This window comes from Pseudomonas sp. LBUM1672, from assembly GCF_059695655.1.
The window spans coordinates 1-57671 of record NZ_CP166781.1; the positions used below are offsets into that span (position 1 = coordinate 1).

The 57671-nt window shown below is 59.5% G+C and carries 53 protein-coding genes (1 of these 53 running past the window's edge); 25 read left to right on the forward strand and 28 right to left on the reverse strand.

What is annotated here, in order from left to right; genetic code table 11:
* The 4 genes from dnaA to gyrB are packed head-to-tail and all read left to right on the forward strand — an operon-like array spanning position 1 to position 6217.
* A complete protein-coding gene (dnaA, locus tag ACA053_RS00005) occupies positions 1-1521 on the forward strand; it encodes a chromosomal replication initiator protein DnaA (protein WP_109626987.1) in 1521 nt (506 codons plus the stop codon).
* Positions 1522-1560: 39 nt separating this feature from the next.
* On the forward strand, positions 1561-2664 hold the full coding sequence (gene dnaN / locus ACA053_RS00010; RefSeq protein WP_008155702.1) for a DNA polymerase III subunit beta: 1104 nt from the start codon (positions 1561-1563) through the stop codon (positions 2662-2664).
* A 20-nt stretch (positions 2665-2684) separates the two neighbouring features.
* Positions 2685-3788: a DNA replication/repair protein RecF gene (gene recF / locus ACA053_RS00015; protein WP_008007898.1), complete on the forward strand. Its 1104-nt coding sequence runs from the start codon at positions 2685-2687 to the stop codon at positions 3786-3788.
* 5 nt (positions 3789-3793) lie between these two features.
* Complete coding sequence (gyrB, locus tag ACA053_RS00020; RefSeq protein ID WP_131059042.1) at positions 3794-6217, forward strand: DNA topoisomerase (ATP-hydrolyzing) subunit B; 2424 nt, start codon at positions 3794-3796, stop codon at positions 6215-6217.
* 266 nt (positions 6218-6483) lie between these two features.
* On the opposite strand, the gene ACA053_RS00025 is transcribed toward gyrB, so the two are convergent.
* The 4 genes from ACA053_RS00025 to glyQ form a co-directional block, all read right to left on the reverse strand.
* On the reverse strand, positions 6484-7263 hold the full coding sequence (locus ACA053_RS00025; protein ID WP_497394293.1) for a lysophospholipid acyltransferase family protein: 780 nt from the start codon (positions 7261-7263) through the stop codon (positions 6484-6486).
* A gap of 81 nt (positions 7264-7344) precedes the next feature.
* A complete protein-coding gene (gmhB, locus tag ACA053_RS00030; protein ID WP_178082334.1) occupies positions 7345-7884 on the reverse strand; it encodes a D-glycero-beta-D-manno-heptose 1,7-bisphosphate 7-phosphatase in 540 nt (179 codons plus the stop codon).
* Between the two features lie 4 nt (positions 7885-7888).
* Complete coding sequence (gene glyS / locus ACA053_RS00035; protein ID WP_497394294.1) at positions 7889-9943, reverse strand: glycine--tRNA ligase subunit beta; 2055 nt, start codon at positions 9941-9943, stop codon at positions 7889-7891.
* Entirely contained in the window at positions 9940-10893 is a 954-nt protein-coding gene (glyQ, locus tag ACA053_RS00040; protein WP_003213601.1) for a glycine--tRNA ligase subunit alpha, read from the reverse strand. The genes glyS and glyQ overlap by 4 nt, the downstream gene beginning before the upstream one ends.
* 81 nt (positions 10894-10974) lie before the next feature.
* On the opposite strand from glyQ, the gene tag reads away from it, so the two are divergent.
* From tag to ACA053_RS00055, 3 genes are all read left to right on the forward strand, one after another.
* Positions 10975-11532, forward strand: a complete 558-nt coding sequence (gene tag, locus ACA053_RS00045; RefSeq protein WP_109626998.1) for a DNA-3-methyladenine glycosylase I — start codon at positions 10975-10977, stop codon at positions 11530-11532.
* A 40-nt stretch (positions 11533-11572) separates the two neighbouring features.
* On the forward strand, positions 11573-12460 hold the full coding sequence (locus ACA053_RS00050) for a lysophospholipid acyltransferase (protein WP_010465508.1): 888 nt from the start codon (positions 11573-11575) through the stop codon (positions 12458-12460).
* Between the two features lie 72 nt (positions 12461-12532).
* On the forward strand, positions 12533-12772 hold the full coding sequence (locus ACA053_RS00055) for a PilZ domain-containing protein (RefSeq protein ID WP_109627000.1): 240 nt from the start codon (positions 12533-12535) through the stop codon (positions 12770-12772).
* Here ACA053_RS00055 and ACA053_RS00060 read toward each other — a convergent pair whose 3' ends face one another.
* The 5 genes from ACA053_RS00060 to def form a co-directional block, all read right to left on the reverse strand.
* Positions 12773-13087 (reverse strand): tetratricopeptide repeat protein, encoded by a 315-nt coding sequence (locus tag ACA053_RS00060; protein ID WP_109627002.1) that lies wholly within the window; start codon positions 13085-13087, stop codon positions 12773-12775.
* Between the two features lie 174 nt (positions 13088-13261).
* Complete coding sequence (trkA, locus tag ACA053_RS00065; protein ID WP_109627004.1) at positions 13262-14635, reverse strand: Trk system potassium transporter TrkA; 1374 nt, start codon at positions 14633-14635, stop codon at positions 13262-13264.
* A gap of 22 nt (positions 14636-14657) precedes the next feature.
* Positions 14658-15968, reverse strand: coding sequence for a 16S rRNA (cytosine(967)-C(5))-methyltransferase RsmB (gene rsmB / locus ACA053_RS00070; protein WP_497394295.1), 1311 nt, complete (start codon positions 15966-15968; stop codon positions 14658-14660).
* A complete protein-coding gene (gene fmt / locus ACA053_RS00075; RefSeq protein ID WP_497314717.1) occupies positions 15965-16924 on the reverse strand; it encodes a methionyl-tRNA formyltransferase in 960 nt (319 codons plus the stop codon). Before fmt ends, rsmB begins: the two co-directional genes overlap by 4 nt.
* Before the next feature lie 57 nt (positions 16925-16981).
* A complete protein-coding gene (gene def, locus ACA053_RS00080) occupies positions 16982-17488 on the reverse strand; it encodes a peptide deformylase (RefSeq protein WP_109627010.1) in 507 nt (168 codons plus the stop codon).
* 170 nt (positions 17489-17658) lie between these two features.
* Here def and ACA053_RS00085 point away from each other — a divergent pair, with 170 nt between their 5' ends.
* The 3 genes from ACA053_RS00085 (at position 17659) to tsaC (ending at position 20480) form a co-directional block, all read left to right on the forward strand.
* Positions 17659-18684: a LysM peptidoglycan-binding domain-containing protein gene (locus tag ACA053_RS00085; protein WP_109627012.1), complete on the forward strand. Its 1026-nt coding sequence runs from the start codon at positions 17659-17661 to the stop codon at positions 18682-18684.
* A gap of 80 nt (positions 18685-18764) precedes the next feature.
* Positions 18765-19868, forward strand: coding sequence for a DNA-processing protein DprA (dprA, locus tag ACA053_RS00090; protein ID WP_497394296.1), 1104 nt, complete (start codon positions 18765-18767; stop codon positions 19866-19868).
* A gap of 54 nt (positions 19869-19922) precedes the next feature.
* Positions 19923-20480: an L-threonylcarbamoyladenylate synthase type 1 TsaC gene (gene tsaC, locus ACA053_RS00095; RefSeq protein WP_109627016.1), complete on the forward strand. Its 558-nt coding sequence runs from the start codon at positions 19923-19925 to the stop codon at positions 20478-20480.
* Positions 20481-20605: 125 nt separating this feature from the next.
* Here the strand turns inward: tsaC and ACA053_RS00100 are convergent, their stop codons facing one another.
* On the reverse strand, positions 20606-21583 hold the full coding sequence (locus ACA053_RS00100) for an NADPH:quinone reductase (protein WP_497394297.1): 978 nt from the start codon (positions 21581-21583) through the stop codon (positions 20606-20608).
* A gap of 164 nt (positions 21584-21747) precedes the next feature.
* Between ACA053_RS00100 and hemF the strand changes: the two genes are divergently transcribed.
* Both hemF and aroE read left to right on the forward strand, forming a co-directional pair.
* Positions 21748-22662, forward strand: coding sequence for an oxygen-dependent coproporphyrinogen oxidase (hemF, locus tag ACA053_RS00105; RefSeq protein ID WP_497394299.1), 915 nt, complete (start codon positions 21748-21750; stop codon positions 22660-22662).
* A gap of 13 nt (positions 22663-22675) precedes the next feature.
* Positions 22676-23497, forward strand: a complete 822-nt coding sequence (aroE, locus tag ACA053_RS00110; protein WP_497394300.1) for a shikimate dehydrogenase — start codon at positions 22676-22678, stop codon at positions 23495-23497.
* A gap of 128 nt (positions 23498-23625) precedes the next feature.
* On the opposite strand, the gene ACA053_RS00115 is transcribed toward aroE, so the two are convergent.
* The 3 genes from ACA053_RS00115 to betC form a co-directional block, all read right to left on the reverse strand.
* On the reverse strand, positions 23626-25194 hold the full coding sequence (locus ACA053_RS00115) for a SulP family inorganic anion transporter (RefSeq protein WP_497314726.1): 1569 nt from the start codon (positions 25192-25194) through the stop codon (positions 23626-23628).
* Between the two features lie 262 nt (positions 25195-25456).
* Positions 25457-26377, reverse strand: coding sequence for a choline ABC transporter substrate-binding protein (choX, locus tag ACA053_RS00120; RefSeq protein ID WP_497394301.1), 921 nt, complete (start codon positions 26375-26377; stop codon positions 25457-25459).
* A gap of 16 nt (positions 26378-26393) precedes the next feature.
* Positions 26394-27908, reverse strand: coding sequence for a choline-sulfatase (gene betC / locus ACA053_RS00125; RefSeq protein WP_497394302.1), 1515 nt, complete (start codon positions 27906-27908; stop codon positions 26394-26396).
* Between the two features lie 114 nt (positions 27909-28022).
* On the opposite strand from betC, the gene ACA053_RS00130 reads away from it, so the two are divergent.
* Entirely contained in the window at positions 28023-28973 is a 951-nt protein-coding gene (locus ACA053_RS00130) for a choline sulfate utilization transcriptional regulator (RefSeq protein ID WP_109627028.1), read from the forward strand.
* Here ACA053_RS00130 and ACA053_RS00135 read toward each other — a convergent pair.
* The gene (locus ACA053_RS00135; RefSeq protein ID WP_109627030.1) at positions 28960-29637 is read right to left on the reverse strand and encodes an NAD(P)-dependent oxidoreductase; all 678 of its coding nucleotides are present in this window, start codon (positions 29635-29637) and stop codon (positions 28960-28962) included. The two genes, ACA053_RS00130 and ACA053_RS00135, sit on opposite strands and share 14 nt — an antisense overlap.
* A 78-nt stretch (positions 29638-29715) precedes the next feature.
* On the opposite strand from ACA053_RS00135, the gene ACA053_RS00140 reads away from it, so the two are divergent.
* On the forward strand, positions 29716-30042 hold the full coding sequence (locus ACA053_RS00140) for a DOPA 4,5-dioxygenase family protein (protein WP_497394303.1): 327 nt from the start codon (positions 29716-29718) through the stop codon (positions 30040-30042).
* On the opposite strand, the gene ACA053_RS00145 is transcribed toward ACA053_RS00140, so the two are convergent.
* Positions 30043-30444: a GFA family protein gene (locus ACA053_RS00145; RefSeq protein ID WP_497394304.1), complete on the reverse strand. Its 402-nt coding sequence runs from the start codon at positions 30442-30444 to the stop codon at positions 30043-30045.
* A gap of 433 nt (positions 30445-30877) precedes the next feature.
* On the opposite strand from ACA053_RS00145, the gene ACA053_RS00150 reads away from it, so the two are divergent.
* The gene (locus tag ACA053_RS00150; RefSeq protein WP_109627037.1) at positions 30878-32185 is read left to right on the forward strand and encodes a CitMHS family transporter; all 1308 of its coding nucleotides are present in this window, start codon (positions 30878-30880) and stop codon (positions 32183-32185) included.
* 85 nt (positions 32186-32270) lie between these two features.
* Positions 32271-33038 carry a TerC family protein gene (locus tag ACA053_RS00155; RefSeq protein ID WP_109627038.1) on the forward strand — a complete coding sequence of 256 codons (768 nt, stop codon included), beginning with the start codon at positions 32271-32273 and terminating at the stop codon, positions 33036-33038.
* A gap of 125 nt (positions 33039-33163) precedes the next feature.
* On the opposite strand, the gene ACA053_RS00160 is transcribed toward ACA053_RS00155, so the two are convergent.
* Positions 33164-33445 (reverse strand): DUF6124 family protein, encoded by a 282-nt coding sequence (locus ACA053_RS00160; protein ID WP_403105202.1) that lies wholly within the window; start codon positions 33443-33445, stop codon positions 33164-33166.
* An 852-nt stretch (positions 33446-34297) separates the two neighbouring features.
* Between ACA053_RS00160 and ACA053_RS00165 the strand changes: the two genes are divergently transcribed.
* The 7 genes from ACA053_RS00165 to ACA053_RS00195 all read left to right on the forward strand — a co-directional run bounded on the left by ACA053_RS00165 (position 34298) and on the right by ACA053_RS00195 (position 42379).
* Positions 34298-35956 (forward strand): Na/Pi cotransporter family protein, encoded by a 1659-nt coding sequence (locus tag ACA053_RS00165; RefSeq protein WP_109627042.1) that lies wholly within the window; start codon positions 34298-34300, stop codon positions 35954-35956.
* 177 nt (positions 35957-36133) lie between these two features.
* Positions 36134-37510 carry a M16 family metallopeptidase gene (locus ACA053_RS00170; RefSeq protein WP_497314731.1) on the forward strand — a complete coding sequence of 459 codons (1377 nt, stop codon included), beginning with the start codon at positions 36134-36136 and terminating at the stop codon, positions 37508-37510.
* 273 nt (positions 37511-37783) lie between these two features.
* Complete coding sequence (locus tag ACA053_RS00175) at positions 37784-38812, forward strand: DUF5924 family protein (protein ID WP_109627045.1); 1029 nt, start codon at positions 37784-37786, stop codon at positions 38810-38812.
* Between the two features lie 55 nt (positions 38813-38867).
* On the forward strand, positions 38868-40016 hold the full coding sequence (locus ACA053_RS00180) for an ABC transporter permease (RefSeq protein ID WP_497394305.1): 1149 nt from the start codon (positions 38868-38870) through the stop codon (positions 40014-40016).
* Positions 40013-40816, forward strand: coding sequence for an ABC transporter ATP-binding protein (locus tag ACA053_RS00185; RefSeq protein ID WP_109627049.1), 804 nt, complete (start codon positions 40013-40015; stop codon positions 40814-40816). The genes ACA053_RS00180 and ACA053_RS00185 overlap by 4 nt, the downstream gene beginning before the upstream one ends.
* A gap of 1 nt (position 40817) precedes the next feature.
* Positions 40818-41756, forward strand: coding sequence for an MlaD family protein (locus tag ACA053_RS00190; protein WP_497394306.1), 939 nt, complete (start codon positions 40818-40820; stop codon positions 41754-41756).
* On the forward strand, positions 41753-42379 hold the full coding sequence (locus ACA053_RS00195) for an ABC-type transport auxiliary lipoprotein family protein (protein ID WP_497394307.1): 627 nt from the start codon (positions 41753-41755) through the stop codon (positions 42377-42379). The genes ACA053_RS00190 and ACA053_RS00195 overlap by 4 nt, the downstream gene beginning before the upstream one ends.
* 160 nt (positions 42380-42539) lie before the next feature.
* Here the strand turns inward: ACA053_RS00195 and ACA053_RS00200 are convergent, their stop codons facing one another.
* From ACA053_RS00200 to ACA053_RS00220, 5 genes are all read right to left on the reverse strand, one after another.
* Positions 42540-43769, reverse strand: coding sequence for a nucleoside recognition domain-containing protein (locus ACA053_RS00200; RefSeq protein ID WP_497314739.1), 1230 nt, complete (start codon positions 43767-43769; stop codon positions 42540-42542).
* Between the two features lie 221 nt (positions 43770-43990).
* On the reverse strand, positions 43991-45322 hold the full coding sequence (gene gltP, locus ACA053_RS00205; protein WP_109627055.1) for a glutamate/aspartate:proton symporter GltP: 1332 nt from the start codon (positions 45320-45322) through the stop codon (positions 43991-43993).
* 700 nt (positions 45323-46022) lie between these two features.
* On the reverse strand, positions 46023-46487 hold the full coding sequence (locus ACA053_RS00210) for an inhibitor of vertebrate lysozyme family protein (RefSeq protein WP_497394308.1): 465 nt from the start codon (positions 46485-46487) through the stop codon (positions 46023-46025).
* Between the two features lie 2 nt (positions 46488-46489).
* Positions 46490-46654: a DUF1328 domain-containing protein gene (locus ACA053_RS00215; protein WP_003177151.1), complete on the reverse strand. Its 165-nt coding sequence runs from the start codon at positions 46652-46654 to the stop codon at positions 46490-46492.
* Positions 46655-46736: 82 nt separating this feature from the next.
* A complete protein-coding gene (locus ACA053_RS00220) occupies positions 46737-47024 on the reverse strand; it encodes a hypothetical protein (RefSeq protein WP_109627059.1) in 288 nt (95 codons plus the stop codon).
* Positions 47025-47466: 442 nt separating this feature from the next.
* Here ACA053_RS00220 and algB point away from each other — a divergent pair, with 442 nt between their 5' ends.
* The gene (gene algB / locus ACA053_RS00225; protein WP_109627060.1) at positions 47467-48813 is read left to right on the forward strand and encodes a sigma-54-dependent response regulator transcription factor AlgB; all 1347 of its coding nucleotides are present in this window, start codon (positions 47467-47469) and stop codon (positions 48811-48813) included.
* Between the two features lie 7 nt (positions 48814-48820).
* Positions 48821-50608, forward strand: coding sequence for an ATP-binding protein (locus ACA053_RS00230; RefSeq protein WP_497314743.1), 1788 nt, complete (start codon positions 48821-48823; stop codon positions 50606-50608).
* A 15-nt stretch (positions 50609-50623) separates the two neighbouring features.
* On the opposite strand, the gene ACA053_RS00235 is transcribed toward ACA053_RS00230, so the two are convergent.
* From ACA053_RS00235 to ACA053_RS00265, 7 genes are all read right to left on the reverse strand, one after another.
* On the reverse strand, positions 50624-52237 hold the full coding sequence (locus ACA053_RS00235; RefSeq protein WP_109627064.1) for an EAL domain-containing protein: 1614 nt from the start codon (positions 52235-52237) through the stop codon (positions 50624-50626).
* Between the two features lie 75 nt (positions 52238-52312).
* Positions 52313-53092 (reverse strand): N-acetylmuramoyl-L-alanine amidase, encoded by a 780-nt coding sequence (locus tag ACA053_RS00240; RefSeq protein WP_497394309.1) that lies wholly within the window; start codon positions 53090-53092, stop codon positions 52313-52315.
* 103 nt (positions 53093-53195) lie between these two features.
* Positions 53196-55214 (reverse strand): GGDEF domain-containing protein, encoded by a 2019-nt coding sequence (locus tag ACA053_RS00245; RefSeq protein WP_497394310.1) that lies wholly within the window; start codon positions 55212-55214, stop codon positions 53196-53198.
* Entirely contained in the window at positions 55215-56090 is an 876-nt protein-coding gene (locus tag ACA053_RS00250) for an endonuclease/exonuclease/phosphatase family protein (RefSeq protein WP_109627069.1), read from the reverse strand. It abuts the gene before it with no gap.
* Positions 56091-56104: 14 nt separating this feature from the next.
* The gene (gene dsbA / locus ACA053_RS00255) at positions 56105-56746 is read right to left on the reverse strand and encodes a thiol:disulfide interchange protein DsbA (protein WP_497314749.1); all 642 of its coding nucleotides are present in this window, start codon (positions 56744-56746) and stop codon (positions 56105-56107) included.
* Positions 56747-56946: 200 nt separating this feature from the next.
* A complete protein-coding gene (locus ACA053_RS00260) occupies positions 56947-57558 on the reverse strand; it encodes a c-type cytochrome (RefSeq protein ID WP_497314751.1) in 612 nt (203 codons plus the stop codon).
* Between the two features lie 46 nt (positions 57559-57604).
* Positions 57605-57671 carry the final stretch of a c-type cytochrome gene (locus ACA053_RS00265; RefSeq protein WP_017341757.1) on the reverse strand. It continues 224 nt past the right edge of the window, so only the last 67 of its 291 coding nucleotides appear in the window; its start codon lies beyond the right edge, outside the window; the stop codon is at positions 57605-57607.

Genomic DNA, 57671 nt, shown 5'->3' on the forward strand with positions numbered 1-57671 from the left:
GTGTCAGTGGAACTTTGGCAGCAGTGCGTGGAGCTTTTGCGCGATGAGCTGCCTGCCCAACAATTCAACACTTGGATCCGTCCACTACAGGTCGAAGCCGAAGGCGACGAGTTGCGTGTCTACGCACCGAATCGTTTTGTTCTCGACTGGGTCAACGAAAAGTACCTGGGCCGCGTCCTTGAACTGCTGGATGAGCATGGCAATGGCATGGCGCCTGCGCTCTCCTTATTAATAGGCAGCAAACGCAGTTCGGCACCGCGTGCGGCACCGAATGCACCGTTGGCCGCCGCTGCTTCCCAGGCTCAATCCGCTCAAGCACCTGTCAGCGCTCCGGCACCAGTACCGACGAGCGCACCGACCAAACGTGCGACGCAAAAAATGGCCGAGGTCAATGAAGAGCCGTCTCGCGACAGCTTCGACCCCATGGCCGGCGCCAGTTCGCAACAGGCACCGGTTCGCGCCGAGCAGCGCACGGTGCAGGTTGAAGGTGCGCTCAAGCACACCAGTTACCTGAACCGGACCTTCACCTTCGAAAACTTCGTTGAGGGTAAATCCAACCAACTGGCCCGAGCTGCTGCCTGGCAGGTTGCGGATAACCCGAAGCACGGTTACAACCCGCTCTTCCTTTATGGCGGCGTCGGCCTGGGTAAGACCCACTTGATGCACGCTGTGGGTAACCACCTATTAAAGAAGAACCCGAATGCCAAGGTCGTTTACTTGCATTCGGAGCGGTTCGTGGCCGACATGGTCAAGGCGCTGCAACTGAATGCGATCAACGAGTTCAAGCGCTTCTACCGTTCGGTGGATGCGTTGTTGATCGATGACATTCAGTTCTTCGCTCGCAAAGAGCGATCCCAGGAAGAATTTTTCCATACCTTCAACGCCCTGCTTGAAGGTGGCCAGCAGGTCATTCTTACCAGTGACCGCTACCCGAAAGAAATCGAAGGCCTTGAAGAACGCCTGAAATCCCGCTTTGGCTGGGGCCTGACGGTTGCCGTCGAGCCGCCGGAGCTGGAAACCCGCGTAGCGATCCTGATGAAAAAGGCCGATCAGGCCAAAGTCGATCTGCCACACGATGCGGCGTTCTTCATTGCCCAGCGTATTCGCTCCAACGTCCGTGAGCTGGAAGGCGCGCTCAAACGCGTGATCGCCCACTCGCACTTCATGGGCCGCGACATCACCATCGAGTTGATTCGCGAATCCCTGAAAGACCTGTTGGCGCTGCAAGACAAACTGGTCTCTGTGGATAACATTCAGCGCACGGTCGCCGAGTACTACAAGATCAAGATCTCCGATCTGCTGTCCAAGCGGCGTTCACGCTCGGTCGCACGTCCGCGTCAGGTTGCAATGGCGTTGTCCAAAGAGTTGACTAACCACAGCCTGCCGGAAATCGGCGATGTGTTTGGTGGCCGTGACCACACCACCGTTTTGCACGCCTGCCGCAAGATCAACGAACTTAAGGAATCCGACGCGGACATCCGCGAGGACTACAAGAACCTGCTGCGTACACTGACCACTTGATGAACACCAGCGCAGCTTATTAAGGCAAGGGACTAGACCATGCATTTCACCATTCAACGCGAAGCCCTGTTGAAACCCCTGCAACTGGTCGCAGGCGTCGTCGAGCGCCGACAGACCTTGCCGGTGCTCTCCAACGTGCTGCTGGTTGTCGAAGGCCAGCAATTGTCGCTGACCGGTACCGACCTGGAAGTCGAGCTGGTCGGTCGTGTGCAACTCGAAGAGCCCGCGGACCCGGGTTCCATCACTGTGCCTGCGCGCAAGCTGATGGACATCTGCAAGAGCTTGCCGAACGACGCGCTGATCGACATAAAGGTCGATGAGCAGAAGCTTGTGGTGAAGGCCGGCCGTAGCCGCTTCACCCTGTCGACCCTGCCAGCCAACGATTTCCCGACTGTTGAAGAAGGCCCTGGCTCGCTGACGTGCAGCCTGGAGCAGAGCAAACTGCGCCGTCTGATCGAACGCACCAGCTTCGCCATGGCCCAACAGGACGTGCGTTATTACCTGAACGGTATGCTGCTGGAGGTTTCTGAAGGCATCATCCGCGCCGTGGCCACTGATGGTCACCGTCTGGCGATGTGCTCGATGAAGGCCGATATAGGCCAGCCGGATCGCCATCAGGTGATCGTGCCGCGCAAGGGGATTCTTGAGCTAGCGCGCCTGCTGACCGAGCCGGACGGCATCGTCAGCATCGTGCTGGGCCAACACCATATCCGCGCGACTACCGGCGAATTCACCTTCACCTCGAAACTGGTCGACGGCAAATTCCCGGACTACGAGCGTGTCCTGCCAAAAGGTGGTGACAAGCTGGTACTCGGCGACCGCCAGGCCCTGCGTGAGGCGTTCAGCCGTACCGCGATTCTGTCCAACGAGAAGTACCGCGGCATCCGTCTGCAATTGGCCAACGGTCAGCTGAAGATCCAGGCAAACAACCCGGAGCAGGAAGAAGCTGAAGAAGAAGTGGGCGTTGAGTACAACGGCGGCAATCTGGAAATCGGCTTCAACGTGAGCTATCTGCTCGACGTGCTGGGCGTGATGACCACCGAGCAGGTTCGCCTGATCCTGTCCGACTCCAACAGCAGTGCGCTGGTGCAAGAGTCCGACAACGACGACTCGGCCTACGTCGTTATGCCGATGCGTCTGTAATCATGCCCAGCAGAAGCTAGATGTCCTTAAGTCGCGTCTCGGTCACCGCGGTGCGCAATCTGCACCCGGTGACCTTCTCCCCCTCCCCCCGAATCAATATTCTTTACGGCGCCAACGGCAGCGGCAAAACCAGTGTTCTGGAAGCCATTCACCTGCTGGGGCTTGCCCGTTCGTTTCGTAGCAGCCGGTTGTTGCCCGTCATTCAGTACGAGCAATTGGCGTGCACGGTGTTTGGGCAAGTTGAATTGGCCGAGGGTGGCCACAGCGCTTTGGGGATATCTCGCGACCGCCAGGGTGAATTCCAGATTCGCATCGACGGCCAGAATGCCCGCAGTGCGGCACAGCTGGCAGAGATCCTGCCACTCCAGTTGATTAACCCGGACAGCTTCCGGCTTTTGGAGGGGGCGCCGAAGATTCGGAGACAGTTTCTCGACTGGGGCGTGTTCCACGTGGAACCGCGATTCATGTCCACTTGGCAGCGCTTGCAGAAGGCCCTGCGCCAGAGAAACTCTTGGCTGCGGCATGGTACACTTGACGCCGTTTCGCAAGCGGTTTGGGACAGGGAACTGTGCCAGGCCAGCGCTGAAATAGATGAATACCGCCGCGCTTACATCAAAGCCTTGAAACCAGTCTTTGAACAGACCCTGAGCGAACTGGTTGAGCTTGAGGGTTTGACGCTCAGCTATTACCGCGGTTGGGACAAGGACCGGGAGTTGAGTGCAGTGCTCGCCGGGTCCCTTCAGCGGGATCAGCAAATGGGTCATACCCAGGCCGGACCACAACGTGCTGATTTGCGTCTTAGATTGGGCGCACATAACGCCGCGGACATCTTGTCCCGTGGTCAGCAGAAGTTGGTGGTCTGTGCATTGCGGATTGCCCAGGGGCACCTGGTGAGCCAGGCCCGACGCGGCCAGTGTATTTATCTGGTGGATGACCTGCCGTCTGAACTGGACGAGCACCACCGTCGCGCGCTTTGCCGCTTGCTGGAAGACTTACGCTGCCAGGTGTTTATCACCTGTGTAGATCACGAATTATTGAGGGAAGGCTGGCAGACGGAAACGCCAGTCGCTCTGTTCCACGTGGAACAGGGCCGTATCACCCAGACCCACGACCATCGGGAGTGAAGGCATTGAGCGAAGAAAATACGAATACCTACGACTCAACGAGCATTAAGGTGCTGAAAGGCCTGGATGCCGTCCGTAAACGTCCCGGTATGTACATTGGTGACACCGACGATGGTAGCGGTCTGCACCACATGGTCTTCGAGGTAGTCGACAACTCCATCGATGAAGCGCTCGCCGGCCATTGCGACGACATTAGCATCATCATCCACCCGGATGAGTCCATCACCGTTCGCGACAACGGCCGTGGCATCCCGGTAGACGTGCACAAAGAAGAAGGCGTTTCGGCAGCCGAGGTCATCATGACCGTGCTGCACGCCGGCGGTAAGTTCGACGACAACTCCTACAAAGTATCCGGCGGTTTGCACGGTGTAGGTGTCTCGGTGGTCAACGCCCTGTCTGAAGAGCTTGTTCTCACGGTGCGCCGCAGTGGCAAGATCTGGGAACAGACTTACATTCACGGTGTTCCTAAAGAACCGATGAAAATTGTCGGTGAAAGCGAAACCACCGGTACCCAGATTCACTTCAAACCGTCCGACCTCACCTTCAAGAACATCCACTTCAGCTGGGACATCCTGGCCAAGCGGATTCGTGAACTGTCCTTCCTCAACTCCGGTGTCGGTATCGTCCTCAAGGATGAACGCAGCGGCAAGGAAGAGCTGTTCAAGTACGAAGGCGGCCTGCGTGCATTCGTTGAATACCTGAACACCAACAAGACTCCGGTCAACCAGGTGTTCCACTTCAACATCCAGCGTGAAGACGGCATCGGCGTGGAAATCGCCCTGCAGTGGAACGACAGCTTCAACGAGAACCTGTTGTGCTTCACCAACAACATTCCACAGCGCGACGGCGGTACTCACCTGGTGGGTTTCCGTTCCGCACTGACGCGTAACCTGAACACCTACATCGAAGCAGAAGGTCTGGCGAAGAAGCATAAAGTCGCCACGACCGGTGACGATGCCCGTGAAGGCCTGACCGCGATCATTTCGGTGAAAGTGCCGGATCCGAAGTTCAGCTCCCAGACCAAAGACAAGCTGGTGTCTTCCGAAGTGAAGACCGCGGTCGAACAGGAAATGGGCAAGTACTTCTCCGACTTCCTGCTGGAAAACCCGAACGAAGCCAAACTGGTCGTCGGCAAGATGATCGACGCGGCGCGTGCTCGTGAAGCGGCGCGTAAAGCCCGTGAGATGACCCGACGCAAAGGCGCACTGGATATTGCCGGCCTGCCGGGCAAACTGGCTGACTGCCAGGAAAAAGACCCTGCCCTCTCCGAACTGTACCTCGTGGAAGGTGACTCTGCTGGCGGCTCCGCCAAGCAGGGACGTAACCGCCGGACCCAGGCCATCCTGCCTCTTAAGGGCAAGATCCTGAACGTCGAGAAGGCGCGCTTCGACAAGATGATCTCTTCCCAGGAAGTGGGCACCTTGATCACCGCGCTGGGCTGCGGCATCGGCCGCGACGAATACAACATCGACAAGCTGCGCTATCACAACATCATCATCATGACCGATGCTGACGTCGACGGTTCGCACATTCGTACTCTGCTGCTGACCTTCTTCTTCCGTCAGTTGCCGGAGCTGATCGAGCGCGGCTACATCTACATCGCGCAACCGCCGCTGTACAAGGTCAAGAAAGGCAAGCAAGAGCAATACATCAAAGACGACGACGCCATGGAAGAGTACATGACGCAGTCGGCCCTGGAAGATGCGAGCCTGCACCTGAACGAAGAAGCCCCGGGTATCTCCGGTGAAGCGCTTGAGCGTCTGGTGAATGACTTCCGTCTGGTGATGAAGACCCTCAAGCGTCTGTCGCGCCTGTACCCGCAGGAACTGACCGAGCACTTCATCTACCTGCCGGCTGTCAGCCTGGAGCAATTGTCCGATCACGCAGCGATGCAGGCTTGGATGGCCCAGTACGAAGTCCGCCTGCGCACTGTAGAGAAGTCGGGCCTGGTCTACAAAGCCAGCCTGCGTGAAGACCGTGAACGTAACGTCTGGCTGCCAGAGGTCGAACTGATCTCCCACGGTCTGTCGAACTACGTCACCTTCAACCGCGATTTCTTCGGCAGCAACGATTACAAAACCGTTGTATCCCTGGGCGCTCAACTGAGCACCTTGCTGGACGACGGTGCGTACATCCAGCGTGGCGAGCGCAAGAAGCCAGTCACCGAGTTCAAGGAAGCCCTTGAATGGCTGATGGCTGAAAGCACCAAGCGTCACACCATCCAGCGATACAAAGGTCTGGGCGAAATGAACCCGGATCAGCTGTGGGAAACCACCATGGACCCAAGCCAGCGCCGGATGCTCAAAGTGACCATCGAAGACGCGATTGGCGCAGACCAGATCTTCAACACCCTGATGGGTGATGCGGTCGAACCTCGTCGTGACTTCATCGAAAGCAACGCCCTGGCGGTTTCCAACCTGGACTTCTGATCCAGCAGCGGACCTGCCAAACGAAAAAGGCCAACGCTCAGCGTTGGCCTTTTGTCATCTTTAAAAAATAATCGCAGAAACAAAAAACAGCGCAAATCGCTGGCATAAAAAAACCGGCTATATCAGCCGGTTTTTTTGCGCCCAAAAAAAACTTATGCACCATTTCCCAAATTTTATGAGTTTAAGAAATATGCATATAAATCATAAAGATACGATCATAAAACGTTAGTTTTCGATAAAACGGTACACAGGTTATCCACAGAATCTCAGACAGTCACTTGATCGTTGGCAGAGGGGGCTGCCGGAGCTGCTGGCAGCGAACCCATTTCCCGTTGCATCTGCTCGTTCCAGCTCTGTACCCGGTCATTCAGATCGGCAATGGCGCGTGGCCCAGTGCCCACGGCGTACATTGGCTCGCCGATGATGACGGTGATGACGCCTTGCTTCTTTAGCCAACCGGTTTTCGGCCAGAACTTGCCAGCATTGTGCGCAATCGGCAGCACTGGAAGCGCGGCGTTGACCGCCAACGCGGTGCCACCGCGTGAGAACTTGCCGATGGTGCCATAAGGAACGCGAGTCCCTTCGGGGAAGATCAGCACCCAGACGCCATCCTTCAGCAGCTCATCGCCTTTCTTCGCCACATGCTTGAGTGCGGCTTTAGGATTGTCGCGGTCGATGGCGATCGGTCGCAGCATGGCCATGGCCCAGCCGAAGAACGGCACATACAGCAAAGAGCGCTTGAGCACCTGGCTCAACGGCTCGAAGTAGGCGGAAAGGAAGAATGTTTCCCAAGTGCTCTGGTGGTTCGACTGAATCACGCAAGGCTGGTCAGGCACGTTCTCGGCGCCCTTCACTTCGTAGCTGATGCCCAGGAACACTTTGCTCAGCCACAAGGCGCAACGGCACCAGTACACGTTGATGAAGCGATAGCGTGCCTTGAAGGGCAGGAACGGCGCGATAAAAAAGCTCAGGCTGCACCAAAGCAAAGAGCTGGTGCCCAGCAACAGATAAAAGAGGAACGTTCTGATGGCCTGCAGTATCGACATGGTGACGTTTACCGTGCGGGCTCTGCCCGTCTATATAAAGCGCACTTCCGATCAATCCATAACCGGAACAATCGAAGCACTCTAATTGTGGATAAGTTCTGCGGCAATCGCCGCCAGATCGTCAAATATCAAGGTGCCTACCGGTAGAGTCTTGCCCAAAGTCTTTTCGCCTTTCCCGGTCTTAACTAAAACTGGCTGAGAATCGACGGCTTTTGCGGCTTCCAGGTCACCAAGACTGTCGCCGACGAACCATAAATCAGTCAGCGATACGTTGTAATGAGCGGCGATGGTTTTCAACATCCCGGGTTTTGGCTTGCGGCAATCGCAGCCGTCGTCTGGCCCGTGCGGGCAATAAACGATCAGCCCGACTTCACCGCCCTGCTCCGCCACCCGCTCGCGCAAGCGCTCGTGCATGGCGTCCAGGGTGGCGATGTCGTAATAGCCGCGAGCGATGCCCGACTGGTTGGTGGCCACCGCCACCGTCCAGCCGGCCTTGCTCAACTGCGCGATGGCTTCGATCGAACCGGGGAGCGGAATCCACTCCTCCACCGACTTGATGTAAGCGTCGGAGTCGTAGTTGATCACCCCGTCCCGATCGAGAATCAGCAGTTTCAACAGCAGCCCCTCAGCCCAGCATCGAAATGTCGGCGACGCCGAGGAACAGCCCACGCAGGCGCGCCAGTAATGCATAACGGTTGGCGCGGACCTTGGCGTCTTCAGCGTTGACCATTACTGCTTCGAAGAACGCATCCACCGGCTCGCGCAAGGCAGCCAGGCGTGCCAGCGATTCGCTGTACTGACGCGCAGCGGCCATTGGCTGCACAGCCTGGTCAGCCTGCTGGATCGCCGAGTACAGGGAGAACTCGTTGGCGTTGTCGAAGTACTTGGCTTCCACAACCGAAGGAACAGAGCCTTCGACCTTGCTCAGCAAGTTCGAAACGCGCTTGTTCACCGCGGCCAGGGCAGCGGCTTCCGGCAACTTGCGGAACGCTTCTACCGCTTGAACACGCTGATCGAAGTCCAGCGCCGAACCCGGCTTCAGGGCACGAACCGACAGGTAAGTCCCGACATCCACGCCTTCGTCTTCGTAACGGGCACGCAGACGGTCGAAGATGAACTCCAGCACCGAATCGTTCAGGCCGGCAGCCTTCACTTTGGCACCGAACGCATTCACGGCGAATGCCACGGCGTCGTTCAGGTCGAGGTCGAGCTTCTTGTCGATCAGGATACGCAATACGCCGAGTGCCGCACGGCGCAGGGCATACGGGTCTTTGCTACCGGTTGGCAGCATGCCGATACCGAAAATACCGACCAGGGTGTCGAGCTTGTCGGCGATGGCCACGGCCGCACCGGTCAGGGTGGTCGGCAGTTCAGCACCGGCACCACGCGGCATGTACTGCTCGTTCAGTGCCAGTGCGACTTCTTCCGGCTCGCCGTCGTTGAGGGCGTAGTAATAACCGGCGACGCCTTGCATCTCCGGGAACTCACCGACCATTTCGGTCGACAAGTCGCACTTGGACAGCAGGCCGGCACGGGAAGCCCAGGCTGCGTTGCCGCCAATGCGTTGCGCGATGAACGCGGCGAGTTTGGAAACGCGCTCGGCCTTGTCGTAGACGCTGCCGAGTTTTTCCTGGAACACCACGTTCTGCAGGCGCAGGTTGAAGTCTTCGAGTTTCTGCTTCTTGTCTTGCTTGAAGAAGAACTCGGCGTCGGTCAGGCGTGGGCGAACCACTTTCTCGTTACCGGCGATGATCTGCTGCGGGTCTTTGCTTTCGATGTTGGCCACGGTAATGAAACGTGGCAGCAACTTGCCGTCGGCATCCAGCAGGCAGAAGTACTTCTGGTTGTCCTGCATGGTGGTGATCAGCGCTTCTTGCGGCACATCGAGGAAGCGTTCCTCGAACGAGCACACCAGCGGCACCGGCCATTCAACCAGCGCGGTCACTTCGTCGAGCAAGGCTGGAGGAACGATGGCAGTACCTTCCTGCATCGTCGCCAGTTCTTCGGTGCGCTTGCTGATCAGCTCGCGACGCTCGTTGGCATCGGCCAGTACATAGGCGGCACGCAGGTCGCTCAGGTAATTGGCCGGCGAAGTGATACGCACGCTTTCCGGGTGGTGGAAGCGGTGACCACGGGAATCACGACCGGACTTCTGGGCGAGGATCGTGCAATCGATGACTTGGTCACCGAGCAGCATTACCAGCCATTGGGTCGGACGAACGAATTCTTCCTTGCGAGCACCCCAGCGCATGCGCTTGGGGATCGGCAGGTCGTTCAGCGAGTCTTCAACGATGGTCGGCAGCAGGCTCGCGGTCGGCTTGCCGGCGATGCTTTGGCTGTAACGCAGTTTCGGACCGCTTTGATCGATTTCGCTCAGGTCGACGCCGCACTTCTTGGCGAAACCCAGTGCTGCTTGAGTCGGGTTGCCTTCGGCATCGAACGCGGCCTGACGTGGCGGGCCGTCGAGGTTGATGCTGCGATCAGGTTGCTGAGTAGCCAGCGAAGTGATCAGCACCGCCAGGCGACGTGGCGCGGCGTAGACGGTTTTGGTCTCGTAGTTCAGGCCAGCGGCTTGCAGGCCCTTGTCGATACCAGCCAGAAATGCGTCGGCCAAAGTGTTCAGGGCTTTGGGTGGCAGTTCTTCGGTGCCCAGTTCAACCAGAAAATCTTGAGCACTCATTGTGCAGCCTCCAGCTTGGCCAGTACTTCGTCACGCAGGTCCGGGGTCGCCATCGGGAAGCCCAGCTTGGCGCGGGCCAGCAGGTAGGCTTGCGCAACGGAACGCGCCAGGGTGCGCACACGCAGGATGTATTGCTGACGCGCAGTCACCGAAATCGCCCGGCGCGCATCCAGCAGGTTGAACGTATGGGAGGCCTTCAACACCATTTCGTAGCTTGGCAACGGCAGTGGCTGGTCGAGCTCGATCAGGCGCTTGGCTTCGCTTTCGTAGAAATCGAACAGCTCGAACAGCTTCTCGACGTTGGCGTGTTCGAAGTTGTAGGTCGACTGCTCCACTTCGTTCTGGTGGAACACGTCGCCGTAGGTCACCTTGCCGAACGGACCGTCAGCCCAGACCAGGTCGTAGACCGAGTCCACGCCTTGCAGGTACATGGCCAGACGCTCGAGACCGTAAGTGATCTCGCCGGTCACCGGGTAGCACTCGATGCCGCCCGCTTGCTGGAAGTAAGTGAACTGCGTCACTTCCATGCCGTTGAGCCAGACTTCCCAGCCCAGACCCCAGGCGCCCAGTGTCGGCGATTCCCAGTTGTCTTCGACGAAGCGAATGTCGTGGACCAGCGGGTCCAGGCCGACATGCTTGAGGGAGCCCAGGTACAGTTCCTGGAAATTGTCCGGGTTCGGCTTCAGGACTACCTGGAACTGGTAGTAGTGCTGCAGACGGTTCGGGTTTTCGCCGTAGCGGCCGTCAGTCGGGCGACGACTGGGCTGCACATAAGCGGCGTTCCAGGTTTCCGGGCCAATGGCGCGCAGGAATGTAGCGGTGTGGAAAGTGCCGGCGCCTACTTCCATATCGTAGGGCTGAAGTACCACACAACCTTGCTCGGCCCAGTATTGCTGGAGGGCGAGGATCAAGTCTTGGAAGGTACGCACGGCTGGCGTAGGCTGGCTCACGAAATTCACCTGTTTCTTGGGCTGCGATTTAAAGAGCGGGAGTATACCCGATTCGGTCCTGCGCACGCCCCCTGGAGCCTTATGCCACGCTGCTTTTGGTGTTCCGAAGATCCGCTGTACATGGCTTATCACGATCAGGAGTGGGGCACGCCGCTACGCGATGCGCAGGGATTGTTCGAGTTGCTTTTGCTCGAAGGGTTCCAGGCCGGCCTTTCCTGGATCACCGTGCTGCGTAAACGAGAGCGATATCGCGAGGTGTTGTTCGGCTTCGACGTACAGCGGGTGGCGCAGATGAGCGACGCGGAAATCGATGAATTGATGCTCGATCCGGGCATTATTCGCAATCGCCTCAAACTCAATGCGGCCCGTCGCAACGCCCAGGCCTGGCTGGCGCTGGAGGATCCGGTGGAATTCCTCTGGTCCTTCGTCGGCGGCAAGCCTGTCATCAATCATTTCAAGGATCGCACCGAGGTGCCGGCGGTTACGCCGGTCGCGGTGGAGATGAGCAAAGGCCTGAAAAAGGCCGGCTTCACGTTCGTCGGTCCGACCATTTGCTACGCACTGATGCAGGCCTCGGGCATGGTCATGGACCACACACAAGACTGCGACCGCTACGCTCAGCTCGCCAACGGCGGTTAGAATGGCCGCCTCGCGCACAGTACAAGATCAGGAGTGACCTGTGGATAAGTTTAAAGGCGCCTTGCTGGTAGGCGCTCTGCGGCTGTTTGCCCTGCTCCCGTGGCGGGCAGTGCAAGCCGTGGGTTCGGCCATTGGCTGGGTCATGTGGAAAACACCCAACCGTTCCCGCGATGTGGTTCGGATCAACCTCGCCAAGTGCTTCCCCGAAATGGACCCGGCTGAACGCGAGCGTCTGGTCGGCCAGAGCCTGAAAGACATCGGCAAGTCCCTGACCGAAAGCGCTTGCGCCTGGATCTGGCCGGCTCAGCGTTCGATCGATCTGGTGCGTGAAGTCGAAGGTCTCGACGTATTGAAAGACGCCCTAGCCTCCGGCAAAGGTGTCGTCGGCATCACCAGTCACTTGGGCAATTGGGAAGTGTTGAACCACTTCTATTGCAATCAGTGCAAACCGATTATTTTCTACCGACCGCCAAAACTGAAGGCTGTGGATGATTTGTTGCGCAAGCAGCGCGTGCAATTAGGCAACCGCGTAGCCGCTTCCACCAAGGAAGGCATCCTCAGCGTTATCAAGGAAGTGCGCAAAGGTGGTGCAGTGGGCATTCCCGCTGACCCGGAACCGGCCGAATCCGCCGGGATCTTCGTGCCGTTCTTCGCCACCCAGGCGCTGACCAGCAAATTCGTACCGAACATGCTCGCCGGCGGCAAAGCGGTCGGCGTGTTCCTGCATGCGCTGCGGCTGCCGGACGGTTCCGGTTACAAAGTGATCCTCGAAGCCGCGCCAGAGGCCATGTACAGCACCGATACAGAAACGTCCTGCGCGGCCATGAGCCAAGTGGTCGAGCGTTATGTGCGGGCGTATCCGAGCCAATACATGTGGAGCATGAAGCGCTTCAAGAAGCGTCCACCGGGCGAAGAGCGTTGGTATTGAGTTGATTGGCATGATCTGTGGATAACCTTGAACCCAGGGTTATCCACAACGGTTCATACAAGGGCGCAAAAGATGTCCGAACACCGCAAATCTTTTCGCATCAAGATCACTCACGATAGCTTCGGCGAATGCCTTGGCCAGACGCGTAACCTGTCGGCCACGGGCGTCTACGTCAAGCATCCGGGTTTGTCGTCGCTGCGTGAAGGCGCGGTGGTTTACGGACAGGTGCAGGACTTACCCACAGGTGCGCCACGGGTGCGCATGGAAGTGGTGCTGGTGGATGCCGATGGCATTGGCCTGCGCTATCTCTGATCAGTGCGCCTGCCGCTCAAGCTTCTTCAGAAACACCGTCATTTCCTTCTCTGCCTGCTTGTCGCCATGGGCGCGGGCGGCTTCCAGGCCCTGCTCCCACGCCTGACGCGCAGCCGCGAAATCTGCCAGCGCCAGATGGGCCTTGCCTAACAGCTTCCAGGCTGCCGAATACTTTGGATCGAACTCGACGCAGCGCTGGAAATGCTCGGCGGCCTTGGCGTTTTCCCCAAGATCGAGATAACCCTTGCCCAGGCCGAATCGCAGCAATGAGTTATCCACACCCTTGGCGAGCATTTTTTCCAGGGATTCGAGCATGGTGGATTCCTTGTTTAGATTATTCAGTGATGCCTATGTGGTCATGAGATCGCTTTCGCGGGCAAGCCCGCTCCCACAGCGATCTTCAGTGAACACAGAATTTTTGCACGACCGAGAACCTGTGGGAGCGGGCTTGCCCGCGAAGAGGCCAGTCCAGGCGCCCACAATCATGGATCAGAAGAAGCTGAGCCCCACATGGAACAGCTTTTCCACATCCCGAATATGCTTTTTATCCACAAGGAACAGAATCACATGGTCGCCCGCCGCGATCACCGTTTTGTCATGGGCAATGATCACTTCTTCATCACGAATGATTGCGCCAATCGTCGTGCCCGGCGGCAAACCGATGTTCTCGATGGCCTTGCCAATCACCTTGCTCGACTTCTCATCACCATGGGCAATTGCCTCGATGGCTTCCGCCGCGCCGCGGCGCAATGAGTGCACGCTGACGATATCGCCACGTCGCACGTGGGCCAGCAGTGTGCCGATGGTCGCCAGTTGCGGGCTGATGGCAATGTCGATATCGCCGCCCTGGATCAAATCCACGTAAGCCGGGTTGTTGATGATCGTCATCACCTTCTTCGCGCCCAGGCGCTTGGCCAGCAGCGAAGACATGATGTTGGCTTCGTCATCGTTGGTCAGGGCGAGGAAGATATCCGCGTCGGCGATGTTCTCTTCCATCAGTAAGTCGCGATCAGAAGCACTGCCCTGCAACACCACGGTGCTGTCGAGGGTGTCTGAGAGATGGCGGCAGCGGGCCGGGTTCATCTCGATGATCTTCACCTGATAACGGCTTTCAATCGCTTCGGCCAGGCGCTCACCGATCTGCCCGCCACCGGCGATGACGATGCGTTTGTAGGTTTCATCCAGGCGGCGCATTTCGCTCATCACCGCACGAATATTCGCCTTGGCGGCGATGAAAAATACTTCGTCGTCAGCCTCGATCACCGTATCGCCCTGGGGCAAGATCGGCCGATCACGGCGGAAAATCGCGGCAACGCGGGTTTCAACGTTGGGCATGTGTTCACGCAACTGGCGCAATTGCTGACCCACCAACGGTCCGCCGTAGTACGCCTTCACCGCCACCAGTTGCGCTTTGCCTTCGGCGAAGTCGATCACCTGCAACGCACCCGGATGCTGAATCAGGCGCTTGATGTAATTGGTCACAACCTGTTCCGGGCTGATCAGCACGTCCACCGGAATCGCTTCGTTATCGAACAACTCGGAGCGCGTCAGGTACGCGGCTTCGCGGACCCGGGCGATCTTGGTCGGGGTGTGGAACAGGGTGTGGGCGACCTGACAGGCGACCATGTTGGTTTCGTCGCTGTTGGTCACTGCCACCAGCATGTCGGCGTCGTCCGCGCCGGCCTGACGCAGCACGGTCGGCAACGAGCCGCGGCCCTGCACGGTTCGGATGTCCAGGCGATCGCCGAGATCGCGCAGACGCTCGCCGTCGGTGTCGACCACAGTGATGTCGTTGGCCTCGCTGGCCAGATGTTCTGCCAGCGAACCGCCGACCTGCCCTGCGCCGAGGATGATGATTTTCATCCAGTCACTCCCTTAAATCCGGTTAACCGCGCGCGGCGGCGATCTTGATCAGTTTGGCGTAGTAGAACCCGTCGTGGCCGCCTTCCTGTGCCAGTAACTGGCGACCGTGAGGTTGTTTGAGACCGGCCGCCGTGGCGATGTCCAGCTCACGGGCGCCCGGTGTGCGAGCGAGGAAGGCTTCGATGACCTCGGTGTTCTCGGTCGGCAGCGTGGAGCAGGTGGCGTAGAGCAGAATCCCGCCGACTTCCAGCGTTATCCACATGGCATCGAGCAATTCGCCTTGCAGCACCGCGAGCGCGGCGATGTCGTCGGGTTGGCGAGTCAGCTTGATGTCCGGGTGACGACGGATCACGCCAGTGGCCGAACATGGCGCATCCAGCAGGATGCGCTGGAACGGTTTGCCGTCCCACCAGGTCGTGGTGTCGCGGCCGTCGGCGGCAATCAGTTCGGCGCTCAGGCCCAGGCGTGCGAGGTTCTCACGCACGCGGACCAGGCGCTTGGCTTCCAGATCAACCGCCACGACGCCCGCCAGTTTTGGCTCGGCTTCGAGGATGTGGCAGGTCTTGCCGCCTGGTGCGCAGCAGGCGTCCAGCACCCGTTGGCCCGGCGCCAGGTCGAGCAGGTCGGCGGCCAGTTGCGCCGCCTCGTCTTGCACGCTGATCCAGCCTTCGGCGAAGCCCGGCAGGCTGCGCACGTCAGCGGCGGCTTCGAGGATGATGCCGTCCTGACTGTAAACACACGGCGTGGCGGCGATGCCGGCCTCCGTCAGCAACCCAAGGTAAGCGTCGCGAGTGTGATGGCGGCGGTTGACCCGCAGTATCATCGGCGGGTGCGCGTTGTTCGCTGTGCAGATGGCTTCCCACTGCTCAGGCCAGAACGCCTTGAGGGATTTTTGCAGCCAGCGCGGATGCGCGGTGCGCACCACCGGATCGTGTTCCAGCTCGGCCAGCAGTGCTTCGCTTTCCCGTTGGGCGCGGCGCAACACGGCGTTGAGCAAGGCCTTGGCCCAGGGCTTTTTCAGCTTGTCGGCGCAACCAACGGTTTCGCCAATGGCGGCGTGGGCCGGGACGCGGGTGTAGAGCAGTTGATAAAGACCGACCAGCAACAGCGCCTCGACATCCGCGTCCGCAGCCTTGAAAGGCTTTTGCAGCAACTTGGCCGCCAGCGCCGACAAACGTGGCTGCCAGCGCGCGGTGCCAAACGCCAGATCCTGAGTGAAGCCGCGATCGCGGTCTTCAACCTTGTCCATTTGTGTCGGCAGAGAACTGTTGAGCGAGGCTTTTCCGTTAAGAACAGCGGCGAGTGCCTTGGCGGCGGCCAGACGTGGATTCATTGAGCGTCCGCCGCTTGACCGAGGATGGTGCCGACAGCGAATTTTTCACGACGGCTGTTGAACAAGTCGCTGAAGTTCAGCGCCTTGCCGCCGGGCAATTGCAGACGGGTCAGGCACAGGGCTTGCTCACCGCAAGCGACGATCAAACCGTCCTTGCTGGCGCTGAGGATTTGCCCAGGTGCGCCCTGCCCTTCGGCGAGGCTCGCGGCCAGCACTTTCAGCGCTTCGCCGTTCAGCGTGCTGTGGGTGATCGGCCACGGGTTGAAGGCGCGGACCAGGCGTTCCAGCTCAATCGCCGGACGGCTCCAGTCGATGCGTGCTTCGTCCTTGTTCAATTTGTGAGCATACGTGGCGAGGCTGTCGTCCTGAACTTCGCCTTCCAATGTGCCGGCGGCGAGGCCGGCAATTGCCTGAATGACAGCCGGTGGACCCATTTCGGCGAGGCGGTCGTGGAGGCTGCCGCCGGTGTCTTCGGCGGTGATTGGCGTGGTGACTTTCAGCAGCATCGGCCCGGTATCCAGGCCCAGTTCCATGCGCATCACCGTCACGCCGCTTTCGCTGTCGCCTGCTTCGACGGCACGCTGGATCGGCGCCGCACCGCGCCAGCGTGGCAGCAACGAGGCGTGGCTGTTGATGCAGCCCAGGCGTGGAATATCCAGCACCGCTTGCGGCAGGATCAGGCCGTAGGCGACCACCACCAGCAAATCCGGCTTGAGTGCGGCCATTTCAGCCTGAGCGTCTTCGTTGCGCAGGGTCGGCGGCTGCAACACCGGGATGTTGTTTTCCAGCGCGAGTTGCTTGACCGGGCTCGGCATCAGCTTTTGCCCACGGCCCGCCGGACGGTCCGGCTGGGTGTAGACCGCGACGATCTCGTAAGGGCTGGCGAGCAGGGCCTTGAGGTGTTCGGCGGCGAATTCCGGGGTGCCAGCAAAGACGATGCGCAGTGGCTCAGTCATGGGAGCAATCTCTGAAAAGAAAAAGGCTTGCCGCAGCAAGCCTTTGAAAGAAGGGCATCAAGCGTTCTGGCGATGGAGCTTTTCCAGTTTCTTCTTGATTCGGTCGCGTTTGAGGTTCGACAGGTAGTCGACGAACAATTTGCCATTGAGGTGGTCGCATTCGTGCTGGATGCACACGGCGAGCAGGCCTTCGGCGATCAGTTCGTAAGGCTTGCCATCGCGGTCCAGGGCCTTGACCTTGACCTTCTGCGGGCGATCGACGTTTTCGTAGAAGCCCGGCACCGAGAGGCAGCCTTCCTGGTATTGCTCCATCTCGTCGGTCAGCGATTCGAACTCGGGGTTGATGAACACCCGCGGTTCGCTGCGGTCTTCGGAGAGGTCCATCACGACGATACGTTTGTGCACGTTGACCTGGGTCGCGGCGAGGCCGATGCCTGGCGCTTCATACATTGTTTCAAACATGTCATCGACCAACTGACGCACTTCGTCGTCCACTACGGCCACAGGTTTGGCGATAGTGCGCAGGCGCGAGTCGGGAAATTCGAGGATGTCTAAAATGGCCATAAGCTTAATTGCTGCACGTGTGAGGTAAAGTCGGGTCGATGGCCTGGCAGGTCCGAAGATGCAGGCTACCGTTGTGAAGCGTAGCTCCTTTTCTTTTATCAAAGAGTCAGGAGCGAGCCACGAGGGCTCTGGCGTTTCACGCGAACGCACATAATAAAGGGATTCACCGCATGAGGAAATCACTACTCGCCTTGCTCCTTCTGGCCTCGGCCGGTTTGGCGCACGGGCAAGTGCAACTCAAGGAAGGTTTTCCACAGCAATACACAGTGGTGGCGGGTGACACACTCTGGGACATTTCGGGAAAATTCCTCCGGGAGCCGTGGAAGTGGCCGGAGTTGTGGCAAGCCAATCCACAGATTGAAAACCCCAATCTCATCTACCCTGGCGACTCGCTGTCGCTGGTCTATGTCAACGGCCAACCGCGTCTGACCCTCAATCGCGGGGCTTCGCGCGGCACCATCAAGCTCTCGCCACGGGTGCGCAGTTCGCCGGTGGCTGATGCGATCCCGAGCATTCCGCTGCAATCGATCAACAGCTTTCTGCTTAGCAACCGCATCGTCGACAAGGTCGAGGACTTCGACAAGGCGCCTTACATCGTCGCCGGCGATGCCGAACGCGTGCTCAGCGGCACCGGGGACCGCATCTTCGCCCGTGGCCATTTCGACCCGAACCAGCCGGTGTACGGCATCTTCCGCCAGGGCAAGGTCTACACCGATCCCGAGAGCAAGGAGTTTCTGGGGATCAACGCCGATGACATCGGCGGAGGCGAGATCGTGGCCACCGAAGGCGACGTCGCTACCTTGGCACTGCAACGCACCACTCAGGAAGTGCGTCTCGGCGACCGTTTGTTCAGCGGTGAAGAGCGCTCCATCAACTCGACCTTCATGCCCAGTGCGCCAAAAACCCAGATCAATGGCTTGATCATCGATGTGCCGCGTGGGGTTACCCAGATTGGCGCGCTGGATGTGGTCACGCTGAACAAGGGGCAACGCGATGGCCTGGCCGAAGGCAACGTGTTGGTGGTGATGAAAACCGGTGAAACAGTGCGCGACCGGATTACCGGTCAGCCGCTGAAAATCCCCGATGAACGTGCCGGTCTGCTGATGGTTTTCCGCACCTACGACAAGCTCAGTTACGGGCTGGTCCTGAACGCATCGCGCTCGCTGGCGGTAATGGACAAGGTGCAAAATCCGTAGGCCTGCTCCACAAGTTACCAACAGAGTTATCCACAGCTTATTCCCGTTTGAACGGGGCTCATAACGATCAAGGATGATCCATGTCGCTGTCTGCCGTCACACCGGTTTCCCCTGCGGAACTGGAAGCTCGTTTACGTCTGCATCGCTTGCCGGAACTCGGCCCGGCGCGTTTCAAGAAATTGCTCGAAGCCTTCGGCTCGGCGTCCAAAGCCATCAGCGCGCCCGCCAGCGCCTGGCGTTCGCTGGGCCTGCCGCTGGGGTGCGCCGAAGCCCGGCGCGCCAATGAAGTGCGCGATGGCGCGGCCCACGCATTGGCCTGGCTAGAGCGTCCGGGCCAGCATTTACTGATGTGGGACCAGCCTGATTACCCGGCGCTGTTGGCGGAAATCAGCGATGCGCCGCCGTTGTTATTCGTGGCAGGCGATCCGGGTATCCTGGAAAAACCGCAATTGGCGATGGTCGGCAGTCGTCGCGCTTCGCGACCGGGCATGGACACCGCAGCGGCGTTTTCGCGCAGCCTGGCCAGCGCCGGTTTCGTCATCACCAGCGGTCTGGCGTTGGGCATCGATGCGGCCGCGCATCAAGCCGCCCTGGACGTGGGCGGGCGAACGGTCGGGGTACTTGGCACGGGACTTGAAAAGTTTTATCCACAGCGAAATCGGCGGCTGGCCGACGCCATGATCGCGTCGGGCAGCGCGGTGCTTTCCGAGTTCCCGCTGGACGCCGGCCCCAGCGCTGGCAACTTCCCTCGGCGCAACCGGATTATCAGCGGTTTATCCCTCGGCGTGCTGGTGGTCGAAGCGAGCGTCGCCAGCGGCTCATTGATCACGGCGAGGCTGGCGGCGGAGCAAGGACGAGAGGTGTACGCGATTCCAGGGTCGATCCATCACCCGGGCGCCAAGGGTTGTCACCAGTTGATCCGCGACGGCGCGATGCTGGTGGAAACCATTGAGCATATCCTCGAAGTGTTGCGCGGCTGGCAACGGCTGCCGTTATCCACAGAGACTCTGCAAACGCCCACGCATCCGCTGCTCCTGTTGCTTCACGCCGCGCCCCACACCAGCGAAGCGTTGTCGGTCAGCAGTGGCTGGGCCTTGTCCAAAGTGCTGGCAGCGCTGACCGAACTGGAAATGGATGGCCAGGCCGTGTGCGAAAGCGGGCGCTGGTTTGCGCGGGTGAGCTAGGTTTTATAGGGAAGATCGGTAAACTGCGCAGAGCCTTATTCCGGAGAGTTTTTCATGGTCAACAGTTGGCGTGTGCAACAAGCCGCACAAGCCGTTCGCGCAGGGGCAGTGATTGCCTACCCAACCGAAGCGGTCTGGGGGCTGGGTTGCGATCCGTGGGACGAAGAGGCGGTGTATCGTCTGTTGGCGATCAAGGGCCGGTCTGCGGAAAAGGGCCTGATTCTGGTCGCAGACAACATTCGTCAGTTCGACTTCCTGTTCGAAGACTTCCCGGAACTGTGGATGGATCGCATGGCCAGCACCTGGCCGGGGCCGAACACCTGGCTGGTGCCGCATCAGAATTTGTTGCCACAGTGGATTACCGGCGTGCATGAAACCGTGGCGCTGCGGGTCAGCGATCATCCGTTGGTGCGGGATTTGTGCGCGGTGGTCGGGCCGTTGGTTTCAACGTCGGCCAACCCGCAGGGCCGGCCGGCGGCGCGCACGCGGATTCGCGTCGAGCAGTATTTCCGTGGGCAGGTGGATTACGTGTTGGGCGGGAACCTGGGTGGGCGCAAGAATCCGAGCGTGATTCGCGATGTGGCGACCGGGAACGTCATTCGCCCGGATTAATCCCGCAGTAACCTGTGGCGAGGGAGCTTGCTCCCGCTGGACTGCGCAGCAGTCCCGTTCTTTTAAGGATATGGGGGGCCGCTTCGCGGCCCAGCGGGAGCAAGCTCCCTCGCCACAGTTCGTTGTTACGGCAACAAAACAGTCGAGCCAGTGGTCCGCCGCGCCGACAACTCGGTCTGCGCCTTCGCCGCTTCAGCCAGCGGGTATTTCTGGCTGATGTCCACCGTCAGCTTGCCGCTGATGATCATCTCGAACAGCTCATCCGCCATGCGCTGCAGGTTTTGCGCGTTATTGGCGTAAGTCGCGAGTGTCGGCCGGGTCACGTACAACGAACCCTTCGCTGCCAAAATCCCCAGGTTCACCCCATCCACCGCTCCGGAAGCGTTGCCAAAGCTCACCACCAGGCCCCTTGGTGCCACGCTGTCGAGCGACGTCAGCCAGGTGTCCTTGCCGACGCCGTCGTACACCACCGGGACTTTCTTGCCGTCAGTCAATTCCAGCACCCGTTGTGCGACGTTTTCGTGGCTGTAGTCGATGGTCGCCCACGCGCCGTTGGCCTTGGCTAGCGCGGCTTTCTCCGGTGAGCTGACTGTGCCAATCAACTTCACGCCCAAGGCCCTGGCCCATTGGCAGGCCAGGGAGCCGACACCGCCTGCAGCGGCATGGAACAGGATGGTTTCGCCACCCTTGAGTTCATACGTCTGACGCAGCAGGTATTGCACGGTGAGGCCCTTGAGCATCACCCCGGCGGCCTGCTCGAAACTGATCGCGTCCGGCAAGTGCACCAGATTGGCCTCCGGCAAAACATGAACGTCGCTGTAGGCGCCCAACGGGCCGCTGCCGTAAGCCACGCGGTCGCCAACCTTGAACCGGGTCACTTCGCTGCCGACTGCCTCGACAACGCCCGCACCTTCCGACCCCAGGCCCGATGGCAGGGCGGGTAGCGGATAGAGGCCACTGCGGTAATAGGTGTCGATGAAGTTCAGGCCGATGGCCTTGTTGGTCACGCGAACCTGCTGCGGCCCGGGCTCGGCGGGTTGGTAATCGACATACTCGAGCACTTCGGGGCCGCCATGGGCGCGGAGCTGGATACGCTTTGCCATCAGAACTCTCCTTAGGTCATTTGCGAAGCTCCCTATCGGACTCCTAAGCTTGATCCTCGTCAACTGCGGCAGGCCCATCTGCGATGTTATGCTACGCGCCCATTTGCGCCGGCCCCCTGCTCCAATGGAGCGCCGCGTAGCTTTGCCCGATTCAAGGTGATGACATGACGACCCGCACCGAGGCCGTAAAAGCCTACCTGCTCGACCTGCAAGATCGCATTTGCGCTGCCCTGGAAGCTGAAGACGGTGGCACGCAATTCGTCGAAGACGCCTGGACCCGGCCCGCCGGCGGTGGCGGTCGCACGCGAGTGATCGAAAACGGCTCCGTGATCGAAAAGGGTGGCGTCAACTTTTCCCACGTCTTCGGCAGCGGTCTCCCACCGTCCGCCAGCGCCCATCGACCTGAATTGGCCGGTCGTGGCTTCGAAGCCCTGGGCGTGTCACTGGTGATTCACCCGCACAACCCGCATGTACCGACTTCCCACGCCAACGTGCGCTTTTTCATCGCTGAAAAAGAAGGCGAAGAACCGGTCTGGTGGTTTGGCGGCGGTTTCGACCTGACCCCTTATTACGGCAATGAAGAAGACTGCGTGCACTGGCACCGCGTCGCCGAACAGGCCTGTGCGCCGTTCGGTCCGGACGTCTATCCGCGTTACAAGGCCTGGTGCGACAGCTACTTCCACATCAAGCATCGTCACGAGCCGCGGGGCATCGGCGGCCTGTTCTTCGATGACTTGAACGAGTGGGACTTCGACACCAGCTTCGCCTTCATGCGCGCCATCGGTGATGCCTACATCGACGCCTACCTGCCGATCGTGCAGCGCCGCAAGCATGATGTGTTCACCGCCAAACAGCGTGAGTTCCAGGAATTCCGCCGTGGCCGTTACGTCGAGTTCAACCTGGTATACGACCGCGGCACGCTGTTCGGCCTGCAATCGGGCGGGCGTACCGAGTCGATCCTCATGTCCCTGCCCCCGCAAGTACGCTGGAGCTATGACTGGAAAGCCGAGCCGGGCAGCGAAGAAGCCCGCCTGACCGAATATTTCCTGCAAGACCGAGATTGGTTGGCCGAGGCCTGAACGAGGAGTTCTGATGGACCGTTACGTCGTATTCGGTAACCCGATTGGCCACAGCAAGTCGCCGCTGATCCACCGTTTGTTTGCCGAGCAGACTGCTCAGCAACTGGACTACAGCACCTCGCTGGCGCCGCTCGATGACTTTTCCGACTTCGCCAAGACGTTTTTCCTCGAAGGTCGCGGGGCGAATGTGACGGTGCCGTTCAAGGAAGAGGCCTATCGCCTGGCCGACAGTTTGACGGAACGCGCGCAGCGGGCCGGCGCGGTGAACACCCTGAGCAAACTCGCTGACGGCAGTCTGCTCGGTGACAACACCGACGGCGCCGGGCTGGTGCGGGACCTGACGGTCAATGCCGGTTTCAACCTCAAGGGCAAACGCATCCTGCTGCTCGGTGCTGGCGGCGCGGTGCGTGGTGCGCTGGAGCCGTTGCTGGCTGAGCAGCCGGCGTCGGTGATCATCGCCAACCGCACGGTGGAGAAAGCCGAGTTGCTGGCGGAATTGTTCTCGGACCTGGGGCCGGTGTCGGCCAGTGGTTTTGACTGGCTGCAGGAATCGGTGGACCTGATCATCAACGCCACATCGGCGAGCTTGTCCGGTGATGTGCCGCCAATTGCCAGCAGCCTGATCGAACCGGGCAAAACGGTGTGCTACGACATGATGTACGGCAAGGAGCCGACCTCGTTCTGCCGCTGGGCCAGTGAACACGGTGCGGCGGTGTCGATGGACGGCCTGGGGATGCTCGCTGAACAAGCGGCGGAAGCGTTCTTCCTGTGGCGCGGTGTGCGGCCGGACACGGCGCCTGTGCTGGCCGAACTCCGCCGCCAGCTGGCGCTGTAGTTCTTTGTGGCGAGGGAGCTTGCTCCCGCTCGGGTGCGAAGCGCCCGCAGATTTTCAGGGCTGCTTCGCAACCCAGCGGGAGCAAGCTCCCTCGCCACAGGTTATGCGTTCGTCATCAGTGTAGTGTTTCAGTCCTCGAAGCGGATCGGGCATTTCTCCGCGCCTTCCAGCTTCCTCAACTCCTCCACCACCTGCGGCCGTGCGCGGCGCAAGGTCAGGCTGCGATCCTGCTTGAGCAACCGCCGCGCTTCCTGATGCAGCATTTCCACCCCTGAATAGTCGATAAAGTTGATCTGCTGCGCCTCGATTACCACCCGCGCGCCATGCATCCGTTGCAGGCGCACTTGCAGGTAATGGCTGGCGCCGAAAAAGATCGAACCGCCGACTCGCAGAATGTCTTCATCGCCTTCGCGCCAATGCTGCACGCGGGGTTGCGAGGTGCGCTTGAGGTAGAAGAACAGCGACGCCAGGACCCCGGCATAGATCGCGGTCTGCAACTCCAGCAATAGCGTGGCGACACAGGTCAGCGCCATGACCAGGAATTCGGCGCGGCTGACTCGCAACAATGCGCGAATACCCCGATGGTCCACCAATCCCCAGGCGATCAACAGAATGCTGCCGGCCATGGCCGGAATCGGAATGTGCGCGATCAACGCCGCACCGAAGATGGCGAACAACGCCACCCACAGCGCTGAAAATACCCCGGCCAATGGTGAACAGGCGCCCGCTTCGTAGCTCAGGCCCGAACGGGTAAAGGAACCGGCTGACAGCGAACCGGAAAAAAACGCCCCGACCATGTTCGAAAAACCCTGGGCGCGGACTTCCTGGTTGGCGTCGAGCAATTGCTGGGAGCGCGCCGACAAGGAACGGGCAATCGACAGGCTCGTCACCAGCCCGAGCATGCCCACCGCCACGGCGCTGGGCAGCAGGCGCAGGATCAGATCCAGGTCCAGCGGCAGCGGACTGAAGGGCGGCAAGCGCCCGACAAAGGCGCTGACCAACTTCACATGGCCGAACATCGATGGCCACAACCACACTAGCAGTCCAGCCAGCGCCAAAGTGATCAATAACGTCGGCCAGCGTGGCAGCAGTGATTTCAGGATCACGCCTACTCCAACGGTGGCCAGCCCTAGTATCAGCGAAGGTTTATCCACAAAACCAAGGTGTTTGAACACCATCAAAAAGCTGTCCAGTGCGGTGGACTGATTGGGTAAATCCAGCCCCAGCAGGTTTGGCAGTTGGCCGATGGCAATCACCACCGCCGCGCCGAGGGTGAAGCCCAGCACCACCGAATGAGAAACGAAGTTCACCAGGGCGCCAAAGCGCAGTAAACCGAGCAGCCACTGGAAAATCCCGGCGAGCAGCGTCAGCAGCAGGATCAGGGTGACGTAGTCTTCTGACGCAGGAACGGCCAGAGGACTGACACTCGCGTACAGGACGATGGATATCGCCGCTGTAGGACCACAGATCAAATGCCACGACGAACCCCAGAGGCAAGCGATCAGCACCGGGATGATCGCGGCGTACAGGCCGTATTCCGGAGGAAGACCGGCGATCAGGGCGTAGGCAATGGATTGTGGCAACGCAAGAATGGCGCCGCTGAGACCAACGATCAGGTCACGCCCGACGCTGGCGCGGGTTTGCCGGGGCAACCAGGAAAGGAAGGGAAAGAGTGAATGGCGGCTGGGGAAGGCCATGGGTCCTCTCGGGTTGGGTTTTGCGCAAGGGTATCAGGGTGTGAGGAGTGTCAGATGAATCCACCCCTCACCCTAACCCTCTCCCCAGAGGGTAGAGGGGACTGATCGAGTTGTTTTCTCAAGCTACATCGACCTGAAATGTCGAGGTGAACGCAGAATTTGAAAAGCGTGGAGATCGGCCCCCTTTCCCCTCTCCCCCGTGGGGAGAGGGCTGGGGTGAGGGGTCGATCCTAAGCCAGACACAGAATCCAGCACTACTCGATCAAAGCTTCGCTTTCACTGCCCCCAACGCATCCTTCCCGTCCACGGTCTTCACCCCATCCAGCCATTTATCCAGCACCGCAGGATTGGCCTTGATCCACGCCTTGGCCGCATCGGCATTGCTGACTTTCTTGTTCACCACCTCGGCCATGATGCTGTTCTCCATCTCCTGGGTGAAACTCAGGTTGGTGAGCAGCTTGCCGACGTTCGGGCAGGCCTGTGCATAACCTTTGCGGGTCAGTGTATAAACGCTGCCGGTGTCGCTGAAGTACTTCTCGCCGCCCTTGAGGTAATGCATTTTCAACTGCACGTTCATCGGGTGTGGCGTCCAGCCGAGGAAGGTCACGAACTTCTGTTTCTTCACCGCGCGGGACACTTCCGCCAGCATCGCCTGCTCGCTCGACTCGACCAGTTTCCACTGGCCCATATCGAAGTCGTTCTTCTTGATGATCTCTTGCAGCGAGATATTCGCCGGGGCGCCCGAGCCGATGCCGTAGATCTTCTTGTCGAACTTGTCGGCGAATTTGTTCAGGTCAGCAAAGTTATGCACACCCGCGTCCCACACATAATCTGGAACTGCCAGGGTAAATTCGGTGCCGTCGAGGTTCTTCGCCAGTTGAGTAACGTCACCCGTGGCGACGAACTTGTCATAGAAGCCCTGCTGCGCCGGCATCCAGTTACCCAGGAACACGTCGACCTGGCCATCCTTCAACCCGCCAAAAGTGATCGGCACCGCGAGGGTGTCGACCTTGGCCTTGTAGCCCATGCCGTCCAGCAGAAACCCGGTAATGGCGTTGGTTGCAGCGATGTCGCTCCAGCCCGGATCGGCCATTTTTACCGTATCGCAGCTCTGATCGGCAAACGCCGATGCACTGCCCAGGGCCAGTAACCCGACCGTCAGTACTGTGGATAACTTTTGCATGGACTTCCCCTTAACATTATTGGTTTTGGCAGGGTTGTGGATAACGTGCTTTACGTTCCAGATCGTCGAGGTCGATGTGGTTGCGCATGTACTGCTGACTGGCGTCCACCAGCGGCTGGTGATCCCAGCTCTTCAGCTTGCCGATGGTCAGCGCCTCGGCGACAAAACGCCGACGACGCTGGCTCGCGAGCACCTGTTGGTGTATCGCCGATATGTCCCATTTGGCCCGGGCTTCGGTCAGAAATTCCTCGAACAGCGGCCGATGTTGCGGCGATTGGCTGAGTTCTTCCTGTTCACGCGGGTCGTTATGTACGTCGAAGAGTAGGCACGGGTCGTCTTCGCTGTAGATAAATTTGTAGGCGCCGCGGCGGATCATCATTAAGGGACTGATGGTGCCTTCAGCCATGTATTCGCCGAAGACTTCGTCGTGACCGCCCTGCCCTTGCAGGTGCGAGACCAGCGAACGACCGTCCAGCGGCAGACCTGGCTCCAGTGAGCCGCCGGCCAACTCGACAAACGTCGGCAACAGGTCGGCGGTGGAAACCGCCGCGCTGACCCGTCCGGCGCCGAACTGGCCCGGAGCACTTATCAACAGGGGGACTCGTGCAGCCATTTCGAACCAGTGCATTTTGTACCAGAGGCCGCGCTCGCCAAGCATGTCGCCGTGGTCGCCGGAGAAGACGATGATGGTGTCGTCGATCAGCCCGGTATCTTCGAGTGTTTGCAGGAGTTTGCCGACGTTGCTATCGATGTAGCTGCAAGCTCCAAAATACGCGCGGCGTGCATCGCGGATCTTATCCACAGGCAGCGGCTTGTCCCACAGGTCATACACCTTGAGCAAACGCTGGGAGTGCGGATCGAGTTCGGTTTGCGCCGGGGTTTCCGGCAGCGGGATGTCGGCATCGTCGTACATATCCCAGAACGCCTTGGGAATGGTGTACGGGTCGTGTGGGTGCGTCATCGACACGGTCAGGCAGAACGGCTGGTCGCCGTCCTCGCGGATGTGATCGAACAGGTATTGCTGGGCTTTGAACACCACCTCTTCGTCGAAATCCAGCTGATTGGTGCGCACGCACGGTCCGGCTTGCAGCACCGAAGACATGTTGTGGAACCAGGTCGGACGTACGTCCGGCTCATCCCAGTTCACCGACCAGCCGTAATCGGCCGGGTAGATGTCGCTGGTCAGGCGTTCTTCATAGCCGTGTAGCTGATCCGGACCACAGAAATGCATCTTGCCCGATAGCGCGGTGCGGTAGCCGAGTCGACGCAGGTAGTGGGCATAGGTCGGTACATCGGCAGGGAAATCGGCCGCGTTGTCGTAGGCGCCGATCTTGCTCGGCAACTGACCGCTGACCAGGGTGAAACGCGACGGCGCGCACAGTGGGCTGTTGCAATAAGCGGCGTCGAACACCACGCCTTCGGCGGCGAGGCGGCTCAGATTAGGCAGTTTGATGGGCGAAGGACCGTAGAACGGCAACATTGGCGCGGCCATCTGATCGGCCATGATGAAAAGAATATTCTTGCGCTTCATGTGATCGCGGCATTCCATAGTGAATATTTATGCGAGAGTGCTGCGATCGAGCATGGAGTCCATGCACTTTGTGGTAAAGCCCATGCACGGCAATAACTAGGATAAGCACCGCTTATGTATGACGCACTTGGAAGCTTGTCGCTGGATCTACTGCGAGCGTTTGAAGCCGCGGCGCGTCATCGCAGCTTTACCGCGGCGGCGGTAGAACTCGGCACCACGCAGCCCGCCGTCAGCCAGCAGATCAAACGACTGGAAGAACAACTGGCGGCGCGGCTGTTTGATCGCATTTATCGTGGCATTGAACTGACTGAGGCCGGAGTCATACTTTTTGAGCAGGTTCAGCTCGGTTTGCAGAATATCGATGCAGGATTGAGCGCGATCAGCGCACAACACCAACATGAAGTCTTGCAGGTAGCCACGGATTTCGCCTTCGCCGCGTATTGGCTGATGCCGCGGTTGCACCGGTTTCATAAAGCCAATCCGCAAGTCGACGTCAGCCTGGTCACCAGCGAGCGCAATCACAACATGCTGCGCACCGATATCGATGTGGCGGTGTTGTTTGGGGATGGCCGCTTTAAACAGGGCGAAAGCCATTGGCTGTTCAGCGAAGAAGTGTTTCCGGTGTGCAGCCCGCTGTTGTTGAAGGATCGTCCCCTGCCCTTGCCGGCCCAGTCATTGCTGGAGTTTCCACTGCTGCACCTGCGCGGTGAAAACAGCAGCAACTGGTTCGACTGGAGCGGCGTGTTTCGCGAGTTGGGAATCACGTCGGCACCGGCCCCCGGGCAATTGCGCTTCGACAATTACACGTTGCTGATTCAAGCGGCGATTGGCGGCCAGGGCGTGGCCATTGGCTGGCGGCACCTTGTGGATAACTTGCTGGCGCAGGGTTTGTTATGCCGACCGATTGCCGACACGGTGATTTCCAGGCTTGGCTATTACGTGGTGCTGCCCCAACGCAAACGGCGAGGGGCATTGATCCAGCAGTTTGTCGATTGGTTGATGGCTGAACAGGCCAGCAGCGCCCAATCCCTGAATGGTTTACCGCTGCCGTCTATCGCGGTGTAGGGTCGGTCGAAACGAAGTTCACGTGCTCACGAACGTGAAGATTCAGCTGCAACTCATCGGCAATCCCCACCGCCACGCGGTTCAACCGTTCAAGCGGTTCCGCCAGGCCCGGCTCAAGGCTGCTGCTGATGTGGCTGAAATGTTCGATCGTCAGTCCCGGCACGCCGCGAGGCGCATTCACCAGGGTCCAGTGCAAGGCACTGCTTTGCAGCGCATCAAGGATTTCCTCGGCGGCATGCCGCTGAAGGTGATCCAGCACTTCAGCTTCGGTTTCGTCGAGCTCGGCAAAATCTCCCACCAGGAACAGTCGGTTAATGCCCGCTGCCTGCATGCCCTCGATCAGCGCATCCACCGCCAGCACTTGTTCCACCGGGCCTGGCACGATGGTTTTTTCCACATGCTCGCTGTTGAATGGCAGTCCCGGCGCATCGAGCAGGCAAATGACCGCCGAACTGCCCGCTACGCTTTGCTTGACGCGTTCAGCCTGGAACAGGTCGCCGGCCTTGGTGCGCAAACCCGGGCGCGGCGGGAGCGCCGTCAGGTCATCCAGAATCGCGATCACTTCATGTTGGCGCCGCAGCATTTCAGCCATCAGCGCACTGCCCAGGCTACTCATGGCACCATAAAGCACCACTTTCACCACCGGGGTTTCGGCATTTTTCATGGCTGGGATTCCTTGTTCTATATGGCGTGTGACCTGTAGGAATCGGTGAGGGTTCGACTGGGTTTTTGAGGGATTCAGATGCAACAGATCAAGGGTTACCACGCTCATGTCTATTTTGACGCCAGCAGCATTGATCAGGCGCGAGCGCTGTGTGAGCAGGTGGCGCAATTGTTTCCGCTGAAAATGGGCCGCGTGCACGAACGCCCGGTGGGTCCGCACCCGGACTGGAGTTGCCAATTGGCGTTCGGGCCGGAGCTGATCGGCGACGTGTTGCCGTGGCTGGCGCTCAACCGCAAGGGTTTGGTGGTGTTTCTGCACCCGGACACCGGCGACGATTTGCTGGACCACACCGAGCACGCGATCTGGATGGGCGCGATCCGGCCGCTGGATTTGTCTATTTTTTGATCAGAGGTTTTCTTCGGCTTCCCCCGGCAAATGCTCATCCAGATGCAGCCAGGGCAATTGGCTGTCCGTCCAGATGTGCCGCTCGGCCGGCGCCTGCTCCGGGTGATCTAGGGTGGCGATGGTCACGTCGATGCTCTCGGGGCTGAGGTGCGTGGTCAGCGCCAGTTGCGCCCCACAGGTCGGGCAGAAATAACGCACACAGGTTGTTGAAGATTCGTACTGCGCTGGTGTTCCTTTCAGCCATTTAAAGGCCGATGCGGGCAGGGTAATCCACGTGGTCACGATTCCGCCGCTGACCCTTCGGCAGATTGAGCAGTGGCAGTGGGCGATGTCGTGTAACGGTCCGCTGAATTGATAGCGCAGGTGCCCGCAGTGGCAGCCGCCGGTGTGAAGTCCGTCCATCACATATCCTCCTGTTGTGTAAGTACCGACGCCATCGCGGGCAAGCCCGCTCCCACAATTTTTTGCGGCGAAGCTGCTATCTGCGGCACACACCCGTCACTGTGGGAGCGGGCTTGCCCGCGATGGCTTTAACTCGGTTTAACTCCCTGCCCCAGTCCGACGACCGGTAGCCCATCCGGTCAATGCTTTCACCAGCGAAAGCTGGCTGAAAGCTTCCCCGATTAGGATCGCCCCCACTGCCGGCAAAAGACCGGTCGGCCAATGCCAGTGTTTTATCGCTCGCACAGCCCATTTAACAACAACAATGGTGATCTGATGTCCTCTGCTACCCGCCGCTTCGCTGCAACTCCGCCCGTACGCCTCGCGCTTCCCGTTCTGCGCTGACCCAACCGGTTCGCCCATTCCCTAGCCGCGCTACGCCTGGAGTATTCCCATGCTGACTTTCCTTGGCTTCGCCATGGTCATCACGTTCATGTTCCTGATCATGACCAAGCGCCTGTCCGCGCTGATCGCCCTGATCATCATTCCGATCGTCTTCGCCCTGTTCGGTGGTTTTGCGCCGAAGATCGGCCCGATGATGCTTGAAGGCATCACCAAGCTGGCGCCGACCGGCGTGATGCTGATGTTCGCCATTCTGTATTTCGCCCTGATGATCGACTCCGGCCTGTTCGACCCGGCCGTGCGCAAGATCCTCAAACTGGTCAAGGGCGACCCGCTGAAAGTTTCGGTCGGCACCGCCGTACTGGCGCTCGTCGTTTCCCTCGATGGTGACGGCGCGACCACTTATATGATCTGCGTGGCCGCCATGCTGCCGCTCTACAGCCGCATAGGCATGAGCCCGCGGATCATGGCCGGCCTGATCATCCTCGCCGGTGGCGTGATGAACATGACCCCGTGGGGCGGCCCGACGGCCCGTGCGGCCAGTGCGCTGCATGTGGATCCGTCCGATATTTTCGTACCGATGATTCCGGCGATGGCGTTCGGCGTGGTGGCCATCCTCTTGATTGCGTACTTCTACGGGAAACGTGAGCGTGCACGTCTGGGTGAATTGCACCTGGTGGGCGATGAAGTCGATCACAGCGAAATCAGCGTTTCGCAGTTCCCGGATGCCCGTCGTCCGAAACTGATCTGGTTCAACGGCGCCCTGACCCTGGGCCTGATGTGTACCCTGATTGCCGGTCTGTTGCCGATGCCGGTGTTGTTCATGGTGGCGTTCAGTATTGCCATGATCGTCAACTATCCTTGCCTGCAACAGCAGAAGGATCGCGTCGCGGCTCACGCCGGTAGCGTGCTGGCGGTGGTCGGTTTGATCTTCGCGGCGGGCATCTTCACCGGTATCCTGTCGGGCACCGGCATGGTCGATGCCATGTCGAAAAGCTTGCTGGCGGTAATCCCTGATTTCCTCGGCCCGTACCTGGCCGTTATCACCGCGCTGGTGAGCATGCCGTTCACGTTCTTCATGTCGAACGACGCATTTTATTACGGCGTGTTACCAGTGCTTGCCGAAGCAGCCAGTCATTACGGTATAACCGCGGTTGAAATGGCACGTGCCTCGATCGTCGGTCAACCCGTCCACTTGTTGAGCCCGCTGGTACCATCGACCTACTTGTTGGTGGCCCTGGCCGGTATTGATTTTGGTGATCACCAGCGCTTTACCCTGAAATGGGCAGTGCTGGTGTGCATGTGCATACTGGTTGCAGCATTGCTGATGGGGATCTTTCCGCTGTTCAGCACTCTATAAGCCCAAGACTCACCACAACGGGTCCAGGCTTCGCTGTTCGAAGCCCGGACCTTTTGTGGTTTAACACTCGCTCAAAGGAATACACATGGAATGGCTGACCAACCCTGAAATCTGGGTTGCCTTCTTTACCCTGACCGCCCTGGAAATCGTCCTGGGTATCGATAACATCATCATGATTTCGATCCTGGTCAGCCGCATGCCCAAGCACATGCAGCAGCGCACCCGGATTTTCGGCCTGGCGCTGGCCATGGTCACGCGGATCCTGTTGCTGCTGTCGATCACTTGGGTCATGCGCCTTACCAACGACTTGTTCGAAGTGTTCGGCCAGGGTATTTCCGGGCGAGACCTGATCCTGTTCTTCGGTGGTCTGTTCCTGCTGTGGAAGAGCTCACAAGAGATGTACCACGCGCTGGAAGGTGAAGATGAGTCCAATGAGGAGCCGGGCGGCAAGGGCGGCAACTTCCTCTACACCATCATCCAGATCGCGATCATCGACATCGTCTTCTCGCTGGACTCGGTGATTACCGCTGTCGGCATGGTCTCTCACGTACCGGTCATGGTCGCGGCGATCATTGTTGCGGTGCTGGTGATGATGCTGGCGTCCGGGACCATCAGCGAGTTCATCGACAAGCACCCGTCGCTGAAAATGCTCGCGCTGTCGTTCCTGTTGATCGTCGGTACGGTGCTGATTGCTGAATCCTTCGACGTTCACGTGCCAAAAGGCTACGTCTACTTCGCCATGGCGTTCTCGCTGGCGGTGGAAGCGATCAACATCAAGATGCGTACCGCGATTGCGAAAAAACGCAAACAGCAAGATCCGGTGAAACTGCGCAAGGATATTCCGGGGCAGTAACCCGAGTCTGCGCATAACACCTGTGGGAGCGGGCTTGCTCGCGAAGACGGAGTGTCAGTCGACATCATGTTGCCTGATACACCGCTTTCGCGAGCAAGCCCGCTCCCACTTTTTTTGCTCTGTGATTAGCCTGGCGGATCGAGGTTATCGAGCACTCGATTCACCGCCAACTCCCCCAACATGATGTTTTGCTGAATCCCCAGCAGGGTGTTGCGGTGTGTACCTTCCATTCGTGCAGCAAAATCACTGGCCATGACGCTGGCCGACGCCAACGACTCACAGGCGTGAGCGAGCAGGGTTTCGTTATCGACCTTGGGGTCTATGAAGAAGATTGTGCTGGGCTTGCGTGGCGGGAAGTCGTGGGGGACCGGATCGGTGTCCGGTGGGTTGGGTGTTGCCTTGAACATAGATAGAACTCCAGTACTGGATATATGGAGCCTTCACTCTCGCTACCAAACGAAGGTGGCGGCCATACACAGGTTGGTAGACCGGAGTACTGGAACCGGCGCCCCCGAAGGGACCCTGCGCATGGCCACCATAAGCTACGACCTGAAAAAGCGTCCGCAAAAAGTGGCTATGCGCCAGACTCCGGGCTACCAAACCCGATCGCTGTTTTTAGCGATGGATAAACGATAGAGAGCAGGGTCTAGGCGCACAAGCCGGCGGATTCTGGCGTAGCCGTAGGCAACGACGCAAGACGTTGTAGCCTCCGAGAAGTAACGCCGGATGTCTTTAAACACGCACTGCAAAAACGCGTGAATCACACCAAAACAACCGACTGCTTTACCGACGGATTTTTTCCAAAGGTTGACGCACAGAGCTCTGGTGGTTAGCGTCCTCGCTCACTTCACCCGACAATGACAAGGAATGCATATGTCTGGAAAACCGGCTGCACGTCTCACGGACCCGACGCCGAAACAGCCAGGTATCTGATCGACATAGGGTTGAGCAGGGATCATTTCAGCGATTGAGTTCTCTCCCCGATTTCAGGACTGCTGCGCAGCCCAGCGGGAGCAAGCTCCCTCCTCGCCACAGGGTTGTGTTCGCGCACCTTTTCAACTGTCCGGCTGAGACCTTCGGGTCCCTTTTTCATTTCTGCATGAGCCTGTTTTCATGACAGTTTTGTTTCAATCACTTCTTTAGCTATGCGATGCTGGCGCCCAGACCGTTAGCCAACTACAGCTTAAGTACAGAACGTAGAAAGTCGCGCGGCACCGTCAATTTGCCCCTCTGGGGCGCTACCACCACAGGGGGCCTGCATGCTCACCCTGCTCAATTTGTTATCGGCCGTGGCCTTGTTGATCTGGGGCACGCACATCGTCCGAACCGGCATCCTGCGGGTCTACGGTTCCAATCTGCGCCATGTGATCGGCCAGAACATGTCCAAACGCTGGTTGGCGTTCATCTCGGGGATCGTCGTCACGGCGATGGTGCAGAGCAGCAACGCCACCGCCATGCTCGTCACTTCTTTCGTCGGTCAGGGCTTGATGGCGTTGACGCCCGCCCTGGCAACCATGCTTGGCGCAGACGTTGGTACCGCGCTGATGGCGCGGGTGCTGACGCTCGATTTGTCCTGGCTGTCGCCGCTGCTGATTTTCCTCGGGGTGATTTTCTTCCTGTCCCGCAAGCAGACCCGGCTGGGCCAGATGGGCCGCGTCAGCATCGGTCTCGGGCTGATCATCCTGGCGCTGCAATTGATCGTCGAATCCGCCGCGCCGATTACCCAGGCGCAGGGTGTGAAGGTGATTTTCGCCTCGTTGACTGGCGACATCCTGCTCGATGCCCTGGTCGGCGCGTTGTTCGCGATGATTTCCTATTCCAGCCTGGCCGCCGTGCTGCTGACCGCGACCCTGGCTGGCGCTGGCGTGATCAGCTTGCCGGTGGCCATCGGCCTGGTGATCGGCGCCAACATCGGCAGCGGCATCCTCGCGTTCCTCAGCACCAGCATGCAAAACGCCGCCGGGCGTCAGGTGGCGCTCGGCAGTCTGTTGTACAAACTGATCGGCCTGCTGCTGATCATTCCGGTGCTGGACCCGTTGGTGCACTGGATCGACAGCCTCGACTTCAGCCCTCAGGAAATGGTCATCGGCTTCCACCTGCTCTACAACACCGCGCGCTGCCTGATCCTGCTGCCCAGTGTCGGCCCGATGGCCAGGCTTTGCGCGTGGCTGTTGCCGGAGCGGCCGGAGCTCAACGGCACGGCGAAACCCCGGCACCTCGACCCGACCGCGCTGGTCACCCCCAGCCTGGCGCTGGCCAACGCCGCGCGCGAAACCCTGCGCATGGGCGATCTGATCGACAACATGCTCGAAGCGATGCTTGACGTGCTGCGTGGGAAACAGTCCGCCATCACCCAGGAAATGCGCAAGCTGACCGATGATGTCGAAGCGCTCTACAGCGCCATCAAGCTTTACCTCGCGCAAATGCCCCGGGAAGACTTGAGCGATCAGGACAGTCGGCGCTGGGCGGAAATCATCGAACTGGCGATCAACCTCAAACTCGCCAGCGACTTGATCGAACGCATGCTGCGCAAGGTGCAGCAGCAGAAAACCTCGCAGCGCCGGTCTTTTTCCGAGGTCGGTTTGGAAGAATTGGCCGGGTTGCACAGCCAGTTGATCTCTAACCTGCGTCTGGGCTTGTCGGTATTCCTCAGTGCCGACAAGGAAAGTGCCCGCCAGTTGCTGCGTGAGAAACGTCGCTTTCGCGCACAGGAACGCCGCCTTGCCCATGCTCACGTCAGCCGGTTGCAACGTAAGATTGTGCAAAGTATCGAGACCAGTTCTCTGCACCTGGAGCTGATCGCCGACATGAAGCGCTTGAATTCGCTGTTCTGCAGCAGCGCTTATGTGGTGCTGGAAACGTCGGATACCGGTGCACTGGCGGTCGACGATATGGCTGACATCACGCATTCGCCTTGAACGTCTGGCGGTGGGGTCAGTCAGTTACATTGGTTCAGCCTCAAGACCGCCTTCGCGAGCAGGCCCGCTCCCACATTGATTTTGTGAGCGCCGCAAATCACCTGTGGGAGCAAGCCTGCTCGCGATAGCGGCCTGAAGGACGACATGGATCTCCGATTGGTTGCCTGGAAGCTTGCTATGCGTTGTCTGCTGTTCGCCTGTCTGTTGCTTGGCTCATTCCCTTCGTTTGCCCTGGATCGCTTCCAGGTCGAGGGCTATACGCTGCCCAACGGCCTGCAATTGCTGCTCAAACCGGGCACCGAGCGCGGGCATGTGGCGATTCGCCTGGTGGTCGGCGTGGGACTGGATGATTTCAGCTGCGCCGAAAAGGAACTGCCGCATCTGCTTGAGCACTTGCTGTTCAGCGGCATCGACGCCACCGGCGAAGGTGGTCTGGAAGAGCGCATGCAGGCCTTGGGCGGTGAGTGGAACGCCTTCACCAGCAACGCTGACACCACGTTCGTCATCGAAGCCCCGGCAAAAAACCAGCGCAAGGTCCTCGACCTGCTGCTGGCGCTGCTGACCCAGACCCGAATCGACGACAACGCCATCAACGCCGCCAAACAAGTGGTCGAGCGCGAAGACGGTGGCCATTACTCGCATTTGCAGCGTTGGCTGGATCGTCAGGACCTGGGCCACACCGCGAGTAATCAGCTGGCGGTGGAACTGGGCCTCAAATGCCCCGAGCGGGCCGAGGTCGATCACCTGACCCGCGAGCAACTGGAGACGGTGCGCAAGGCCTGGTACGCGCCCAACAACATGACGCTGATCGTGGTCGGTGAGCTCGACAAGTTGTTGCCGGCGTATCTGGAGCGCTCGTATGGCGCGCTTGAAGCCGTCGACCCGACCGATCACCTGCCCTTGCCGGAAATCCAGGCCAGTGCTGCTCACGAGCGAACGCTGGGCGACGGCTTTGTCGGCGGTGGTGCCAAGTTGCACTGGCTGGTGCCGGAACCGGTGCTGCAGGATCAGCATGACCAAACCTTCGACCTGCTCAAGGACTATCTGGACTGGGCGCTCTATCGCCAACTGCGCCTGGCCCACGGTTTGTCCTATGGCCCCTCGGCCGAGCGCGAGGTGTTTGGCGGAGTGGGCTTCATGAGCCTGAACGCCGACCTTGATCGCGACGACGTGACGGAGGCCGAACAAGTGTTGGAGGATTTGAAGGCGGGCCTGCTCAAGGACGGTCTCGACGCAGACACCTTCAACCGCCTCAAACAGGCCGCCATCGCCCGCCAGGCCTGGGCCGTGCAAGGCAACAGCGCGCTGGCCGATTACTACTGGAGTGCGCTGGGGGACTACCAGGACGGTCGTTTCGCCAACCCGGCCAAGGAACTGCAAGGCGTGACCCTGGCGGAAGCGAACAAGGCGATGCGCGAGTTGCTCGTGCAGCCGGGGTATCTGCGGATCGAGAAGCCGCTGATGAGTTATGACCAGTTGATGTGGGCGATGGCCGGGGTGTTTGGACTGATTGTCCTCGGGGTATTGGCTTTACGAGTCCATCGCAGAAGGTAACCGCGCGCGGTGGCTGGAGCTTTTGTGGCGAGGGGATTTATCCCCGTTCGGCTGCGCAGCAGTCGCAAAACCAGTCGATGCGGTGTGCCGGAAAAACAGGGTCGCCCATTTTGGGGCCGCTTCGCAGCCCAACGGGGATAAATCCCCTCGCCACAGAAATCCCCTCCACCCCAGAGTTTTGTGTTCAACCAAAGTGACCGGCACCCTCGCCACGCCCCCCGCCCGGGCGGTACTCTGTCGAGGATTTTCCCCACGACTATTGTGAACCGCCGAATGCCTACTCTGACCCTTTACGTCCAGCGCATCCTGGAGCTGATGAAGCGCTATCCAGGGGTCATTGCGCTCGGTGGTTTCATCTCCGGGGTCGGCAGTTTCATCCTGGTGGATCGGCAACAGGGCCTGGCGACCTGGATCACCATCATCATGGTGCTGAGCTGGATCTGGCTGATGCTGGAAAACAGCCTCACCAAGCTGTTCACCAAACTCTTCAAACGCGAAATCCCCCAGCCTTTGCTGCGTTACGCCACGCAGATGATCCACCAGGAAAGCCTGTTTTTCGTCCTGCCGTTCTTTTTCATCACCACGACCTGGAACAGCGGCCAGTTGTTCTTCACCGGGTTGCTGAGCATGGCGGCGCTGATTTCCATCATCGACCCGCTCTACTACAAATGGCTGGCCCCCCGGCGCTGGGCGTTCCTGGCGTTGCACACGCTGACGCTGTTCGCCGCGCTGTTGACCGCCCTGCCCGTCATTTTGCACCTGACCACGTCCCAGAGTTTCAAACTGGCGCTGGGCACCGCTGTGGTGTTGTCGTTCCCGAGCCTGGCGTCGATCTTCCCGATCCGGACCCTGCGCAATGCGCTGGCGATCTTGAGCATCACCGTGGGTATCGGGGGCGTCGGCTGGGTCCTGCGTTCATGGGTTCCGCCGGCGACGCTGTGGATGACCGACGTGGCGATCAGTACGCAAATGCAGGACCGCACGCCGGGCAAGAGTCTTGAAGAAGTCAGCGCCGAGCAGATCCGTGGAGACGGCCTGTACGCCTACACCGCGATCAACGCTCCACGCGGTCTGGACGAACGGATTTATCACGTTTGGACGTTCAACGGCAAAGAGGTCGACCGCATCCCGCTGGACATCCATGGCGGGCGCAAGGAAGGCTATCGCGCCTGGACCCACAAGCAGAACTTCCCCGGCAACCCTGCGGGTAAGTGGCAGGTTCGGGTGCTGACCGAAGACGGGCAACTGATCGGTGTGCTGCGCTTCAAAATCACGGACAGCACACCGATCAAAGAAAAGTAATCCGGTTCGTGCTATTACGTAGCTCTGCGCCAATAGCCGAACAAGCACGGAGCTTATGACCAGCAGCACAACGGCCGGCAATGCCCAGATAGACGCCTCTCACTCCCCGGCACAACTGCGGGTCACGGGTGACTGGACGCTCGCCCATTACGCCGATCTCAAGCACCTGAGCGAAAAGCTCCGCGGCCAATACGACGACAGTACCCACATCGACCTCAATGGCCTCGGCGCGCTGGACACGGCTGGCGCTTCACTGTTGGTCGAATTGCTCGGGTCCGAGCGTTTGGGCCGATCCGCCGAGCATCCTGATTGCACCCTGTCCCCGCCCGACCGCGCCTTGTTGCAGACGGTTTATTGCTCGCTCAGCGACTTCTGCGTGCCGATCAAGGAACCGGAGATCAGCGTCGGCATTCAGCTGCTGACCCGCATCGGTCGCGCCGTCGACGCGGTCTGGCAGGACACCCTGCAACTGCTGGGCTTCGTCGGCCTGATCCTCGAAACCATCGCGCGCGGGCTGTTTCGCCCTAAGCGCTGGCGGATCACGCCTATGGTCGCGCACATCGAACAGACCGGCCTCGACGCCGCGCCCATCGTGGCGTTGCTGACCTTTCTGGTCGGTGCCGTGGTGGCGTTTCTCGGCGCGACGGTGTTGGCGAGTTTTGGCGCGAGTATTTTCACCGTGGACCTGGTGGCGTTCTCCTTCCTGCGCGAATTCGGTGTGTTGCTGACTGCGATCCTGATGGCCGGGCGTACGGCCAGTGCGTTTACCGCGCAGATCGGCTCGATGAAGGCCAACGAAGAAATTGATGCTATCCGCACACTCGGTCTCGATCCGATGGAGCTGCTGGTGGTGCCGCGGGTATTGGCGTTGCTGGTCGCGCTGCCGATGCTGACCTTTCTGGCGATGCTCTCGGGGATTATCGGCGGTGGTGTGGTGTGCGCCGTGTCGCTGGATATTTCGCCGGCGATGTTCCTGTCGTTGCTGCAAACCGATATCGGCGTTCAGCACTTTCTGGTGGGGATCGTCAAAGCGCCGATCTTCGCGTTCCTGATCGCTGCGATCGGTTGCCTTGAAGGCTTCAAGGTCAGTGGCAGCGCTGAATCTGTTGGCGCGCACACCACGTCGAGCGTGGTGCAGTCGATTTTCGTGGTGATCGTGCTCGACGCTGTCGCCGCGCTGTTTTTCATGGAGATGGGCTGGTGAGTCGTCTACCCCGAGCGCCCTCCGAGGCGGTGATCGAAGTCCGTGGGTTGTGCAATCGCTTCGGCAGCCAGAGCGTGCACGAGAACCTCGACCTGGATTTGTACAAAGGTGAAATCCTCGCCGTGGTGGGCGGCTCCGGCAGCGGGAAATCGGTGCTGCTGCGCAGCATCGTCGGCTTGCGCCAGCCCAGCGAAGGGCTGGTGAAGGTCTTCGGCAAGAACCTGCCGACCCTGCCCGAACACGAGCGTTCGATGGTCGAACGGCGCTTTGGCGTGCTGTTCCAGAAAGGCGCGCTGTTCTCTTCGCTGACGGTGACCGAGAACGTCGCCCTGCCCCTGATCGAACACGCCGGCCTGAACCGTGAAGACGCCGAGCACTTGGCGGCGGTGAAACTGGCGCTGGCCGGGCTGCCGCTGTCGGCGGCGGACAAATACCCGGCTTCGCTCTCCGGCGGCATGATCAAGCGTGCGGCACTGGCCCGTGCGTTGGCGCTGGACCCGGACATCCTGTTCCTCGACGAACCCACCGCCGGCCTCGACCCGATTGGCGCCGCTGCCTTCGATCAATTGATCCTGACGCTGCGCGATGCCTTGGGCCTGAGTGTATTTCTGGTGACCCATGACCTCGACACGCTCTACACCATCACCGACCGGGTGGCAGTGCTGGCGCAGAAAAAAGTGCTGGTGGCGGACGCCATCGACAAGGTCTCGGAAACCGACGATGCGTGGATTCACGAATACTTCCATGGCCCTCGCGGCCGCGCGGCGCTGACCGCCGCTCAACAGTTGAATGAGGTCTGACATGGAAACCCGAGCCCATCATGTATTGATCGGCCTGTTCACCGTGATTGTGGTGGCGGGCGCCCTGCTCTTCGGCCTTTGGCTGGCCAAGTCCAGCGTTGACACCGAGTTCAAGGATTACGAAGTCGTCTTCAACGAGGCGGTCAGCGGCTTGTCCAAGGGCAGCGCCGTGCAATACAGCGGGATCAAGGTCGGCGATGTAGTGACCTTGCGCCTGGACCCGAAAGACCCGCGCCGGGTGTTGGCGCGAATTCGCCTGGGTGGCGATACGCCGATCAAAGAAGACACCCGGGCCATATTGGCGCTGACCGGGATTACCGGGACCTCGATCATCCAGCTCAGTGGCGGTACACCGCAGAGCCCGAACCTCAAAGGCAAGGACGGCCATTTGCCGGTGATCATCGCGTCGCCCTCGCCCATTGCCCGTTTGCTCAACGACAGCGGCGACTTGATGGCCGGTGTGAACACGCTGATGCATAACGCCAACCTGATGTTTTCCACCGAGAACGTCGAGCGCATCAGCAAGACGCTGGAAAATCTGGAACAAACCACCGGCACCATCGCCGACCAGCGCGGCGATATTCGTCAGGCGATGCAGCAACTGGCGTCCGTCGGCAAGCAGGCTGGCGCGATGCTGGAGCAGACGTCGGCGTTGATGCGTAACGCCAACGGCCTGCTCAACGATCAGGGCAAGCAGATGTTCGGTAGCGCCGAGCAGGCCATGAAGTCGCTGGAGCAAAGCAGCGCGACCATCAACAAATTGCTCACTACCAACCAGGATTCACTGAACAGCGGCATGCAGGGCCTGAACGGCCTGGCACCGGCGGTACGTGAATTGCGCGACACCCTGACGTCGTTGCGGGCCATTTCCCAGCGCCTGGAAGCCAACCCCAGCGGTTACTTGCTGGGCAATGACAAGAACAAGGAGTTCACGCCATGAAGCTTGCGACCCTCGCCCTCCTCGCCGGCTTCACGTTGGTCAGCGCTTGCTCGATCCTGCCCAAGTCCGAGCCATCCGATGTCTATCGCTTGCCTTCGTCCCAGAGCAGCGCATCGGCAAGTCATGGCACACCGCAACGCTGGTCGCTTCGCCTGACCAAGCCGCAGGCCAGCGAAGCGTTGAACAGCCCGAAAATCGCCGTGATCCCCCAAGGTGATCTGATCAGCAGCTACGCCGCCTCGCGCTGGAGCGATCCGGCGCCGGTGTTGCTGCGCAATCGGCTGCTGGATGGTTTCCAGCGGGACGGCCGAGTGCCGTTGCTGAGCACAGATGACAGCAACTTCCAAGCCGATCTGGAATTGGGCGGGAGTCTGCAGGCGTTCCAGACTGAATACCAAGGCACCGCGGCGAGCGTGGTCGTGCGGCTGGATGCGTTGCTGGTGCGTGGGTATGACCAGCGCATCCTCGCCAGCCGCCGCTTTGAAGTGCGCCAGCCATTGAGCGATGTGAAGGTGCCCGGGGTGGTGGCAGGGTTTGGCCAGGCCAGCGATCAGTTGACGGCGCAGGTGGTGAGTTGGGCGGTTGAGCAAGGCCAGAAAGCCGCCCCGCCTCCTCGCCCTTAAAGCCAACACAAACCCAATGTAGGAGCGAGCCTTTGTGGCGAGGGGACTTGTCCCCGTTGGGTCGCGAAGCGGCCCCGAATTCAGGTCTTGGGACTGCTGCGCAGTCCAACGGGGACAAGTCCCCTCGCCACAAAGGCTCACTCTCACAGGGGATCTTTGGTTAACCGAAGAACCAGTAGCAAACGCCAATCGCGCCGAGAACACCGGCAAATTCCGCCAGCAATGCGCACCCAACCGCATGCCGCGCTCGCTGGATGCCTACTGCACCGAAGTACACCGCCAGCACATAGAACGTCGTTTCCGTACTGCCCTGAATCGTCGCAGCCACCAGCGCCGGGAAACTGTCCACCCCGGAGGTCTTCATGGTTTCGATCAGCATCGCCCGCGCGGCGCTGCCGGAGAACGGCTTGACCATCGCCGTCGGCAGCGCGTCGACGAAGCGCGTGTCCCAACCGGCCCACTCCACCAGATGCCGGATCCCGTCCAGACCAAAATCCAGCGCCCCGGACGCCCGCAGTACGCCGACGGCACACAGCATCGCCACCAGATACGGCAGCAGGTTCTTGGCCACGTCGAAGCCTTCCTTGGCGCCTTCGACGAACGCTTCGTAGACTTTCACTTTGCGTAACGCGCCAATCACCAGAAACAGCATGATCAGCCCGAACAGCGTCAGGTTGCCGAGGATCGATGAAAGCCCGGCCAGAGCGGTCGCCGAGAGCGTCGCCAGCAGCGCCATGAAGCCACCGAGGGCCAGGGCACCGGGAATCAGATACGCGAGCACCACCGGGTCCCACAGACGCAGGCGTTGCATGAACGCCACCGACAGCAGGCCCACCACTGTCGAGCAGCTGGTTGCCAACAGGATCGGCAAGAACACGAGGGTGGGGTCGGGTGCACCTTGCTGAGCGCGATACATGAAGATCGTCACCGGCAGCAGGGTCAGGGATGAGGCGTTGAGCACCAGGAACAGGATCTGCGCGTTGCTGGCGATGGTCTCGCTGGGGTTGAGCTCTTGCAGCGCCTTCATGGCTTTCAGGCCGATTGGCGTGGCGGCGTTGTCCAGGCCCAGGCCGTTGGCGGCGAAGTTCAGCGTGATGAGGCCGATGGCCGGGTGGCCGGGCGGGACTTCCGGCATCAGGCGCAGGAACAAGGGGCCCAGCGCCTTGGCCAGCCAATCGACGATCCCGGCCTTCTCGGCGATTCGCAGAAAGCCCAGCCAGAGCGTCAGGGTGCCGAACAGCAGGACCATGACCTCGACGGACAACTTGGCCATGGCGAAAATGCTTTCCACCATCGCCGCGAAGATCCCGGCGTTACCGCCGATCAGCCATTGCGCCAGTGCCGAAACGGCAGCCACGATGAAAAAGCCGAGCCACAGGCCATTGAGCATCAGTTAAATCCCCCGAAGAATGCCGCGAATGATAGCGGGGTAGCCAGAAACGACAAACCCCGGATTTCTCCGGGGTTTGTTTGTGTGGCTTGCTCGGGTCACTGTGGGAGCCAGCCTGCTGGCGATGAGGCCGGCACATTCAACATCTCTGTTGTTTGATACACCGCTATCGCCAGCAGGCTGGCTCCCACATAAAAGCCAGACTCCACAGGGTTCAGCTATCAGTTGCTGGAAACTTCGCCCGCCGGCAGCTTTTCCTTGCTGCGCCAGTGCGGCAGCGAGTTCCAGTAACGCTGGCCCTTGGCGTCGTCGTACATGCCTTCCCAGCGGGAGATGACCAGTACGGCCAAGGCATTGCCGATCACGTTCAGCGCGGTACGGGCCATGTCCATGATGCGGTCGACACCGGCGATGAACGCCAGGCCTTCCAGCGGAATACCCACGCTACCCAAGGTAGCCAGCAGCACCACGAAGGACACGCCCGGTACGCCGGCGATGCCTTTGGACGTCACCATCAGGGTCAGCACCAGCAGCAATTGCTGGCTGATCGACAGGTCGATGCCGTACAGCTGGGCAATAAAGATCGCCGCGATGCTTTGGTACAGGGTCGAACCGTCGAGGTTGAACGAGTAACCGGTCGGCACCACAAAGCTGCAAATGGCTTTCGGCGCGCCGTAGGCTTCCATCTTCTCGATCACGCGCGGCAGCACGGTTTCGGAGCTGGCGGTGGAGTAAGCCAGTACCAGCTCATCCTTGAAGATGCGCATCAGCTTGATCACCGAGAAGCCGAACATCTTGGCAATCAGGCCGAGGATGACAAAGGCGAAGAAGGCGATGGCGACGTAAACCAGGATCACCAGTTTGGCCAGCGGTATCAGAGAAGCGAAACCGAAGTTGGCCACGGTCACTGCGATCAGAGCGAACACGCCGATCGGGGCATAGTTCATGATCATGTGGGTGACTTTGAACATGCTTTCCGAGACGCCCTGGAACATCTTCACCAGCGGCTCGCGCAGGTCCGATTGCAGGCTCGACAGACCGAGACCGAACAGCACGGAGAAGAAGATGATCGGCAGCATTTCGCCGCGGGCCATGGCCGCGAAGATGTTCGACGGGATCAGGTTGAGGATGGTTTCGATGAACGCGTGTTCATGCTGAACCTCGGCCGCCGTCGCCTGGTACTTGGAAATATCCACGGTACCCAGGGTGCTCATGTCGATGCCGGTGCCCGGATGGAACACGTTGGCCAGCACCAGACCGACCACGATGGCGATGGTGGTGACAATTTCGAAGTAAATGATGGTCTTGAGGCCGATACGCCCGAGTTTCTTCGCGTCGCCTACACCAGCGATGCCGACGATCAACGAGGAGATGACGATCGGGATCACGATCATCTTGATCAGACGGATAAAGATATCGCCTGCCGGTTGCAGGACGTTGCTGATCCACCAGGCTTTTTCGGCACTGAAATGGTTGAGCAGCGCACCGATTGCTATCCCCAGTACCAGACCGATGAGGATCTGCCAGGCGAGGCTGAGCTTTGCCTTCTTCATATCTTTACCCTTACTTGCGTTTGACTCAGGCGAATGCAAGAACTGGAACGCTCGTCGCGAAAAAGTCTGTGCATCTGCCCCCGTATAAGGTGCCCCGGAGCGCTTTGTTACGGCTCTCTGGCAGGCGAAAAAAGGCGCAACTATTCCGATGCAAGGAAGCGACGTCTAATGCCGTAAACGCCTACCCTATGCCGAATCGGCATGAGCTTTTTTAATTGAAACCCGCGTCCCAACCGGTTCGAATACGACATTTCGGCAGGCATAAGTGCCGTGAACCGGCCATTTCAGAGGAGGTTGGTTGTTTTTTAAACAGTTGAATTCATGACGAAATTTCGGAAAAAGCCTACGTTTGGCAGCGAAATCTCATGCGCCCAAAGTCGAAGGTTTCTCGATATACGGTCGTGAAGAAACACCGCGAAACGGTTTTACGGGGAATATGCAGCAGGAGGGAATGAGCGCAGTGCTCTAGATCAACGCTTTGCACGTTGAAGCTCTTCGCAAGTCCGTCGAGCCACTCGGGGCTGGCGAACTTGCGTCGCAGCTTTAATTACCTGACCCGGCCCTTGCGCAGACACTCCATGTGCCCGTAGGTCACTCCGCCCCAGAAACAGGCAGAACGTCCCGACCCCTTGGTCATGCGCCTACCTTCCTCGGGTAGCGCACTGGAAAGAAGCAATGCTGCTCCTTTCGTGTTTCAAACTCAGTACCACTTCGGATCTTTCTTGAGCTGTTCCATCAACAGATCCTGCATACCCTGGTCAGGTTTGCCGAGGAAGCGGTAGTCGGCATGTCGCGTTGGCGACTTGTCGGCCGGCAATCCTGCGGGCACTTCGACCAGCATGGCGTACGCGTCCTTTTTGTCGAAGCTGAAGGCCACTATCAAGCGTTTGTTCAGGCACGTCGGTTGCGTTTCGCAAAGCGGCCCGACCAGATACTTGTCGCCATCTTCTTCAACCGCATTCATTTGCTCGGCAGCGCCAGACAGGTTCATCACCCATTCCGGCAGTCGTTCTTCCTTTTTAACGACTTTAGTCCAGGTTTCACGGTACTGCGGGTCCGAATTCAACAATTCGCTGGCCCGCGTCTGGCCATCATTGGCCGCCATCGCCATGGCACTACCGCCCAGAAGGAGGGCGGCTGCCAGTGTCTTTACCCAAACGCTCATATTCAGCCTCGACCGCGACGGCCAAAGAAGAACGAAGCAATGAACATCACCAGGAACACGACAAAGAGAATCTTGGCGATACCCGTGGCGGTGCCCGCGATACCACCGAAGCCCAATACGGCGGCGATGATGGCAATGATCAAGAATGTGATTGCCCAGCTCAACATGGTGATTCTCCTTACGCTTCTATATTAGAGGTGCAGCTTGTGGTGCTTTTCCCGGCGCAGCGAGCGCGCCAAGTTCGGTTGCTCAGAACACCCAACGTTCCTGACGCGGCATCTCATCCGCAGGCTGAGCCTGGTCGACGTCCATCATTCGCATCGGAGCAAGGTCAGCCTGATTACTGCTGACGGCGCTGAAATGGGTCTGGGTTGCACGATGAATCGACACGTGCGGCGCTTCTGGCTGCTGGCTCTGTTCCCAGAGCAGGAACTGCTGGCCAGCGATCAGCGTGATCAACATCGCCAGGATGCCAAACAGGCCTTGCTGGATATGCAACGGCGAGATGCGCAATGGGGCGACACGTTGGCGATTCATTCTGAAACTCCTCCCACTCTGGTGGTGATCTTGTCAGTGGGCGTCGATTCAAAATGGCCCTGATTACCTAGGCTATTGCAGGCTGCATGCCAGCTTTTTTGAAGAAAAAAACTGTTTAAAATCAACAAGTTAATTTGTTTGTGAAAATCACGTCGGACGCATACTGCACGATGGCCCATGCAAGGTCGTGCGTATTGCACGATCAATTCCCGGGAACTTTGATTATTTTTGAATTGAGAGGAGGGCGCAGATGTCAGAAAAGGACGTGGGTAATCGCCTCAAAAGCGGGTTTTTCTAAAAAACCAGCAAAATCAGTCCATTAGCTAATGGATGTGTAGAGAGCTACCCTGCGATGGCTGGAATGGATCAGAATCAACCATGCAACTTGCCCGATTTTTCCGGGACTAAATCAAGATCATTATTTTTAAAGGAGCGCGGGAACATGGAATCAGCCACTGAGCATCAAGGCCGCATTCTGCTGGTGGATGATGAATCCGCCATTCTGCGAACCTTCCGTTATTGCCTCGAAGACGAAGGCTATAGCGTGGCCACCGCCAACAGCGCGGCACAGGCCGATGCTTTGCTGCAACGTCAGGTGTTCGATCTGTGTTTCCTTGATCTGCGCCTGGGTGAGGACAATGGCCTGGATGTGCTGGCCCAGATGCGCATTCAGGCCCCCTGGATGCGGGTGGTGATCGTCACCGCTCACTCGGCCGTGGACACCGCCGTGGATGCGATCCAGGCCGGTGCCGCCGACTACCTCGTCAAGCCTTGCAGCCCCGACCAGTTGCGTCTCGCCACTGCCAAGCAGCTGGAAGTGCGCCAACTTTCCGCTCGGCTGGAAGCCCTTGAAGGTGAAGTGCGCAAACCCAAGGACGGACTGGATTCCCACAGCCCGGCCATGAAAGTGGTACTTGAAACCGCACGCCAGGTCGCCACTACCGACGCCAACATTCTGATTCTCGGCGAGTCCGGTACCGGTAAAGGCGAACTGTCCCAAGCCATTCACGGCTGGAGCAAGCGTCAGAAGAAATCCTGCGTCACCATCAACTGCCCGTCGCTGACGGCGGAATTAATGGAAAGTGAACTTTTCGGCCACAGCCGTGGCGCGTTCACCGGCGCCAGCGAAAGCACCTTGGGGCGCGTCAATCAGGCCGACGGCGGTACGTTGTTTCTCGACGAGATCGGCGATTTTCCCTTGACGTTACAACCCAAGTTACTGCGTTTCATCCAGGACAAGGAATACGAGCGCGTAGGTGATCCAGTAACCCGACGCGCCGATGTACGAATCCTCGCGGCGACCAACCTGAACCTCGAAGACATGGTGCGCGACGGCCGTTTCCGTGAAGACCTTCTCTATCGCCTGAACGTCATCACGCTGCATTTGCCGCCACTGCGCGAGCGCCGGGAAGATATTCTGAACCTGGCCGATCGTTTCCTGGCTCGCTTCGTCAAGGAGTATGCGCGTCCGGCACGGGGCTTTAGCGATGAGGCCCGGGAAGCGTTGTTGGGTTACCGCTGGCCCGGCAACATCCGCGAACTGCGTAACGTGGTGGAGCGGGCGAGCATTATCTGCCCACAGGAACGGGTCGAGATCAGCCACCTGGGCATGGCCGAGACCCCGACCAACAACGCGCCGCGTATTGGTGCGGCGTTGAGCCTGGATGAATTGGAGAAAGCCCACATCGGCGCCGTCCTCGCCACCGCCGATACGCTGGATCAGGCGGCCAAGACCCTCGGCATCGATGCCTCGACCCTGTACCGTAAACGCAAGCAGTACAACCTGTGAGCCGACAATGAAACTGGCGATGAAGCTGCGTACTCGGCTGTTTCTGAGTATTTCGGCGCTGATCACCGTAGCGCTGCTCGGGCTCTTGCTCGGGCTCGTCAGCGTGATGCAGATGGCCGGCACTCAGGAAGTGTTGGTTCGCAACAACTTTGTCTCGCTGGACCTGGGGCTGAAATTGCGTCAGACCCTGGGCGATCAGCTCATGATCATGATCGACGAAAAGCCCGATCCTGCTGCGTTCCAGGCCTCCAGGCAACACTACCTCGAATTGCTTGAAGAAGGCATCACACTTCAACACTCCAGCAACGGCGGTTATGGCTTCACACAGGCCAAGGCTGATTACCTCGACTTTCTTCAGGTCTACGATCAGACCCAAGCGGCTACGCCTGCATTGAGCGGCAACGCTGCGCTGGTGGAAAAATTCAATATCTTGCGCAGCGGTCTGGTCTCCGAGCAAAAGCGTGCACTGGATAACATCAACAACACCGAGCGCCAGGCCCGGGAACGCGCTTTGCTGATTGCCGGCCTGCTCGGGTTGGTGGGGTTGGCGGTGTTGATCATCGGTTTCATGACCGCCCATGCGATCGCCCGCCGGTTTGGCGCTCCGATTGAAGCGTTGGTCCAGGCCGCTGACGACATCGGCCAAGGTAATTTTGAAGTGACCCTGCCGGTTTCCTCTGCCGAGGAAATGAACCAACTGACCAAGCGCTTCGGCATCATGGCCGAGGCGCTGCGTGAGCATCAGGCGATGAACATCGACGAGCTGCTCGCCGGCCAGCAACGTTTGCAGGCTGTACTCGACAGCATCGATGACGGGTTGCTGATGATCGACCGCGAAGGCTATCTGGAGCACCTCAATCCCGTAGCCCAGCGTCAGTTGGGGTGGGACACCGATCGACTCGGCCAGGGGCTGGGCTCAGCGCTTGAGCGTCCCGAACTGGATGAGCAGCTGCAACTGGTGCTGCGTGGCGGGACGCTGGAGCGGGCACCGGAAGACCTGAGCATTGAGGTAGACGGTGAATCGAGGTTGCTGACTTACAGCCTGACGCCGGTCAGCCATACGCAGGGCCACATTCTCGGCGCCGTGATGGTGCTGCATGACGTCACCGAACAGCGTGCATTCGAACGGGTGCGCAGCGAGTTCGTCTTGCGCGCCTCCCATGAGCTGCGCACCCCGGTGACGGGAATGCACATGGCCTTCGGCCTGTTCCGTGAGCGGGCGAAATTTCCTGCGGACTCCCGCGAAGCCGATTTGCTGGACACCGTGAATGAAGAAATGCAGCGCTTGATGCAACTGATCAACGACCTGCTGAATTTCTCTCGCTACCAGAACGGTTTGCAGAAGCTCACGCTGGCGCCGTGTTCCATTGAAGCGTTGCTGGAGCAGGCTCAGGAACGCTTTGCCGGAACTGCGGCGCTGAAGGGCATCGAGTTGGCGGTGGAAGTGCAAGGGCCTTTACCCAGGTTGCAGGCCGACCAGGCGCAATTGGATCGGGTGCTCGATAATCTGATCGACAACGCTTTGCGCCATACCGCCCAGGATGGACTGATACGTTTGCAGGCGCGGCGCCATGGGGAGCGGGTGATTATCAGCGTGGAAGACAACGGTGAAGGCATTGCCTACGGTCAGCAGGGGCGGATCTTCGAGCCTTTCGTCCAGGTCGGCCGCAAGAAGGGCGGTGCCGGGCTTGGTTTGGCGTTGTGCAAGGAAATCGTGCAGTTGCATGGCGGGCGGATGGGCGTTTATTCGCGGCCGGGGCAGGGTACGCAGTTCTACATGGCGCTGGCGGTTTAAACCGCTGCAGTCTTTTCAGGCTTCATCATCCAGGCGTCGATTGTTCCGCCGGCGACCACGGGTAATCAGTTCGATGAATTGCACGGCGCTCAGGGCATGGGCGAACAGCCAGCCCTGACCGTACTTCACCCCTTCGCTGCTCAGAAAGGCCGCTTGCGCTTCATGTTCGATGCCCTCGGCAATCACCCTGAGTTGCAGGGCCTGGGCCATGTGAATGATGTGCGGTGCCACGCCGCTGCTGGCGGCATCATGGCCCAGGGCATCTATGAACGCCTTGTCGATTTTCAGGCAGTCCACCGGCAGGGTTTGCAGGTAGGCGAGGCTGCAATAGCCCGTGCCGAAATCATCGATCAGCACCTGATGTCCGACATCGCGCAAGGCTTGCAGGTTTTCCCTGGCCACCACCACATCGATCAAGCCTCGCTCAGTCACCTCAAAGGCAATCTGCTTCGCCGCGACCCGGTGCAAGGTCAGCAGGCGCGCCATCACCTGGCCGATACGCGGCACCATGACATCGCAAGCTGCAAGGTTGACGGAGATGTACAACTGCGGATTGGCGCGTAGCAGTTGCCCAAGTTGTTCGAGGAGTCGCTGCAATACGAAGTCGGTCATCTGGCGGATCTGGCCGGTGTTTTCGGCCATCGGGATAAACAGGTCGGGGCTGGTCAGGGTGCCGTCCGGTCTTCGCCAGCGCAGCAAGGCTTCGGCCCCGACACAGTTGCGGCTGTCGAGATCGAAGATCGGCTGATACAACACCTGCAATTCGCCGCGTCGAATGGCGCCGTTCAGTTCCGCGTCCAGTGACTGACGCTGGCGCACCAGCAGAAACACCATGAAACCGACCAGGATACCCAACGCCAGACTGGCCGGCAGCAGCCACCACCACACGGCTGGCACATGCATGTTCGTGCGTGGGGTGATCAGCACTAATTGGTATTCGGGATTGTTGGTGGGCATGCGGTAAATCAAGCGGGTTTGTGTCACTTGCAGCGCATCGCGGTTTGTCAGGGGCCAGGATTCGGCGGGGGGCCAGACCTGTGCGGCACCGAGGACAGGAATCGCACGGGTGCCATGGGAGAGCACCACCAGCAGGCTACTTCCCGGGGACAGATCGACCATGTCGGTCAAATGGCCACGAGAGGTGGCGACCCGAAAGTTGCCGCGTCCAAGCATCAACGCCGCGCGGTTTTCATCGGGTTCAGTGGTGGTGTTCAGCCAGTAGCTGTAGGTGGGCCCCTTGATGTCCGGCGGTCGACTCAGCGACAGCCCCACTTGGCGAGGGCGATTCGAGCAGATCCGCGAGGCATCCATGTAGGCGGCTTCGTAAACGAAGCGATAGTTGAAGCTGACCTGCTGCAAGGTTGCGATCATTTCATCATCGCAGCCACGCAGGGGTTGGGCTTCCAGATCGTCGAGGCTTTCACGTAGCTGCCCGAACAGCTGCTCCAGCCGGGCGAGGAAACGCTCGCCCTGGGCATTCATTTCCTGGCTTTCCCGCTGCTCTACCTGATGCATCGCTAAAAACAGGCTGGCGGCCATCAATAACGTTGCGCTCAACGCAGCAGCCAGCATCGCCAAAAACCAGGGGCGATAGAACCAGCTACGAAGCGTCTCTCGAGCTACAGTCATTGTGGATATCCGAAGAATTACCAATGAGTTATAGCTGCTGATTGAGAAAAAGCCCTTACCGTCGGGCGGGCGTCATTATTTTGTCTGATTCAATACTTGCAGGAGCGCCGCCGTCTGAGCGTCGGGATTGCCATCAAATCGGGCGGGGCGGAAATGCATTTGAAAGGCCGCCAGTACATGGCGCGTGGCGACATCAAGCTCACCCGTTTGTGGCGTGGCATAACCCAGTCGGGCCAGCTGTCCCTGATACCAACTGATGCTCGGCAGTTGTGCTGCGAACTGGGCTTGTTGGCGTGCGACGGCCTGCTCGTTTGGCCAGACGCCTATGCCTTCGGCGGCCAGGCGCTTCCAGGGAAACAGCGGGCCGGGATCGAGCTTGCGCAGCGGCGCGATGTCGCTATGGCCGATGATGGAACGCGGGTGGATGTTGTAACGCTTGCTGATGTCCTTGAGCAGGAAGATCAACGACTGAACCTGGTCTTCACTGTACGGGTACCAGAGGCGGCCCGTCGGTGTGTCTTTGAAGCCGGGATTGACGATCTCGATGCCGATAGAGCTGGAGTTCAGCCAGGTCCGGCCTTGCCATTCGCTTTCGCCTGCGTGCCACGACCGAAGGTTTTCATCCATCAGCTTAAAGATGGTGGCGCCTTTGTCGTCGCCGATCAGGTAGTGACTGCTGACTTCGCCGTGGGTGAGCAGTTGCAGCGAGCGCTCAAGCGAAGCAGAGGTGTAATGCACCACCACGAACTGAATACGGCTGTCGTGATTGACGGAAGGGTGGCTGGTGTCGATCCGCGGGCCGCTGGCACAACCGGCCAACAGGAGCAGCGACACAATGAGAGCAAGACATTTCATGGCAGGAGGCAATACACGCAAGTCAGTAATGCAACAGTGTAACGTACTGACTTGCGCGCAGAGGGCAAAAGCGCTGTTTTAAATAAAATGGAACAATTGGCTGTCAACCAGCTTCGGCTCGGTTGCGGCCGGCATTTTTTGCCCGGTATAGCGCCTGATCGGCTCTTTTAAGCACCAAATCGCTGTGTTCACCGGATTTGAAGGCGCTAAAACCCATGGAAATGGTGATGGTCACCCGCTCGCCCTTGAAGTGGAAGGGGCAGGCTTCAATCGATGCGCGCAAGGTTTCCAGCAGTTTTGCACCATTTGCCGGTGACGTGTCGGGCATCAGCAAGACAAATTCTTCGCCCCCGAACCGCGCAATGAAATCCGTCCCGCGCAGGCGTTTTCGCAACACGCTGGCAATAATCTTCAGCACCTTGTCACCCGCCAGGTGGCCGTAGTTATCGTTGATGCGTTTGAAATGGTCGAGGTCGAGCATTGCCAGCAACAAGGAGTTGCCGTGTTGCTGCCAGTGGCGGACTTCGTGCTCCAGCCGTTCACTCCAGGCTGCTCGATTCGGCAGACCGGTCAATGGATCGATCAGGGCTTTCTGCCGTTGTTCTTCAAGGTGTTCACGGTAGCCCAGCGCTTCCTGTTCCATGTGAGCCACACGCTCGGCCAGGCTTTGCAGGCGAGCCGCGACTTCCTGCTCACGTTCGTCGCGCTGCTTCTGGTGTTGATCCATGGTGCCGAGCAGGCCTTCGAGATGGTTCTCCAGGACGTGCTTGAGGTCGTCCAGGTCCGCAGCTTCCTGCATGCTGCTCTGCAGGCCATCGACTTGCTCGCGAATCTGCGTATCCATGTCGCGCGCCGCAGAGCGGTTGTCGGCATGGCCGTCACTGGCCGCTTGCAAGTTGCTCTGGAACGATTCGAGACGTTCGTTGAGTTGCTGGAGGTAAGCTTCGAACTCGTGCTGACCGCTGTCGGTGATCGCCAGCATCAACGTCGCCAGATCGTCGAGGATCGGAATCAATTCGTACCAGTTCAAGCCGTTTTGCAGGCGATCACGCATCGCTTCGGCTTGCGGTCGATGGCGTTCGGGCAGCGTCAGGTCGTCGAGCAGGCCCAGGAGTGTGTCTTCGATGTGCTTGGCGACGGAGCTATAGGAAGGCTCGGGTGAATCGGGCAGGCCGTAGAGAACGTCCTCTGGCTCGAGGTGCTCCGCTTCAACGGCCACCGGGATCAGTTCATCCGGATTGATTGCCTGTTGCACCGGCTCGGCTGGCGTAATGTCCGCAAGTGCTGGTTCTGCCAGTTGTACGATGTCTGGCTGTGCCTGAGGCTCAACTGTTTGCGCAGATGGAGTCTCTGGCTGAAGCACAGGCGGGACAAACGCCACCACTACAGGAGCGGATTCCGTGGCGTGTATTTCCAGTGATTCGGGGGTTGTAGTGACGGGTTCTACGTCGATTGCCTTTGACTGTACGACTGGCGGGAGCTCGACCTTAGGTGCGAGATCAGCCGCTACAGGCGGGGCCTCGGCCATCGGTTCGACAGTTTGCTGGGGCGCTGCTTGTACCGCAGGGGCGGCGATCTGCGGCGCGGCCTCATCTGCTTCCCGGTTACCGAACAGTCGCCGCAGAAAACCGGGGCGATCAGGTTCTGCCGGGGTATCCAGTTGACGCAAGGCTTCGCCTTGCAGGCCGCTCAGCTCGCTGAGCAGCAACGGAATTTCGCGGGCCTGACTGACTCGGCTGTCCAGTTGTTTGGCGAAGTTCTTCAACGGACGACTGACTTCGCGAGGCAGGGGCAGTGTTTGCAATTGAGTCACCAGCGCATTCAGTGCGGCGCTGGTTTGATTGACCCGGGTTTCCCGGCGCTGCTCCGAATCGAGTACGGCTTTTTCCAGTCGCGGAAGCAGGGCAGCCAGACCGGCGTCCATGTCATCGGTGCGCACGACTTCGCGCATTTCCTTCATGCACAGGTCAACGGCGCGATCGGTGCCTTCTGCGGCCAGGGTGCTGCGCACCAGCCCACGGCGCAGCAAGTCGAGCCGGGCATCCCATCGGCGTTCGAGCTTTTCCTGTTGTTCGATGCTTTTGAGGTATTTCTCTTTCCAGCGCTGTGTTTCGTCGCTCATTCAAGGGATCCGCGAAGGGGCAGGACTCAACGCGGGGAATGCATCGGCCGTGAGCGAACCCGGCAGACGAATCTCTACCGCGACGGGCAGGTGATCTGAAATCGGTTGTGCCAGCACCTCGACCTTTTCAAGGGTCAGCGTGGGGCTGAGCAGAATATGGTCCAGGCAGCGCTGCGGGCGCCAGCTGGGGAAGGTCGCTTCCAGTTGCGGCGCGAGCAGGCCGAGGTCACGCAACGGGGAGTTTTGCAGCAAATCACTGGCATGGGTATTCATGTCGCCCATCAGCACCTGGTGTTTGTAACCGCCGATCAGCTCGCGGATGTAAGCCAGTTGCATGCTGCGGGCCCGAGCGCCCAGCGCCAGATGCATCATCACGACCACCAGCGCCTCCGGTCCTTCGCCGAAGCGCACCAGAATCGCCCCACGACCCTTGGGCCCTGGCAGCGGATGGTCTTCAATCGCCCACGGGCGCAGGCGGCTGAGCACGCCATTGCTGTGCTGGCCGAGGCGACCGAGGTTGCGATTGAGTTGTTGATACCAGTAGGGGAAGGCGCCGAGTTGCGCCAGGTGTTCCACCTGATTGACGTAGCCTGATCGCAGGCTGCCGCCATCGGCTTCCTGCAAGGCGACCAGATCGAAGTCGCCCAGCAGATTGCCGATCTTTTGCAGATTGTCGGCACGCCCGGTGTGCGGCAGCACATGCTGCCAGCCTCTGGTCAGGTAGTGCCGATAGCGCTCGGTACTGATGCCGACCTGGATGTTGAAGCTGAGCAGACGCAGACGACTGTCTGCGGGCAAGCCCGTCGATTCCAGATGATGCTCGTTGACCCGCGGATCATGCAGGCCAACGACGCGTTCAGTACCCCAGCGGCGCATGGCAGTCGCCGCGCTTAGTTGGCGGCAGCCTTGTTAGCCGCTCGCTCTTTGTCGACCAGCTTATCGGCCAGTTGCAGTGCTTGTTCGGCACCGCCGGCGGAACCCACGTCAAAGCGATACTTGCCGTTGACGATCATGGTTGGAACGCCGGTGATTTCATATTTCTTGGCCAGCTCGCGAGCCTTGTTGATCTGGCCTTTGATGGCGAAGGAATCGAAGGTCGCCAGGAACTTGTCCTTGTCTACGCCTTGAGTCGCCAGGAAGTCAGCCATTTCATTCTTGTCGACCAGCTTCTTGTGTTCTTTCTGGATTGCGTTGAACACTGCAGCGTGAACCTTGTTCTCGACGCCCATCGCTTCAAGGGTCAGGAACATCTGGCCGTGTGCATCCCATGGACCGCCAAACATGGCAGGGATACGGACGAAGTTCACGTCGGAAGGCAGTTTCTCGACCCAAGGGTTGATCACCGGCTCAAACGCGTAGCAATGCGGGCAGCCATACCAGAACAGCTCCACGACTTCGATCTTGCCAGGCACGGCGACCGGAACCGGATTGCTCAGTTCGACATAAGGGGCGGCGGGTGCTTCGGCGGCTTGGGCAGTCATGCCGAACAGGCTGGCAGCGACGAGTGCGGCGCTGATGATCAGATTACGCATGCTTTACTCCTGGACAATTTTGGTCGCCTCGCGCGACCTGTTTTCAGACAGGTCCTGGCGGGCTTGAGTTCTGTAGTGTAACGGCAGCGGCCACAAAAAAGGGCGGCCTGAGCCACCCTTTTTATACTTGCTGCGACGGATTAATAGAGCGTTAACGTTGCAGGAGATGTACGCCCCGCGCGACGCCCCATTCGCAGGTCTTAGTGCAGGCCCTGAATGTAGCTGGACACCGCGGCGATATCTTCGTCGCTCAGCTTTTTGGCAATGCTCTGCATCGGTTTGGTATCGCCATCGTTGGCACGACCGCCTTCTTCCTTGCGGAAGTCGGTCAGTTGCTTGGCAACATACTGAGCATGCTGACCACCCAGGTGCGGGAAGCCGGCAGCCGCATTGCCCTTGCCGTCCGGAGAGTGGCAACCGGTGCAGGCTGGCAGGCCCTTGGCCAGGTCGCCGCCACGGAACAATGCTTCACCGCGAGCCACGACTTTCGGGTCGGCGGCGCCAACGCTGCCTTTCTGGCTGGCGAAGTAGGCAGAGATATCAGCCAGGTCCTGATCGCTCAGGTTGGTCAGCAGGCCGGTCATTTCCAGAACGGTGCGTTTGCCGGACTTGATGTCGTGCAGCTGCTTGTTCAGATAACGCTCGCCCTGGCCTGCCAGTTTCGGAAAGTTAGGCGCCATGCTGTTGCCATCCGGGCCATGACAGGCGCCACATACTGCGGCTTTCGCCTGACCAGCTGTTGCATCACCTGCAGCATGGGCTACGCCGGAGATCCCCACGGTCAACAGCAGACTCACGATCAATTTGTTCATCAGCTAATCCAACTACGGCTAAGGGTTAAAGAGTTATGGACCGGGATTACTCGCTCATCCACTGGATGATGGCCTGGTAATCCTCGGCACTGCAGTCCATGCACAAACCACGC

Coding starts and splice junctions, on each gene's coding strand:
- algB (WP_109627060.1), top strand. CDS start 47,467: ATGGAATCAGCCACTGAGCATCAAGGCCGCATTCTGCTGGTGGATGAT.
- ACA053_RS00100 (WP_497394297.1), bottom strand. CDS start 21,583: ATGGCAAAGCGTATCCAGCTCCGCGCCCATGGCGGCCCCGAAGTGCTC.
- def (WP_109627010.1), bottom strand. CDS start 17,488: ATGGCCATTTTAGACATCCTCGAATTTCCCGACTCGCGCCTGCGCACT.
- fmt (WP_497314717.1), bottom strand. CDS start 16,924: ATGACTGAGCCACTGCGCATCGTCTTTGCTGGCACCCCGGAATTCGCC.
- ACA053_RS00215 (WP_003177151.1), bottom strand. CDS start 46,654: ATGTTGAGCTGGGCAATCACATTCTTGATCATTGCCATCATCGCCGCC.
- rsmB (WP_497394295.1), bottom strand. CDS start 15,968: ATGAATCCACGTCTGGCCGCCGCCAAGGCACTCGCCGCTGTTCTTAAC.
- ACA053_RS00155 (WP_109627038.1), top strand. CDS start 32,271: ATGGAATGGCTGACCAACCCTGAAATCTGGGTTGCCTTCTTTACCCTG.
- ACA053_RS00245 (WP_497394310.1), bottom strand. CDS start 55,214: ATGAGCGACGAAACACAGCGCTGGAAAGAGAAATACCTCAAAAGCATC.
- ACA053_RS00145 (WP_497394304.1), bottom strand. CDS start 30,444: ATGGACGGACTTCACACCGGCGGCTGCCACTGCGGGCACCTGCGCTAT.
- ACA053_RS00060 (WP_109627002.1), bottom strand. CDS start 13,087: ATGCTCGAATCCCTGGAAAAAATGCTCGCCAAGGGTGTGGATAACTCA.
- ACA053_RS00175 (WP_109627045.1), top strand. CDS start 37,784: ATGCCTACTCTGACCCTTTACGTCCAGCGCATCCTGGAGCTGATGAAG.
- hemF (WP_497394299.1), top strand. CDS start 21,748: ATGACGACCCGCACCGAGGCCGTAAAAGCCTACCTGCTCGACCTGCAA.
- dsbA (WP_497314749.1), bottom strand. CDS start 56,746: ATGCGTAATCTGATCATCAGCGCCGCACTCGTCGCTGCCAGCCTGTTC.
- ACA053_RS00235 (WP_109627064.1), bottom strand. CDS start 52,237: ATGACTGTAGCTCGAGAGACGCTTCGTAGCTGGTTCTATCGCCCCTGG.
- ACA053_RS00165 (WP_109627042.1), top strand. CDS start 34,298: ATGCTCACCCTGCTCAATTTGTTATCGGCCGTGGCCTTGTTGATCTGG.
- glyS (WP_497394294.1), bottom strand. CDS start 9,943: ATGAGTGCTCAAGATTTTCTGGTTGAACTGGGCACCGAAGAACTGCCA.
- ACA053_RS00250 (WP_109627069.1), bottom strand. CDS start 56,090: ATGCGCCGCTGGGGTACTGAACGCGTCGTTGGCCTGCATGATCCGCGG.
- betC (WP_497394302.1), bottom strand. CDS start 27,908: ATGAAGCGCAAGAATATTCTTTTCATCATGGCCGATCAGATGGCCGCG.
- ACA053_RS00210 (WP_497394308.1), bottom strand. CDS start 46,487: ATGAGCGTTTGGGTAAAGACACTGGCAGCCGCCCTCCTTCTGGGCGGT.
- ACA053_RS00230 (WP_497314743.1), top strand. CDS start 48,821: ATGAAACTGGCGATGAAGCTGCGTACTCGGCTGTTTCTGAGTATTTCG.
- ACA053_RS00115 (WP_497314726.1), bottom strand. CDS start 25,194: ATGGCCTTCCCCAGCCGCCATTCACTCTTTCCCTTCCTTTCCTGGTTG.
- trkA (WP_109627004.1), bottom strand. CDS start 14,635: ATGAAAATCATCATCCTCGGCGCAGGGCAGGTCGGCGGTTCGCTGGCA.
- choX (WP_497394301.1), bottom strand. CDS start 26,377: ATGCAAAAGTTATCCACAGTACTGACGGTCGGGTTACTGGCCCTGGGC.
- ACA053_RS00220 (WP_109627059.1), bottom strand. CDS start 47,024: ATGAATCGCCAACGTGTCGCCCCATTGCGCATCTCGCCGTTGCATATC.
- ACA053_RS00130 (WP_109627028.1), top strand. CDS start 28,023: ATGTATGACGCACTTGGAAGCTTGTCGCTGGATCTACTGCGAGCGTTT.
- tag (WP_109626998.1), top strand. CDS start 10,975: ATGCCACGCTGCTTTTGGTGTTCCGAAGATCCGCTGTACATGGCTTAT.
- tsaC (WP_109627016.1), top strand. CDS start 19,923: ATGGTCAACAGTTGGCGTGTGCAACAAGCCGCACAAGCCGTTCGCGCA.
- gltP (WP_109627055.1), bottom strand. CDS start 45,322: ATGAAGAAGGCAAAGCTCAGCCTCGCCTGGCAGATCCTCATCGGTCTG.
- ACA053_RS00195 (WP_497394307.1), top strand. CDS start 41,753: ATGAAGCTTGCGACCCTCGCCCTCCTCGCCGGCTTCACGTTGGTCAGC.
- ACA053_RS00085 (WP_109627012.1), top strand. CDS start 17,659: ATGAGGAAATCACTACTCGCCTTGCTCCTTCTGGCCTCGGCCGGTTTG.
- ACA053_RS00240 (WP_497394309.1), bottom strand. CDS start 53,092: ATGAAATGTCTTGCTCTCATTGTGTCGCTGCTCCTGTTGGCCGGTTGT.
- aroE (WP_497394300.1), top strand. CDS start 22,676: ATGGACCGTTACGTCGTATTCGGTAACCCGATTGGCCACAGCAAGTCG.
- dnaN (WP_008155702.1), top strand. CDS start 1,561: ATGCATTTCACCATTCAACGCGAAGCCCTGTTGAAACCCCTGCAACTG.
- ACA053_RS00025 (WP_497394293.1), bottom strand. CDS start 7,263: ATGTCGATACTGCAGGCCATCAGAACGTTCCTCTTTTATCTGTTGCTG.
- ACA053_RS00190 (WP_497394306.1), top strand. CDS start 40,818: ATGGAAACCCGAGCCCATCATGTATTGATCGGCCTGTTCACCGTGATT.
- ACA053_RS00180 (WP_497394305.1), top strand. CDS start 38,868: ATGACCAGCAGCACAACGGCCGGCAATGCCCAGATAGACGCCTCTCAC.
- ACA053_RS00200 (WP_497314739.1), bottom strand. CDS start 43,769: ATGCTCAATGGCCTGTGGCTCGGCTTTTTCATCGTGGCTGCCGTTTCG.
- ACA053_RS00160 (WP_403105202.1), bottom strand. CDS start 33,445: ATGTTCAAGGCAACACCCAACCCACCGGACACCGATCCGGTCCCCCAC.
- ACA053_RS00260 (WP_497314751.1), bottom strand. CDS start 57,558: ATGAACAAATTGATCGTGAGTCTGCTGTTGACCGTGGGGATCTCCGGC.
- recF (WP_008007898.1), top strand. CDS start 2,685: ATGTCCTTAAGTCGCGTCTCGGTCACCGCGGTGCGCAATCTGCACCCG.
- dprA (WP_497394296.1), top strand. CDS start 18,765: ATGTCGCTGTCTGCCGTCACACCGGTTTCCCCTGCGGAACTGGAAGCT.
- ACA053_RS00135 (WP_109627030.1), bottom strand. CDS start 29,637: ATGAAAAATGCCGAAACCCCGGTGGTGAAAGTGGTGCTTTATGGTGCC.
- ACA053_RS00150 (WP_109627037.1), top strand. CDS start 30,878: ATGCTGACTTTCCTTGGCTTCGCCATGGTCATCACGTTCATGTTCCTG.
- ACA053_RS00055 (WP_109627000.1), top strand. CDS start 12,533: ATGTCCGAACACCGCAAATCTTTTCGCATCAAGATCACTCACGATAGC.
- ACA053_RS00140 (WP_497394303.1), top strand. CDS start 29,716: ATGCAACAGATCAAGGGTTACCACGCTCATGTCTATTTTGACGCCAGC.
- ACA053_RS00170 (WP_497314731.1), top strand. CDS start 36,134: ATGCGTTGTCTGCTGTTCGCCTGTCTGTTGCTTGGCTCATTCCCTTCG.